The organism is Rhodococcus phenolicus, from assembly GCF_001646785.1.
Lineage (GTDB): Bacteria > Actinomycetota > Actinomycetes > Mycobacteriales > Mycobacteriaceae > Rhodococcus > Rhodococcus phenolicus.
The window spans coordinates 1-47190 of record NZ_LRRH01000033.1 but is presented as its reverse complement, the minus strand read 5'-3'; the positions used below and the strand labels follow the sequence as shown (position 1 = coordinate 47190).

Annotated in this window: 47 protein-coding genes and 1 pseudogene; 26 read left to right on the top strand and 22 right to left on the bottom strand. The window is 68.2% G+C overall.

Features of this window, described 5'->3' with window-relative positions; translation table 11 throughout:
* The 5 genes from A8G15_RS31060 to A8G15_RS10370 all read left to right on the top strand — a co-directional run.
* Nucleotides 1-590 (top strand): hypothetical protein (locus A8G15_RS31060; RefSeq protein WP_068158787.1); only part of this gene is annotated, 590 nt, incomplete at its 5' end.
* A gap of 6 nt (nt 591-596) precedes the next feature.
* Nucleotides 597-1232, top strand: a complete 636-nt coding sequence (locus A8G15_RS10385) for a hypothetical protein (RefSeq protein WP_068158785.1) — start codon at nt 597-599, stop codon at nt 1230-1232.
* Nucleotides 1229-1978: a DUF1707 SHOCT-like domain-containing protein gene (locus A8G15_RS10380; RefSeq protein WP_082899805.1), complete on the top strand. Its 750-nt coding sequence runs from the start codon at nt 1229-1231 to the stop codon at nt 1976-1978. Before A8G15_RS10385 ends, A8G15_RS10380 begins: the two co-directional genes overlap by 4 nt.
* 129 nt (nt 1979-2107) lie before the next feature.
* Nucleotides 2108-2662 (top strand): PadR family transcriptional regulator, encoded by a 555-nt coding sequence (locus tag A8G15_RS10375; RefSeq protein ID WP_068158784.1) that lies wholly within the window; start codon nt 2108-2110, stop codon nt 2660-2662.
* The gene (locus A8G15_RS10370; protein ID WP_068158782.1) at nt 2655-3749 is read left to right on the top strand and encodes an inositol-3-phosphate synthase; all 1095 of its coding nucleotides are present in this window, start codon (nt 2655-2657) and stop codon (nt 3747-3749) included. The genes A8G15_RS10375 and A8G15_RS10370 overlap by 8 nt, the downstream gene beginning before the upstream one ends.
* A gap of 160 nt (nt 3750-3909) precedes the next feature.
* On the opposite strand, the gene A8G15_RS10365 is transcribed toward A8G15_RS10370, so the two are convergent.
* The 3 genes from A8G15_RS10365 to A8G15_RS10355 are packed head-to-tail and all read right to left on the bottom strand — an operon-like array spanning nt 3910 to nt 6976.
* Nucleotides 3910-4671: an SDR family oxidoreductase gene (locus tag A8G15_RS10365; protein WP_068158780.1), complete on the bottom strand. Its 762-nt coding sequence runs from the start codon at nt 4669-4671 to the stop codon at nt 3910-3912.
* Nucleotides 4672-5733, bottom strand: a complete 1062-nt coding sequence (locus A8G15_RS10360; protein ID WP_068158778.1) for a phosphotransferase family protein — start codon at nt 5731-5733, stop codon at nt 4672-4674. It abuts the gene before it with no gap.
* 10 nt (nt 5734-5743) lie between these two features.
* Nucleotides 5744-6976 (bottom strand): acyl-CoA dehydrogenase family protein, encoded by a 1233-nt coding sequence (locus A8G15_RS10355; protein WP_068158776.1) that lies wholly within the window; start codon nt 6974-6976, stop codon nt 5744-5746.
* A 43-nt stretch (nt 6977-7019) separates the two neighbouring features.
* Here A8G15_RS10355 and A8G15_RS10350 point away from each other — a divergent pair, with 43 nt between their 5' ends.
* Complete coding sequence (locus A8G15_RS10350) at nt 7020-7607, top strand: TetR/AcrR family transcriptional regulator (protein ID WP_068158774.1); 588 nt, start codon at nt 7020-7022, stop codon at nt 7605-7607.
* Between the two features lie 36 nt (nt 7608-7643).
* Here the strand turns inward: A8G15_RS10350 and A8G15_RS10345 are convergent, their stop codons facing one another.
* The 7 genes from A8G15_RS10345 to A8G15_RS10315 form a co-directional block, all read right to left on the bottom strand.
* Nucleotides 7644-9770, bottom strand: a complete 2127-nt coding sequence (locus A8G15_RS10345; RefSeq protein ID WP_068158773.1) for a transglycosylase domain-containing protein — start codon at nt 9768-9770, stop codon at nt 7644-7646.
* A 148-nt stretch (nt 9771-9918) separates the two neighbouring features.
* Nucleotides 9919-10113 (bottom strand): hypothetical protein, encoded by a 195-nt coding sequence (locus A8G15_RS10340; RefSeq protein ID WP_068158766.1) that lies wholly within the window; start codon nt 10111-10113, stop codon nt 9919-9921.
* Entirely contained in the window at nt 10110-10961 is an 852-nt protein-coding gene (locus A8G15_RS10335; protein WP_068158764.1) for a carbohydrate ABC transporter permease, read from the bottom strand. The genes A8G15_RS10340 and A8G15_RS10335 overlap by 4 nt, the downstream gene beginning before the upstream one ends.
* Nucleotides 10958-12067 carry a carbohydrate ABC transporter permease gene (locus tag A8G15_RS10330; RefSeq protein WP_068158762.1) on the bottom strand — a complete coding sequence of 370 codons (1110 nt, stop codon included), beginning with the start codon at nt 12065-12067 and terminating at the stop codon, nt 10958-10960. The genes A8G15_RS10335 and A8G15_RS10330 overlap by 4 nt, the downstream gene beginning before the upstream one ends.
* A 19-nt stretch (nt 12068-12086) precedes the next feature.
* On the bottom strand, nt 12087-13367 hold the full coding sequence (locus A8G15_RS10325; RefSeq protein ID WP_068158759.1) for an ABC transporter substrate-binding protein: 1281 nt from the start codon (nt 13365-13367) through the stop codon (nt 12087-12089).
* 155 nt (nt 13368-13522) lie between these two features.
* On the bottom strand, nt 13523-14596 hold the full coding sequence (locus A8G15_RS10320; RefSeq protein ID WP_068158756.1) for an ABC transporter ATP-binding protein: 1074 nt from the start codon (nt 14594-14596) through the stop codon (nt 13523-13525).
* 70 nt (nt 14597-14666) lie between these two features.
* Nucleotides 14667-16115 carry an alanine/glycine:cation symporter family protein gene (locus A8G15_RS10315; protein WP_068158753.1) on the bottom strand — a complete coding sequence of 483 codons (1449 nt, stop codon included), beginning with the start codon at nt 16113-16115 and terminating at the stop codon, nt 14667-14669.
* A 104-nt stretch (nt 16116-16219) separates the two neighbouring features.
* On the opposite strand from A8G15_RS10315, the gene A8G15_RS10310 reads away from it, so the two are divergent.
* Together A8G15_RS10310 and A8G15_RS10305 are read left to right on the top strand one after the other, a co-directional pair.
* Entirely contained in the window at nt 16220-17026 is an 807-nt protein-coding gene (locus tag A8G15_RS10310) for a DUF2786 domain-containing protein (protein WP_068158751.1), read from the top strand.
* Nucleotides 17023-17538, top strand: coding sequence for a TIGR04338 family metallohydrolase (locus A8G15_RS10305; protein ID WP_068158749.1), 516 nt, complete (start codon nt 17023-17025; stop codon nt 17536-17538). Before A8G15_RS10310 ends, A8G15_RS10305 begins: the two co-directional genes overlap by 4 nt.
* Nucleotides 17539-17574: 36 nt before the next feature.
* Here A8G15_RS10305 and A8G15_RS10300 read toward each other — a convergent pair whose 3' ends face one another.
* Entirely contained in the window at nt 17575-17799 is a 225-nt protein-coding gene (locus A8G15_RS10300; protein ID WP_068158748.1) for a hypothetical protein, read from the bottom strand.
* Between the two features lie 251 nt (nt 17800-18050).
* Between A8G15_RS10300 and A8G15_RS10295 the strand changes: the two genes are divergently transcribed.
* From A8G15_RS10295 to A8G15_RS10250, 10 genes are read left to right on the top strand one after another with little or no spacing between them, the layout of a single operon-like run.
* Nucleotides 18051-18752, top strand: a complete 702-nt coding sequence (locus A8G15_RS10295) for a hypothetical protein (RefSeq protein ID WP_068158791.1) — start codon at nt 18051-18053, stop codon at nt 18750-18752.
* Between the two features lie 5 nt (nt 18753-18757).
* On the top strand, nt 18758-20041 hold the full coding sequence (locus A8G15_RS10290; protein ID WP_068158745.1) for an SRPBCC family protein: 1284 nt from the start codon (nt 18758-18760) through the stop codon (nt 20039-20041).
* The gene (gene gvpJ, locus A8G15_RS10285) at nt 20038-20439 is read left to right on the top strand and encodes a gas vesicle protein GvpJ (RefSeq protein WP_211270144.1); all 402 of its coding nucleotides are present in this window, start codon (nt 20038-20040) and stop codon (nt 20437-20439) included. The genes A8G15_RS10290 and gvpJ (A8G15_RS10285) overlap by 4 nt, the downstream gene beginning before the upstream one ends.
* A gap of 2 nt (nt 20440-20441) precedes the next feature.
* Nucleotides 20442-21245, top strand: a complete 804-nt coding sequence (locus tag A8G15_RS10280; RefSeq protein ID WP_068158743.1) for a GvpL/GvpF family gas vesicle protein — start codon at nt 20442-20444, stop codon at nt 21243-21245.
* A gap of 3 nt (nt 21246-21248) precedes the next feature.
* Nucleotides 21249-21494, top strand: coding sequence for a gas vesicle protein GvpG (locus A8G15_RS10275; RefSeq protein ID WP_068158741.1), 246 nt, complete (start codon nt 21249-21251; stop codon nt 21492-21494).
* Nucleotides 21495-21508: 14 nt separating this feature from the next.
* Nucleotides 21509-21841: a gas vesicle protein GvpO gene (locus A8G15_RS10270; protein ID WP_068158739.1), complete on the top strand. Its 333-nt coding sequence runs from the start codon at nt 21509-21511 to the stop codon at nt 21839-21841.
* Nucleotides 21838-22245 (top strand): gas vesicle protein, encoded by a 408-nt coding sequence (locus A8G15_RS10265; RefSeq protein WP_068158737.1) that lies wholly within the window; start codon nt 21838-21840, stop codon nt 22243-22245. The genes A8G15_RS10270 and A8G15_RS10265 overlap by 4 nt, the downstream gene beginning before the upstream one ends.
* Entirely contained in the window at nt 22235-23023 is a 789-nt protein-coding gene (locus A8G15_RS10260) for a GvpL/GvpF family gas vesicle protein (protein ID WP_068158734.1), read from the top strand. The genes A8G15_RS10265 and A8G15_RS10260 overlap by 11 nt, the downstream gene beginning before the upstream one ends.
* Nucleotides 23020-23211, top strand: a complete 192-nt coding sequence (gene gvpJ, locus A8G15_RS10255; protein WP_068158732.1) for a gas vesicle protein GvpJ — start codon at nt 23020-23022, stop codon at nt 23209-23211. Before A8G15_RS10260 ends, gvpJ (A8G15_RS10255) begins: the two co-directional genes overlap by 4 nt.
* Complete coding sequence (locus tag A8G15_RS10250) at nt 23208-23507, top strand: gas vesicle protein K (RefSeq protein ID WP_068158730.1); 300 nt, start codon at nt 23208-23210, stop codon at nt 23505-23507. The genes gvpJ (A8G15_RS10255) and A8G15_RS10250 overlap by 4 nt, the downstream gene beginning before the upstream one ends.
* A gap of 6 nt (nt 23508-23513) precedes the next feature.
* On the opposite strand, the gene A8G15_RS10245 is transcribed toward A8G15_RS10250, so the two are convergent.
* Nucleotides 23514-24650 carry an acyl-CoA dehydrogenase family protein gene (locus A8G15_RS10245; RefSeq protein ID WP_068158727.1) on the bottom strand — a complete coding sequence of 379 codons (1137 nt, stop codon included), beginning with the start codon at nt 24648-24650 and terminating at the stop codon, nt 23514-23516.
* Nucleotides 24651-24659: 9 nt separating this feature from the next.
* Nucleotides 24660-25832, bottom strand: coding sequence for an acyl-CoA dehydrogenase family protein (locus A8G15_RS10240; RefSeq protein ID WP_068158725.1), 1173 nt, complete (start codon nt 25830-25832; stop codon nt 24660-24662).
* A 111-nt stretch (nt 25833-25943) separates the two neighbouring features.
* On the opposite strand from A8G15_RS10240, the gene A8G15_RS10235 reads away from it, so the two are divergent.
* The 3 genes from A8G15_RS10235 to A8G15_RS10225 are packed head-to-tail and all read left to right on the top strand — an operon-like array spanning nt 25944 to nt 28310.
* Entirely contained in the window at nt 25944-26579 is a 636-nt protein-coding gene (locus A8G15_RS10235; RefSeq protein ID WP_068158722.1) for a TetR/AcrR family transcriptional regulator, read from the top strand.
* A 46-nt stretch (nt 26580-26625) separates the two neighbouring features.
* Nucleotides 26626-27420: an LLM class F420-dependent oxidoreductase gene (locus tag A8G15_RS10230; protein WP_068158719.1), complete on the top strand. Its 795-nt coding sequence runs from the start codon at nt 26626-26628 to the stop codon at nt 27418-27420.
* A gap of 26 nt (nt 27421-27446) precedes the next feature.
* Complete coding sequence (locus A8G15_RS10225) at nt 27447-28310, top strand: TIGR03620 family F420-dependent LLM class oxidoreductase (protein ID WP_211270143.1); 864 nt, start codon at nt 27447-27449, stop codon at nt 28308-28310.
* Between the two features lie 134 nt (nt 28311-28444).
* On the opposite strand, the gene A8G15_RS10220 is transcribed toward A8G15_RS10225, so the two are convergent.
* Together A8G15_RS10220 and A8G15_RS10215 are read right to left on the bottom strand one after the other, a co-directional pair.
* On the bottom strand, nt 28445-29248 hold the full coding sequence (locus tag A8G15_RS10220; RefSeq protein WP_082899801.1) for an acyl-CoA thioesterase domain-containing protein: 804 nt from the start codon (nt 29246-29248) through the stop codon (nt 28445-28447).
* A 61-nt stretch (nt 29249-29309) separates the two neighbouring features.
* Nucleotides 29310-30140, bottom strand: coding sequence for an SDR family oxidoreductase (locus tag A8G15_RS10215; protein WP_068158714.1), 831 nt, complete (start codon nt 30138-30140; stop codon nt 29310-29312).
* Nucleotides 30141-30347: 207 nt separating this feature from the next.
* Here A8G15_RS10215 and A8G15_RS10210 point away from each other — a divergent pair, with 207 nt between their 5' ends.
* From A8G15_RS10210 to A8G15_RS10200, 3 genes are all read left to right on the top strand, one after another.
* Nucleotides 30348-32135, top strand: a complete 1788-nt coding sequence (locus tag A8G15_RS10210; RefSeq protein WP_245687787.1) for an ABC transporter substrate-binding protein/permease — start codon at nt 30348-30350, stop codon at nt 32133-32135.
* Nucleotides 32136-32143: 8 nt separating this feature from the next.
* Nucleotides 32144-32887, top strand: coding sequence for an amino acid ABC transporter ATP-binding protein (locus tag A8G15_RS10205; RefSeq protein WP_068158709.1), 744 nt, complete (start codon nt 32144-32146; stop codon nt 32885-32887).
* Between the two features lie 66 nt (nt 32888-32953).
* Nucleotides 32954-35050 carry a PhoX family protein gene (locus tag A8G15_RS10200; protein ID WP_068158706.1) on the top strand — a complete coding sequence of 699 codons (2097 nt, stop codon included), beginning with the start codon at nt 32954-32956 and terminating at the stop codon, nt 35048-35050.
* A 54-nt stretch (nt 35051-35104) separates the two neighbouring features.
* On the opposite strand, the gene A8G15_RS10195 is transcribed toward A8G15_RS10200, so the two are convergent.
* The 5 genes and pseudogenes from A8G15_RS10195 to ggh form a co-directional block, all read right to left on the bottom strand.
* A complete protein-coding gene (locus A8G15_RS10195) occupies nt 35105-36385 on the bottom strand; it encodes a PucR family transcriptional regulator (protein ID WP_068158703.1) in 1281 nt (426 codons plus the stop codon).
* A 10-nt stretch (nt 36386-36395) separates the two neighbouring features.
* Nucleotides 36396-37823, bottom strand: coding sequence for a phytoene desaturase family protein (locus A8G15_RS10190; RefSeq protein WP_068158701.1), 1428 nt, complete (start codon nt 37821-37823; stop codon nt 36396-36398).
* Complete coding sequence (locus A8G15_RS10185) at nt 37820-39619, bottom strand: DUF3556 domain-containing protein (RefSeq protein ID WP_068158699.1); 1800 nt, start codon at nt 39617-39619, stop codon at nt 37820-37822. The genes A8G15_RS10190 and A8G15_RS10185 overlap by 4 nt, the downstream gene beginning before the upstream one ends.
* A gap of 90 nt (nt 39620-39709) precedes the next feature.
* Nucleotides 39710-41171, bottom strand: a pseudogene (locus A8G15_RS10180) (class I adenylate-forming enzyme family protein).
* A gap of 180 nt (nt 41172-41351) precedes the next feature.
* A complete protein-coding gene (gene ggh / locus A8G15_RS10175; RefSeq protein WP_068158698.1) occupies nt 41352-42689 on the bottom strand; it encodes a glucosylglycerate hydrolase in 1338 nt (445 codons plus the stop codon).
* 98 nt (nt 42690-42787) lie between these two features.
* Between ggh and A8G15_RS10170 the strand changes: the two genes are divergently transcribed.
* Nucleotides 42788-43669, top strand: coding sequence for a spermidine synthase (locus A8G15_RS10170; RefSeq protein WP_068158696.1), 882 nt, complete (start codon nt 42788-42790; stop codon nt 43667-43669).
* Here the strand turns inward: A8G15_RS10170 and A8G15_RS10165 are convergent.
* Nucleotides 43659-45095 carry a flavin-containing monooxygenase gene (locus A8G15_RS10165; RefSeq protein WP_068158695.1) on the bottom strand — a complete coding sequence of 479 codons (1437 nt, stop codon included), beginning with the start codon at nt 45093-45095 and terminating at the stop codon, nt 43659-43661. The genes A8G15_RS10170 and A8G15_RS10165 overlap by 11 nt on opposite strands.
* 8 nt (nt 45096-45103) lie before the next feature.
* Complete coding sequence (locus tag A8G15_RS10160; RefSeq protein WP_068158693.1) at nt 45104-46114, bottom strand: PHP domain-containing protein; 1011 nt, start codon at nt 46112-46114, stop codon at nt 45104-45106.
* A gap of 102 nt (nt 46115-46216) precedes the next feature.
* On the opposite strand from A8G15_RS10160, the gene A8G15_RS10155 reads away from it, so the two are divergent.
* Nucleotides 46217-46888 carry an SDR family oxidoreductase gene (locus A8G15_RS10155; RefSeq protein WP_068158691.1) on the top strand — a complete coding sequence of 224 codons (672 nt, stop codon included), beginning with the start codon at nt 46217-46219 and terminating at the stop codon, nt 46886-46888.
* Nucleotides 46889-47190 lie beyond the last annotated feature (302 nt).

Sequence of the window (47190 nt, the reverse complement as noted above, 5' to 3'; positions counted from 1 at the left end):
TCGCCGGGATCGCCGCGGCGATCGCGGTCGCGCTGGGAGTGGCGGTCGCTGTCTCGTCCGGGGACGATTCGCCGGAACCCGAGCCCGCAGTACCTGCCGGTGAGGCCGCGCCCGCCGCCGCAGATCCGATCGCGGTCGAGCCCATCGTGGTCGAACCGGTCCGCCCGCTCGAGCCGGGTGGTTTCCGGCGCGTCGTCGACGGTTACCGAGCGGAGTTCGGCGACACCATCGCGTACGAGATCACGTTGTATCCGAAGCGGGCGGGCGCGGGGCGCGCCCTGCCCGAGGATCCCGGCCGCATCGTGTCCTACGGGTTCGAGGGTGGCTGGCAGCGGTCGAGTACACCGACGTCGTCACGGTTCTCCGGCTACCGCGATTTCGATGCGGGCCTGGTCGATGCCGCCGCCCTCGACGACCTGCTCGTGCGCGCCCCCGCATTGCTGGGTGCACCGGACGGCGCGGTCACCCACGTCGTCATCCGGGACGACGGCATTCCCACGACGAACATCTATGTCGACTACGGCAACGACCGCGGAAACGGATATCTGAAGGCCGGATTCGACGGGTCCGTCCTCCGCGAGTACAGGTGAACGCTTGTGAAGACCGAACAGCATTCCGCCGTGGATGCCCCGGGCGCCCGACGCCGCGACCGGCTGTTCGTCGTGGGAGTTCTCGTGGTGGCCGTGGTGTGCGGTGTCGCGACCTTCCGCTGGGTGCAGCCGGAACCGGCCGCGTCCACGGCGGCCGAGGACACCGGCTCCAATGCGGTGGTCGAACCGATCGTGGTTCCGACCCCGCGGCCGGCGACGGCAGAAGGTATCGAGCAGTTCCGCGCCGACCTCCGCGAGCATTTCGGTGATGCGGTCGTCGACGAGGCGTATCTGTCGGCCGAGATCGCGTCCTTCGACAAGGCGCTGACGGACTCGCCGAATCGCGTCGTGTCCTACACCTATCGCGGCGGGATCAGCGCCGACCGCGACCCGGTCACCCGCGACGTGGACACACCGGTGTTCGACCTCGCGACCGTCGATGTCCCGCTGCTCGCGCGCTACCTCGCGGGTGCGCCGCAGTCGACCGGGGTTCCGGACGGAACGGTGAACAGCATCTCGCTCGAGACGACCGAGCACGGGAACGTCGTGCGGATCTCGGTGTCCAACCCGGCGCAGGAGAGCGGGTCGATCACGCTGTCGCCGGAGGGGAACCTGCTGTCGGTCTCGGAGTTCGCGCCGTGAGCGCGTCCGGGCCGGCGGGCCGGCGGGCACGGGACACCGATCGCGCGGACGTGTGCGGCCGCCTGGACGCGGCACGCGAGGACGGGCAGATCGACGACGCCGAGCACGTCACGCGCATCGCCGCGGCGAAGTCGGCGCGCATCCTCGGCGAACTGGATGTACTGGTCGGCGACCTGCAGGGGCCACCGTTGCTGCGACCGCTCGTGCGGGCGGGGGAGCCGCTTCCCCGGCGGTGGCTGTTCGCGTCCGGCGCGGTCGCCGCGGGTGTGGCGATCGGCGCCGTCGCCGGGCTGATCGTTCCGCCCGGCGCCGGGGGACCGGCGGGGTATCGGCTGACAGCGGACGGGTTCGCGCGGTTCGTCGACGACTACCGGGCGGAGTTCGGGGACACGATCGCCGACGAGATCAGCGCGACCGAGGATCAGGTGTACGTCGTGCGTCAGGACGGCCCGGGTACGTCGATGTCGTATCTGTACGACGGCCGGTTCCGGAAGTTCGGCGGGTCGTCGTCCCGGTCGTCGGGGGTTGCCTTCGACATGTCCGCGATCGACCTGCGGCGGCTGGCAGGTCTGGTCGCGGGAGCGCCCGCGACCACTCGTCTTCCGGACGGCAGCGTCGACCAGATCCGTGCCGGCGGGAGCGACCACACGCTCGCGATCCACGTCGAGGACGACCGGGAGCAGCGCGGTCACCTCGAGGTCGCGTTCGACGGCACGGTGCTCGCGGTGTTCCCGTATCGCCCCTGAGCGGGCACGTCCGGCCGGCACGGCGCGACGAACCTATCGGTTCGGAGTATCGTCGTATATATCGGTGCGATATAGTTTCGCGTCGTATCACGTCGGTTGTTCGACCGGGAGAATCGAGGAGGGAACCCGTTGCTCGAACTGGCAATCCTCGGGCTGCTTCTCGAATCCCCCATGCACGGTTACGAGCTCCGCAAACGACTGACCGGGCTGCTGGGCGCATTCCGCGCCTTCTCCTACGGGTCCCTCTACCCGACGCTGCGCCGCATGCAGGCGGACGGCCTCATCGAGGAGGACTCCGGAGTACCCGGCACGGTCAGGCGGGCCCGCCGCGTGTACCAACTGACGGCCGCCGGTCGGGAACGCTTCAGCGAATTGGTTGCCGACACGGGACCGCAGAACTACACCGACGACGGATTCGGTGTGCACCTCGCCTTCTTCAGCCGCACCCCCGCCGAAGCGCGGATGCGGATTCTCGAGGGCAGGCGCCGCCAGGTCGAGGAGCGCAGAGAAGGGCTCCGCGACGCGATCGGACGGGCGAGCGGCACTCTGGATCGCTACACCCGTCAGCTCCACCAGCTCGGTCTCGAATCCAGCGAACGCGAAGTCCGCTGGCTCAACGAACTGATCGCCGCCGAGCAGTCGACAGCACCCAGCAAGAAAGAAGGAGAACCCGACCATGGGTGAGAACAACACCTCGGTGCGCGTGGCCATTGTGGGCGTGGGGAACTGTGCCTCGTCCCTGGTCCAGGGCGTGCAGTACTACAAGGACGCGGACGAGAGCTCGACCGTCCCCGGCCTGATGCACGTGAAGTTCGGTTCCTACCACGTGCGCGACGTCAAGTTCGTCGCCGCGTTCGACGTCGACGCCAAGAAGGTCGGCTTCGACCTGTCCGAGGCGATCCTGGCGTCGGAGAACAACACCATCAAGATCGCCGACGTCCCGCCGCTCGACGTTCCCGTCCAGCGCGGCCCGACCCTCGACGGCATCGGCAAGTACTACTCGCAGACCATCGAGGTCTCCGACGCCGAGCCCGTCGACGTCGTCCAGGCCCTGAAGGACGCGCAGGTCGACGTCCTCGTCTCCTACCTGCCGGTGGGCTCCGAGGAAGCCGACAAGTTCTACGCCCAGTGCGCCATCGACGCCGGCGTCGCGTTCGTCAACGCCCTGCCCGTGTTCATCGCCTCCGACCCGGAGTGGGCCGAGAAGTTCCGCGCGGCCGGTGTCCCGATCGTCGGCGACGACATCAAGAGCCAGGTCGGCGCGACCATCACCCACCGCGTGATGGCCAAGCTGTTCGAGGACCGCGGCGTCGTGCTGGACCGCACCTACCAGCTCAACGTCGGCGGCAACATGGACTTCAAGAACATGCTCGAGCGTGAGCGCCTGGAGTCGAAGAAGGTTTCCAAGACACAGGCCGTGACGTCGAACCTGAACGGCCCGCTGGCCGGCAAGGTCCACGACCGCAACGTCCACATCGGCCCCTCGGACTACGTGGAGTGGCTCGACGACCGCAAGTGGGCGTACGTCCGCCTCGAGGGTCGCGCATTCGGTGACGCCCCGCTGAACCTCGAGTACAAGCTCGAGGTCTGGGACTCGCCGAACTCCGCCGGCATCATCATCGACGCCATCCGCGCGGCGAAGATCGCCAAGGACCGCGGCCTCGGCGGCCCGATCCTCCCGGCGTCGGCGTACCTGATGAAGTCCCCGCCGGTCCAGATGGCCGACGACAAGGCTCGCACCGAACTCGAGGCCTTCATCATCGAGGCCTGAGTCCCAACGGGTACCGACTCCGTATCTGCGCGGGTGGCGGTGGACGATCTTCGGATCATCCACCGCCATCGGCGTTTCCGGTCGACCGCGAGGCCGTTCGAGTACGGCGGTCACGCGGTGATGGGAACCATCACCCTGATAGACCGAATATTGGTTCCCATCACCCGAATCTGGCGACGACGGACAGCGGTAGCACCTTCATCGCGTAGGCGATCGGTGTCCACGGCCACGTCGGGACGTACGCCTTCCCCGGTTCCTTCTCGATGGCCGCGGCCAGAGCGCGGCAACCGGTTTCGGTGTCGACGATGAACGGCACCTTCTTCACCTTCTCGTTGATCTCCGAGCGGATGAATCCCGGGAAGACAGTGCTGACGTCGATGCCGGTCTTCGCGAGATCCGCGCGCACACCCTCACCCAGCGCCCCCACCGCCGCCTTCGACGCCGCGTAGGTGGTGAGATTGCGGGGCATGCCCCGCATCGCGCTCACCGACGAGATCAACACGAGGTGACCGGCATCGCGCGGCCGGAACAACTCGAGCGCCGCCTCGCTCTGCGCGAGCGCCCCGAGGAAGTTGGTGCGAGCGGTCGCGGCATTGGCGTGGAAATAGCCGGTGCCCAACGGTTGTCCCTTACCGAGGCCCGCGTTGACGATCACCCGGTCCAGACCACCGAGCTCCTCGTCGAACTCCCGGAACACGCGGAAGACGTCGTCGTGCGCGTTCACGTCGAGGCTGCGGATCGCGACGGTGATCTGCGGGTGCGCGGCGAGCAGCTCGTCGCGCAGTTCCTCGAGCCGTTCGGTACGCCGCGCCGCCAGCGCGAGATTGCGTCCGCGCGCGGCGAATTCACGCGCCATGCCACGGCCCAGGCCCGAGCTGGCACCCGTGATGAGGATGTTCCTGCGTGTCGTGCCTCTGTCCACTTACTTCCCCTCCAGAGTGTCGATCAGTTCGTTGCAGCGGGTGTCCAGATATCCGACGGCGACCCAGAAGTGCTCGAACGCCGGGTTCGTCGTCTGACCGTGGTGGTAGCGGTAGTAGATCTGCTGCGCGATCACCGCGAGCCGGAACAACCCGAACACCTCGTAGAAGCCCCAGTTGTCGATGGGCAGACCGGTACGCTCCCCGTAGTGTTCGACGATCTCGCGGCGGGTGAGCATGCCCGGCAGATCCGACGGCTGCCGCTTGGTGGCCAGCATCATCGGATGATCGTCGGCCTGCACCCAGTACGCGAGACTCGAGCCGAGATCCATCAGCGGGTCGCCGATCGTGGCGAGTTCCCAGTCGAGCACGGCACGCGGCGTCAGGTCGTCGCCGAGAACGACGTTGTCGAGCCGGAAATCACCGTGGATCACCCGGGACGCGATGTCGGCCGGTTGGTTGGCCGCGAGCCATGCGGTCACGCGGGCGAAGTCCGGGACGTTGTCGGTGCGCGCGGCGGCGAACCGCTTGGTCCAGCCCGCCACCTGCCTCGCCACATATCCCGAACCGCGGCCGAATTCGGCGAGACCGGAGGTCTCCGGGTCGACACCGTGCAACTCGACGAGAAGATCGATCACCCGCAGGCACAGGTCACGGGTGTTCTCGGGCGTGAGTCCGAGGTCGTCCGGTGGCGCCGTTCGCAGGATGGTTCCGTCGACCTTCTCCATGACGTAGAAGTCGCTGCCCAGCACCGACCGATCCGTGCACAGCCCGATCATCGTGGGCACGTGCGGATACACGGGCGCGAGCAGCGACTGGATGCGGTGCTCGCGGGACATGTCGTGGCCGGACGACGGCTTGGCACCGGCCGGCGGGCGGCGCAGCACCAGATCGCGGTCCGGATAGCGCAGCAGGTAGGTGAGATTGGATGCGCCGCCGGCGAACTGACGCACCTCGGGCACTCCGGTGATTCCGGCGTGTTCGGCGAGCCACGTCGCGACGGCGGCGACGTCGAAGCTGTCCTCGTCACGGACCGGCCGGGCGTTGTCGGGAAGGCTGCTCACGAGGTCCCCTCTAGTTGTACTTGCCGAGTTCGAACCTGGCCACGAGACCCTGATGCACCTCGTCGGGACCGTCCGCCAACCGCAGTGCGCGTGCGGCGGTCCACGCGCCGGCGAGCGGGAAGTCGTCGGAAAGTCCTGCACCGCCATGGATCTGGATGGCGAAGTCGACGACCTGCTGGACGACGCGCGGTGTGGCGACCTTGATCTCGGACACCGCGGAGCGGGCTCCGGCCAGGCCCTGGGTGTCGAGCAGCCACGCGGTGTTCAGGACCAGCAGACGCAGCTGGTTGATGGCGATGCGGGCGTCGGCGATGCGTTCACGGTTGCCGCCGAGGTTGGCCAGCGGCTTGCCGAACGCGACGCGCTCGAGACCGCGGCGGCATGCGAGTTCGAGGGTGCGCTCGGCGAGGCCGATCAGGCGCATGCAGTGGTGGACGCGGCCGGGCCCGAGACGGCCCTGAGCGATCTCGAATCCGCGGCCCGGGCCGGCGATGATCGCGTCCAGCGGCAGGCGCACGTCGGTGAACGACACCTCGCCATGGCCGCCGGGTTCGTCGTAGAAACCCATCGTGGACAACATCCGCTCGACCTTCACACCGGGTGTGTCGATCGGCACGAGCACCATCGAATGTCGTTGGTACTTGTGGGCTTCCGGGTCGGACAGGCCCATGAAGATCAGGACCTTGCAGTCCGGGTGGCCGATGCCGGTGCTCCACCACTTGCGGCCGTTGAGGACGACCTCGTCGCCCTCGACGATCGCGGTCGCGGCCATGTTGGTCGCGTCGGAGGAGGCGACGTCGGGCTCGGTCATGCAGAACGCGGAGCGGATCTCGCCGTCGAGCAGCGGACGCAGCCAGCGGTCCTTCTGTTCCGCGCTGCCGTAGTGGTAGAGGACCTCCATGTTCCCGGTGTCCGGGGCGTCGCAGTTGAAGACCGCGGACGCGAACTGGGAGCGTCCCATCTCCTCGGCCAGCGGTGCGTATTCGACGTTGGACAGGCCAGCGCCGAGCTCCGGGTCGGGGAGGAACAGATTCCACAGCCCCTGTTCCCTGGCCTTGCGCTGCAGCTCCCGGAACTCGGGCGGCACCGACCAGGTGGCGTCGCCGGAGCTGTCGCCGCGCTGCGCGAACGGTTCGACGCGCGCCGCGCGCAGCGTCCGTTCGACGGGTTCGACCTCCGTGGCGATGAAGGTGCGCAGACGTTCGAGGTAGTCGCGGGAACGTTCCGACCGGGCGAAATCCATGGGGCCTCCCTCTAAATGAGCAATGCTCAGTTAGAGTATCGGGGTGACCTCAGCACGACAAGCACCATCGCAGTCCGCCCCCCGGCGGCGGCTGCCTCCGGAGGAACGCAAACGGCAACTCGTGGCCATCGGCCTGCAGGAACTCGCCGTGCGTCCCATCCACGCGCTGTCCGTCGACCGGGTCGCCGAGATCGCCGGCATCTCCCGTGGCCTGCTCTTCCGCTACTTCCCGACCAAGCAGGACTACTACGCCGCGGTCGTCGGGGCGGCCGCCCGCCGCCTGCTCCGCGCCGCCGTCCCGGACCCCGGCGACGACGACCCGCTCCGCGGTGTCGTGCGGGCCTTCGTCTCGTTCATCGACCGGCACGGCCGCAACTACCAGGCGCTGTTCCACGGCGGCTTCGGTCACGACCCGCAGATCCGCGAGATCCACGAGAACGTCAAGACGACCATGACCGCGCGGATCCTCGATGCCACCGGCACCGCCGCGAGCACCGCCACGACCATGAAGCTGCGCGGGTGGTGGTCGATGGTCGAGTCCGTCGCGATGGACCGCACCACCGACCCGTCGGTCACGGTCGACGACGTCGTCGACTTCGCCGTGCGCACGCTGCGGCCCGTACTGACGTGACAGCGCGCCGGTCCGCGGCGGGCGGCCGAGCGCCCGTCAGCCGGGAATGTTGATCGTGATCCCGGGGAACACCTCGATCTGCTGCGGCAGCTCGATCGGCACGTCCGGGATGTTCACCGGCGGTGCCTGCAGGGTGATCGGCGGTAGTTCCGGCAACTGCAACTGGGGGACCGGGGGACCGGTCGTCGTCGGTTCGCTGATCCCCGCATCGGCGGGCACTCCCGCCTGACCGGCGATCGGCGCCGGCCACGGGAAGCTCTCGGCCTCGGTGCCCTCGAGGGCACCGTCCATCGTGCCCTTCCAGATGTCCGACGGCAGGCCCGAACCGTAGATGGAGCCGCCCCAGCTGTTGACGATGGCCTCACCGTTCGGGGTGCCGACCCACACCGCCGTCGACAGCGACGGCGTGTACCCGACCATCCAGGCGTCCTTGTTCAGGCCGGTGTCGCCCAGCTGGGTCGTGCCCGTCTTCGACGCCGACGGGCGGCCCCCGGCCAGCGCGTGACCGCGCGAATACGCGGCGATCGGCATCATGGCCTGCGTGACGTTGTCGGCGACCGCCGAATCGATCCGGGATTCACCGGGGGAGGAGGGACGGTCGAGCAGCACGTCGCCGTCGGCCGTCTCGACCCGCTGCACGAAGAACGGCTCGTGGAAGGTGCCGGACGCGGCGAGCGTCGCATAGGCCGACGCCATGTCGATCACGCGCGACTGGTACTGCCCGAGCACGATCCCACCCTCGGGCTCGCCGCCCTCGTGGCTCAGCGTCGTGCCTTCCACCCCGGGGATGGTCATCGGGATGCCGGCGTCGTGCGCGGCGTCGGCGATCGCCTGCGGCCCGTTGTCCATCGACATCATCAGCCGGTAGAAGCTGGTGTTGAGCGACCGTTTGAGCGCCTCGGCGATCGTGCACTTGCCGCAGGAGGCACCCTCGACGTTGCCGATCTCGACGCTGCCGACGGTCAGCGGCGAACTGTCGTAGCGGGCGTTCAGGCCGATGCCCTGCTGGAGCGCCGCCACCAGACCGAAGACCTTGAACGACGAACCGGTCTGCAGCGGCGCCTGCGCGAAGTCGAAGCCCGCACCCTCCTCACCGCCGTAGTAGGCGCGCACGGCACCGGTACGCGGGTCGATCGACACGACAGCGGTCCGCAGGCTCTCGTCCTCACCTTCGAGCGTGCCGCGCGCGCTGTCGATCGCCGCCTGCTGCGCCACCGGATCGATCGTCGTGGTGATGCGCAGACCCTCGGTGTTCAGCGTCTGCTCACTGATACCGGCGGCGGACAGCTCCCGCAGCACCTGGGTCTTCAGATGGCCTTCGGGACCGGTCGAGTCGTTCTGCTGCGCAAGCTGGTTGGGGGGCACCGTCGGCGGGAACTGCTGCGCGGCGCGTTCACCGGCATCCAGCGCACCCATCTCGACCATGCCGTCGAGCACGTACGTCCAGCGGGCCTCGATCGCCGGCCTGTTGTACTCCGGATCCAGCGACGACGGGCTCTGGATCACCCCGGCGAGGACCGCACCCTCCGACACCGACAGCTCACCGACCGGCTTGCCGAAGTACGCCTCCGACGCCGCGGCGATGCCGTACGCCCCGCGTCCGAAATAGATGGTGTTCAGATAGGCCTGCAGGATCTCGTCCTTCGACCATTCGCGGGCCATCTTGGTGGAGACCACCAGCTCCCGCATCTTGCGCGTGATCGTCCGGTCCGCGCCGACCAGCACGTTCTTCACATACTGCTGGGTGATCGTGGAGCCACCGCCCGCGGTGTCCTTGCCCATCACGTTGTCGCGCGCCGCGCGCGCGAACCCGGAGACCGAGAAACCCGGATTGCTGTAGAAGTTGCGGTCCTCCGCGGAGAGCACCGCGTTTCGGACATGGTCGGGGACGTCCTCGATGTCCACCTCGGTGCGATTGCCCTCGGGCGGCACGATCGTGCTCATCACCGTGGTGCCGTCGGCCGCGAAGATCGTCGCGACCTGATCGTTCTTCATGTCGGAGGGACGCGGAACGTCGACCGCGGTGTACGCCAGCGCGAAACCGACGCCGGGCACGATCACCAGGAGCGCCACGACGGCGAGCACCAGGTAGCGGACAGTGCGCCACCCCCGTGACTTCGCGGGGGTGGCAGGTTTGGGCGTCGACGTCGACGAGGAACTCACACGGGCTACTTTCTGCCGAAATCCGGGCTCGACCGATCATCGCACCCTGTCATTCGTATGGTACGGAGTCGACCGCAAGTGTGATCGACAGCGCACGGGCCGTGCCCGTGCGTCGCTCCCGATCGCCGGGGGACCGGCGGCCACCGGGCTATGGACGGGTTCGCCGCCAGGCCCGGAACGCGAAACCCCACGCGATCGCGAACCCGAGCAACACCAGCGCCGGGACGATGCCCGGCGCCGGGGACCGCAGCTCGGCGACCGCGCCGATCAGCGCCATCACCGTGAACACGGTCAGGAACCCCAGCAGCATCTCGAGCCGCTGCTGCCGGGGAACCCGCCTCACGACTTCACGCCGCCCGCGGTCAGGCCCGCGATGATGCGACGCTGGAAGATCAGCACCATGATCACCAGCGGCACCATCACCAGCGTGCCACCGGCCATGATCGACGCGTACGGCGTCACGTACGGGTCGGTGCCGGTGAACCGCGCCATGGCGACGGTCACCGGTGCGGTCTTCTCGTTCGACAGCTGCGACATGAGCAGGTACTCGTTGACGGTCGCGATGAACGCCAGGATCGCAGTGGTGAACATGGCCGGAGCGGCGAGCGGGAGCATCACCAACCGGAACGCCTGCCCGCGCGTCGCGCCGTCCATCCGGGCGGCCTCCTCGAGTTCCCACGGCAGTTCCGAGAAGAACGAGGTGAGCGTGTACACCGTCAGCGGCAGCACGAACGAGATGTTCGGGATGATCAGCGCCTGGTAGCTGCCGATCCAGCCGATGTCGGTGAACAACTGGAACAGCGGGGTCACCAGCGCCACCACCGGGAACATCGACGCGCCGAGGATGATGCCGGTGACGAAGTACTTGCCGCGGAAATCGAACCGGGACAGCGCGTAGGCGGTGAACACACCGAGGAGCAACGCGACCGCCGTGGTCGCGCCCGCGATGATCACGCTGTTGATCAGCGCACGGGAGAAGTTCACCTTCGCATCCGGGTCGAGCGCGTCGGCGAAGTTCTGCAGCGTCGGGTTCGCCGGCCACAGCGACGTGCTGAACGTCTCGGACGGGTCGCGCAGCGCGGTGACGATCATCCAGTAGCAGGGCGCCAGACCCCACAGGACGATGAGGATCACCCCGGCGTACGTACCGGCCGAGCGCATCGTCGTACTGCCTGCACCGGGCGTGCTCATCCGACATCTCCCTTCCGCTGCGCCTCCTGCGTCTGCACGGCGTTGGCTCCGAGGAACCGCACCAGCACGAACGCGACCGCGAAGATGACGAGGAACGTGATCGTCGACAACGCGGATGCCGAGTTGGCGCCCTGACGCATCTGCTCGACCACGAGCACCGAGATCGTGGAGGTCGCGGGGTTCGAGCCCATCATGATGGCGGGCAGGTCGTACATGCGCAGCGCGTCCATCGTGCGGAACAGGATCGCCACCATCAACGCCGGTTTGACCAGCGGCAAGGTGATCATCTTGAAACGTTGCCAGGCGTTCGCGCCGTCGACCTTCGCGGCCTCGTACACCTCCGCCGGGATCATCTGCAGCCCGGCGAGGATCAGCAGCGCCATGAACGGCGCGGTCTTCCACACGTCCGCGACGATGATCGCGAAGCGGGCCGGCCACGGATCCGCCGTCCACAGGATGTCCGTGCCGAGCATCTTGTTGGCGATGCCGTCGTTGGCGAAGATGAAGAACCACAGTTTCGCGGTGACGGCCGTCGGGATCGCCCACGGAATCAGCACCGACGCGCGCAGCAGGCCGCGCCCGCGGAACGATTTCGCCATCACGACCGCCATCGCGAACCCGATGACGGTCTCGAGCGAAACCGTGACGACGGTGAAGAAGAACGTGTTGCCGAGGGACTGCCAGAACTGGGAGCCGAGCGTGCCCGGCGGGCACGGGATCGTGCCGGTGGCGGTGCCACAGGTCTGCGTGATCCAGCGCACGTAGTTCTCGATGCCGACGAATCCGCCGGTGACGAACCGGCCGGTCTCGGGATCGAGTTTCTTGGCGTCGCCGTGCAACGACATCCACACCGCCCGCCCGAGCGGGTACAGGATGACGACGGCGAGCACGACGAGGGACGGCGCCACGAACACCCACGGAGGGATGCGGCGTCGCTGCTTCGCTGCGGGTGCGCTCGGCTCCGGAGGTTCGGTGACCCGGTGCCGTCCGTGCACACGACCGCGGTCGGGACCGGTGTGTTCGGCCCCGACCGCGGAATCGTGTGGCGGATCCGCGGGAGCCGGTCGGCCACCTTCATGACCAGCATGGACCTGCGGTTCTGCCATGGGTACTGCTCCTAGTGGATCAGTTGCCGGCGGTTTCGATGCCGGCCTCGATGTCGGCGAGCGCCTGCTCGACGGTCTTCTCGTTGCGGATCGCCGCGTACGAGTTGCTCGAGATCGACGTCGACACGTTCGAGTAGTACGGGGTGGACGGACGCGGCTTCGCGCTCTCGAGCGCTTCCTTCAGCGTCGAGAAGTACGGGAACTGCTCGAGGATCGCCGGATCGTCGTACACCTCGGCGAGGACCGGCGCGCCGCCGACCTCGGCGTAGTACGTCTGCGACTTGCGGGTCTGCATGAACTCGAGGAAGTCACGCGCGGTTGCCGGCGCATCCGAGAACGCGCTGATGCCGACGTTGTAGCCGCCCAGGGTGGAGACGCCCGGCCCGTCGACACCCGGGAGGACCGCGATGCCGTAGTTGCCGGCGATCGACGAGGACTCACCGTCGGTGTAGAAGCCCGGCCACGTGCGCAGGAACAGGGCCTTGCCGTCGCCGAACGCGGTCTGCGACTCGCCTTCGGTGTAGGTCTGCGCGGCCGCCGGGATCGTGCCGTCGGCGAAACGGTCGACGATGAACTGCAGACCCTCGCCGGTCTTGTCGGTGATGTCGGCGCTCAGTCCGTCCGAGCCGACGAAGCTGCCGCCGAACGCGTTGACGATCTCGGTGACGTTGACCGTCAGGCCCTCGTAGTCCTTGAACTGGCCGAGGTAGCAGTCGATGCCCGCCTCCACGGCCTTCGGGCACTCCGCCTGCAGTTCCGACCACGTGGCCGGCGCCTTGTCGACGAGGTCCGTGCGGTAGTAGAGGAACGCGGCGTTGGTGTTCTTCGGTGCCGCGAACAGGGTGCCGTTGTAGGTGCCGGACTCGACGGTCGCGGGCAGCAGGCCTTCGGTGGCGATCTCGTAGTCGCCCTCGAGCGGCAGCAGCCAGCCGTTGGCGGCGAACTCGGCGGTGTTGGTGACGTCGACGGCGACGAGGTCGTACTCGTCGCTCTTCGCCTGCATACGCTGGGCGATGTCGGCGTACTGGTCGTCGGCTTCCTTCGCCAGCGGCTTGAAGGTCACCTTCTCGTCCGGATGCTCCGCATTCCAGTCGGCGATGATGTTCTCGAGCGCCGCGTTCAGGGGATCCTGTCCCTCGACGATGGTGATCGGGCCGCGCCCTTCGCCGGCTGCGGCTGCCGTCGTGCCACTGCTGTCGCTGCCCGAGTCGCTGTCGGACGAGCAGGCCGTCAGGACCAGCAGCGACGCCGCCGACGCAGCGATCGCTGCCCGGCGGACCGCCTTCGTGTTCAGAACCATGGATTACTCCCGTTCGGTTTAGGAAAACTCCTCGTCGGCCGCCTGTGGCGACCGACACCGGCACCTACTCTGGCACGCGAGACCGGGAAAAGGGGATATTGTGCCCATCCTGAATCGGTCATGTCCGCTCCCGCGAGCCGTGTCTCCGGCCGTGCTCAGCCGAGCCGGCGACCGTCCTTCGTCGAGAACACGTGCACCTGTTCCGGGTCGAAGTTCAAATAGATCCGCTCGCCCTTCTGCGGCGGGTTCCGCCAATCACCGCGGGCGACGATCTGCTGCTGCAGGCCCGCGACGATCGCGCGGCCGTACACGTAGGCGTCGGACCCGAGTTCCTCGACGACGTCCACGTCCATCGCGAGGCCGTACTCGGAGATCTGGATGTGCTCGGGCCGGATACCGACCACGACCTCGGTGTCGTGGACCTGCCCCACGACATCGCGCGGGATCGGCACGTACGTCTCACCGAGGATGGCGCCGCGATCGAACACCGGGAGCGTGAACAGATTCATCGCAGGTGACCCCATGAATCCGGCCACGAACACGTTGGCGGGCTTGTTGTAGAGCACCCGCGGCGATGCGCACTGCTGCAGGATGCCCTTCTCGAGGACCGCTACACGATCACCCATGGTCATGGCTTCGACCTGGTCGTGGGTGACGTACACGGTGGTCGTGGCCAGGCGGCGCTGCAACTGCGCGATCTGGGTGCGGGTCTGCACGCGCAGCTTCGCGTCGAGGTTCGACAGCGGCTCGTCCATGAGGAACACCTGCGGCTGCCGGACGATGGCACGGCCCATCGCGACGCGCTGACGCTGACCGCCGGACAGGGCCTTCGGCTTGCGATCGAGGTACTGCTCGAGGTCGAGCATCTTCGCGACCTCCTCGACCCGGGCGCGGATCTCCGCCTTCGGGGTCTTCGCGAGCTTGAGCGCGAACCCCATGTTCTCGGCGACCGACATGTGCGGGTAGAGGGCATAGTTCTGGAACACCATCGCGATGTCCCGCTGCTTCGGGTCCTGCGCGGTGACATCGTTGTCGCCGATGAGGATGCGGCCGCTGTGGACCTGCTCGAGACCGGCGAGCATGCGCAGCGACGTGGACTTCCCGCAACCCGACGGACCGACCAGTACGAGGAACTCCCCGTCCTCGATCTTCAGATCCAATGCGTCGACCGCCGGCGTGTTCGAGCCGGGGAACAGGCAGGTCGTCCTGTCGAAGGTCACCGAGGCCATCGCAGATCCTTTCCGCAGCGGGCATGCGCGTGCGGTACGGGAATCTACCGTGTGCCCCGCGTATCGACGATCACGGCCGCGCCGACGGGGTCGGTTCGACATCGACATCCTCGTCGTCCCACACCTGGATTCCCTTGATACCCGGGACGTCACCGCGACGGAAGATCGGATCGCGTCCCTGTTTCCGCTGGCCGGAGTAGTGGTGGAACAGGGCGTAGGCGATTCCCGACAGGGGAATCAGCGCGATCAGGTTGACGGTGGCCATCACTCCCATCGCGAGGTCGGCGAGCGCCCACACCAGCGGCACCGATCCGATGGCACCGAGGAACACGCACACCACCACGAGGGAGCGCAGATACGGCAGGACCTTGCGGGAACCGGTCAGGAACTCGACGTTCGATTCGCTGTAGTAGTAGTTGCCGATCACCGATGTGAACGCGAGGAAGGAGATGAGGACCGCGAGGAAATGCACGGTCCAGTCACCGAGCTGCAAGGCCAGCGCGTTCTGCGTCAACGTCGCGCCGGCGAGACCGGAACCGAAGTCCGGCTCCGACAGCAGAATGATGAAGGCGGTGATCGAGCACACCAGCCACGTGTCGAAGTAGACGCCGAGGCTCTGCACGAGACCCTGCTTGACCGGATGCGACACCGACGCGGTCGCACCCGCGTTCGGCGCCGACCCCATACCCGCCTCGTTCGAGAACAGGCCACGCCGGATGCCGTTCATGAACGCGGCGGCGATCCCGCCGCCCGCCACTTCACGAAGACCGAACGCATTCTCGAACACAAGGCGGAACATGCCGGGCACCTCCTCGATGTTGAGGATCACCACGATGATCCCGATGATCAGATAAGCACCGGCCATAACCGGAACCACCACCTGCGACACACTCGAGATGCGGCGCACCCCGCCGAAGATCACGGCCGCGACCAACACCGCCACGACCGCGCCGATCCCGACCTGAAGCACGGTGGTCTTCTCGCCGGCCGAACTCGCGACCGCATCGACGATCGAGTTCGTCTGCACCGCGTTGAACACGAATCCGTAGGTGACGGTGATGATCACCGCGAAGACCATGCCCATCCATCGCTTGCCGAGCCCGTACTGCATGTAATAGGCGGGACCGCCCCGGAAGGCGCCCTTGTCACGGACCTTGTAGAGCTGGGCGAGCGTCGATTCGACAAAGGCGGTGGCCGCCCCGATCAGGGCCATGACCCACATCCAGAACACTGCTCCCGGTCCGCCGACACTGATCGCGATCGCAACGCCGGCGACGTTGCCCGTTCCCACGCGGGACGCAGCGGAGATCGAGAAGGCACGGAACGCCGAAATGCCCTTCTCGCCGTCCGGCAGGGTCCGGGGTTTCTCGACGATCGACCGGAGCATGTCGGGAATCAACCGGATCTGGATCACCCTCGACCGGATGGTGTAGTACAGGCCCGAACCGATCAGCAACGCGATGACCGCGTGCCAGAACGAATCGTTGACATCGGTGACGAAATCGACTGCGGCGTCCATTTTCGTATGGTGCCCGGTCGACGATGTTCTCGCCGACTTTTCCGCCCCCCGCCGGAGCCCGGGACGCGCACGGCCCGTCGCCGCCGACGCTCTACCCTCGACACGTGAGTTCCGACCGGATGCTGACCAGAATCGGAGGCCTGCTCCGGCAGGCCGAATCGACCGACAACCAGCACGAGGCCGACGCGTTCCTCGCAGCGGCGCAGCGTCTGGCGACCGCGTCGTCCGTGGATCTCGCGGTCGCGCGTGCCCACACCGCCTCCCGGGAACGCCGGGTCACGCCGGTGCAGCGGCTCGTCACGATCGGGGAACCCGGAAAGAGGGGGCTGCGCACGTACGCGCAGTTGTTCCTGGCGATCGCCGCCGCCAACGACGTGCAATGCGACATCACCGCAACATCCACCGTCATCTACGCGTACGGGTTCGCCGCCGACATCGACGTGTGCGAAGCGCTGTACTCGTCACTGCTGGTGCAGATGGTGCGGGCATCGGACGCGTACCTGCGCGCCGGCAGTTACCGGGAGGAGACGACGGTGCGGACGATCGTCGAGCAGCGCGGCGGCCGGCGGGTACGCACGCGGGTGCGCAAGCCCGTCGCGGGGGTGACCGCGCGCCTGAACTTCCAGTCGGCGTTCGCGGCGCGGATCGGGGCGCGGCTGGCCGAGACGAAACAACAGACCGAGCAGGAGGCGGAGGTCGCGGTGCCCGGCACCCAGCTTGCATTGCGCGACAAGCAACTCGAGTTGCGCGATTTCTACAGCAGCACGTCGCAGGCGCGGGGAACCTGGCGTGGCAACCGGACGACCGTGCAGTCCTCGGACGCGCAGCGCGCCGGGGACCGGGCCGGGCGGCGGGCGAGCCTGGGGACGGCGCCAGAGCTGCCGTCCGGTGGCCGGAGGCTGACGCGATGACCCGGGTCCGGGATACCCAGCGGGCGGCGGTGTACGAGGCCGAATCGTTGGTACGCCGGATGTTCGACCGCGCCGACGAGCGGGGGATCCGCGTCGTGGAGATCGCCGGATCCCACATCACACTGCCGGTGGAGCGCCGCTTCGCGTCCATCGAGTCGGTGCAGTCGTATCTGGATGCGGTGCTGGCCCTGAACTGGGTGCGGGCCCGCTGGCCGCGTGCCTCCGTGCGGGTACGGGTGCGGGCGCGTGCCGGGAACACGGCCGCGCACTACGAAAGCGATTGCGCTGTCATCGCGCTGCCGGAGCACCGGGCCAACACGGCGTGGGCGTTCCGGGAACTGGTGGTCCTGCACGAACTGGCACACCACCTGGATCCGTCCGATCCGGACGATCCGGCCGAACCGGCACACGGTGCGGCGTTCGTCGAGCGGTTCCTGTCGCTGGCGGGCGAGATCATCGGGCCCGAGGCGGCGTTCGCGTTGCGCGCGTGCGGTTTCGTCGCATGCGAGTGACAGGCGTGTGATTCCCGGTCGCCGATTCGTGACCGTTCAGGGCATGTCGGAGCGACGGCGCGTCCACCGCCGGATCTTCGAGCGGCCCTGCCGCGCAGCATGGATCACGTTGTCTCCCAGCTTTTTCGACTCGGCGACGAGGCGTTGGCGGGTCCCCTTGTCCTCCATGCGCGAATTTCCGGTCCAGCGACCGTAGGCCTGCTTCGCCTTACCGGCGGCCGCCTCGGCACCGTGCCTGATCCTGTTCGCGAGGTGAGCCATGACGCGCTCCTGTTCCGCGGCCGCACTTCGGTAGTTCTCCGGACGAATCGGGTGTACCCCGCATCCGGGCCGGGAAACCGGGAGCGACATACCGACCGGTCCGCATCTTAGTACCGAAGATCAACTCCGGTTTGATGTTTCGCAAAGTGTGACGCAGGTTACTCCAGTCCCACACGCCGGGCGGACGCCCGCTGCAGAGTGTCGATCGCCGACTCGTCCGGGCGGACGGGTCGCAGCCGAAGGAGATGACCATGAAGGGTGGAGCACGAATTGCCGTGGGTGTCGGCATCGGCTACATGCTCGGACGTACCCATAAGATGCGACTCGCCCTGATGCTCGCGGGTGCGGGCCTGAGCGGACGCCTCCCCGGGACCCCCCAGGAATTGATGAAACGCGGTGTCTCCGCTCTGGGATCCTCACCGGAACTGGGCAAGATCACCGAATCCGTTCGGGGCGAACTGCTCGGCGCGGCACGCGCCGCGGCCGTCACCGCCGCGAGCAATCAGATCGACTCGCTCAACGAACGACTCCAGCAGGGCGGGGGTCTGCTGCGCAGCAAGAGCGGCGGCCGGGCCGAGGACGAGGGCGCGGAGCAACCCGAGGACGAATACGACGAAGAGGACCAGGGCACCGAGGAGGACGAGTCCACCGGCGCCGCCGATGAAGAGGACACGGGCGACGAGGACACGGGCGACGAGGACACGGGCGACGAGGACACGGGCGAAAAGGACACCGAGGAAGAAGATTCCGAGCCGGAGCGGAAACCCGCGAAGAAGCGGCCCGCGGCCCGTCGCCGGACCTCCGAGAGTGCTTCGTCGACACGAACGCGCTCGGCACCGCGCCGGAAGAAGGCCGACGAGGACGACGAACAAGCACCCAAGGCACGCCGGCGTAGCTCCCGGACCGAGAGTTCGACGTCCGGGCGCGCCCCCGTGCGTCGTACGAGGAGCTGAATCCGATGACCAAGGCACTGTCCGATACGACCCGCAAGGTTGGTAGGGCCGCGACCGGCGCGGCGGGAAAGGCCGGAAAGACTGCCACCGGCGCCGCCGGCCGAGCAGGTAAGGCGGCAACGGGCGCGGCCGGCCGCGCGCAGAAGGCGGCGGGCGCGGCCACGCCCACGGGGCATCTGCAGAGCGCCCTCCAGAGTCTCGCCGGAACCGTCACCGAACGGGCGGTGGACACCGTCAGCGACAAGATCACCGGGACGGCGGGGCGGCTCCACGACTACGCCGAAGGCACCGGCAACACGGGCCTGTTGTCGGCGCTGACCGGTGTCGAGAAGCTCTCGGAAGGCGCCTCGCCGATGAAGGCCGCCATGAGTGCCGGTCTGGAGGGAGTCAAGAACACCGCCAAGCAGAAGTTCCAGGACGTGAAGGAGTCGTTCGGCGGCGGGGGCCGTAAAGGCTCGGGCGGCAAGAAGATCAAACTCACCAACATCGTCGAGCAGATCGATGTCGGAGTGCCCGTCCGGCTTGCCTACGACCAGTGGACCCAGTTCGCCGACTGGCCCAAGTTCATGAAGAAGGTCGAGCAGGTCGAGCAGGCCGCCGACGAGAAACTCCAGTGGACCGGCAAGGTCTTCTGGTCGCGCCGGAACTGGGAATCGACGATCCTCGAACAGGTTCCGTTCGAGCGGATCGTGTGGCGTTCCAAGGGCGGCAAGGGTTACATCGACGGCGCGGTCACCTTCCACGAGATCACCGAGAACCTCACCCGGATCGTCCTGGTGCTCGAGTACCACCCTCAGGGCCTGTTCGAGAAGACGGCGAATCTGTGGCGAGCCGTGGGACGGCGATCCAGACTGGAACTCAAACACTTCCAGCGTCACGTCATGACCGAGAGCATCCTGCACCCCGACGACATCGAGGGATGGCACGGCGAGATCCACGAAAGCAAGGTGGTCAAGGACGACGAGACGGCGCGCCGCGAGGAGCAGGAGGAAGAAGAGGAAGGGAACGAAGAGCAGGACGAATACGAGGAGGAGCCGGAAGAGGGCGGAGAGCCGGAGGAAGACGAGGAGCCCGAGGAAGACGAATACGACACGGACGACTACGACACGGACGACTACGAGGACGAGGACGAGTACGACGACGAGACCGATGGCGAGGAGGGTGAGCCCGAGGAGGACGTCGAAGAGGAAGACGAAGCCGAGGAGGAACCCCCTGCTCGCCGTAGGGCCACCGCACGCGGCGGCCGAGCACGATCCACGTCCGGCACGAGCCGAGGAGCCAGGAAATGACCATCCAACCCGCCGGTGGCGGCGGTGGCGGCACGATGGCGCGCCCGAATTCGTCCGGGCTCGCCGAAGTCATCGACACCATCCTCGACAAGGGCCTCGTGATCGACGCGTTCGTGCGGGTGTCCCTCGTCGGGATCGAACTCGTAACGATCGACGCCCGGGTCGTGGTCGCCAGCGTCGACACCTATCTGCGGTTCGCGGAGGCCGTGAACCGTCTGGAGATCTCCGACAACGAGCCCAAGGGGCTACCGGATCTCGTCGGGGACATCACCTCGGGCGGTGCGAAACACAAGACGAAGGGAGCACTGGAAGCAGCCAGCGAGAAGGTCGCCGATTTTCTCGGCGACGTCGACGAGAAGCGCCAGCACGCGCCGCGCGGATCGAAACGAGGTGAGTAACGATGACCGACACGTCGGCGGATGAACGCACACCGGAAGAGCAGGGGATCACCGGCAGCACGGGCATCTACGTCTACGGCATCGTGCCCGCGGACGTGGAAGCGGAATCGGACGCCACCGGTGTGGGCACCCCCCCGAGCGGGGTCTCGGTGGTGCGGCGCGGGGAGATCGCGGCACTGGTCAGCGAGGTTCCGGTAGACCGGCCGCTCGGCACCCCGGACGATCTGAAGGCCCATGCCGACCTGCTGGACGGCACGTCGGCCGTCGCACCGGTGCTACCCCTGCGGTTCGGGGCGGTGCTGTCGGACGAGGACGCGGTGAGCGAGGAACTGCTCGCCGCGCACGAGGACGAGTTCGAGGCTGCGCTGAAGGAACTCGAGGGCCGCGCCCAGTTCGTCGTCAAGGCGCGTTATGTCGAAAAGGCCTTGCTCGGTGAGATTCTCGACGAGAACGCGGACGCGGCGCGGTTGCGTGAGGAGATCCGTGACAAACCGGAGGATGCTACCCGTGACGCGCGGATGGCCCTCGGCGAGATCATCAGCCAGACGATCGAAGCCAAGCGTGCCGAGGACACGCAGCGGGTGGTCGAGGCGCTCGAGGAACTCGATCCGATGGTGAACCTCCGGGATCCGACGCACGACGAGGACGCCGCGCACGTCGCGATTCTCATCGAGTTGTCCCGGCAGGGCGACCTCGAGGACATCGTGCGTTCGCTCGCGGAGGAGTGGGACGGCCGGGCGAAGATGGATCTCCTCGGACCGATGGCCGCCTACGACTTCGTGATGAAGCGAGCGCCGGAGGACTGAGCCGTGGGTCTGATCTCGTCCATCGTCACCCTGCCGATCGCACCGATCCGGGCCGTGATGTGGCTGGGTGAACTCATCCAGGACCAGGTCGAGCAGCAACTGCACGACCCGGCCACCATCCGGCGTGAACTCGAGGAGATCGACGAGGCAGCTGCCGCCGGGCGGATCACCGACGAGGAGAAGGCCGCGGCGCAACAGGCCGTCCTCAACCGGATGATCCGCCCGGACACCGGTGCACCGCCGGTCTAGGGAAGAAGATCAGGATGGCCGGACGAACGACACGCAGGGACAGCGACAGTGCTCCCGAGCCGGAACCTCTGCCCCCTCTGTCCGCGGCGGAGGTGGCGCGCATCGCCATCGAACATCTCACCGAACTGACCACGAAGGAACCACAGGGCGCCACCTCCGTGGAGCCTGCCGACGACGGTTGGACCGTCGAGATCGAGGTGATCGAAGATCGTCGCATCCCGTCATCGGCGGACATGCTCGCTCTCTACGTGGTTGAGCTGGACCTCGATGGAAACCTGTTGTCCTACCGCAGAACCAAGCGCTACGGCCGCGGTAGCACCGATCTGGGGCGAGGGGGCACGACATGACGGTGATGGGCGGCGGTTCGTCGACTCCGCAACCCTACGGCGGCGGTCACCAGTCGACGAATCTCGGCGACATCCTCGAGCGGGTCCTCGACAAGGGTCTGGTGATCGCCGGCGACATCCAGGTGAACCTGCTCGACATCGAACTGCTCACCATCAAGTTGCGCCTCGTGATCGCGTCGCTCGAGACGGCCAAAGCCGTGGGCATCGACTGGTGGGAGAGCGACCCGTGGCTGAGCAGCAAGAGCCACCGGGAGAGTATCGAAGGCGCACAACAGGATCTGGAACTCGAGAATCGCAAGCTGCGGGACCGGATCGCGGAACTCGAGGCCGGGCGGACGAGAGAATCCGCCGCGGTCGAGGACGCCGGCGTCGAGGATGCCGAGGTGACCGACGATGACCGCTGATCACGGGGTGTGGGTGTACGCGGTGACCGGCGCCGGACTACCCGAGGACGCAGGGCACGACGTGGCCGGTGTCGCCCGCGAAACGATCCGCACCGTGACCGCTGCCGGACTCACTGCCGTGGTCGGCACGGTGCCGCTCGGTGAGTTCGGCGAGGAAGCCCTGCGGTCCAACCTCGAGAATCTCGACTGGCTCGAGACGGTGGCACGCGCACACGACGGCGTCGTGTCGGCGGTGGTGCGCCGCGCTCCGGCGATTCCGCTGCGGCTGGCGACGGTATATCGCGACGACGATAGGGTCCGCGACGTACTCGATGCCCGCCGTGCGGATTTCGAGGAGGCACTCGCACTGGTCACCGGCCGCACCGAGTGGGGAGTGAAGGCCTACGCGGATCTGGACGCGATCGCCGCGAGCGCGGTGGAGGCGGCGGGATCGGGCGCCGAGAAGGGAACGGGTACCGCCTATCTCCTGCGGAGGCGGGCACAGTTGTCGGCACGGGACGAGGCGGAGCGTGTCGCCACAGGGGATGCCGACGCGCTTCACTCACTGCTGCTGCGGTGCGCGGCCGCGGGCCGGCGGCAAGCACCGACCGACCCGACGATCAGCGGACGGCGCGACCGGATGGTCCTCAACGGAACCTATCTCGTGGACGACGACCGTCGCGACGAGTTCGCCGAGGCGGTCGCGGCAGCGCGTACCCGCTTCGACGGTCTCCACCTGGAGCTCACGGGTCCGTGGCCTCCCTACTCCTTCGCCGGTGCCGACCGGGGGAACCCGTGAGCGAACTGCCGGAGGAGCGGCGGGTCGCGCTCGTCGACCTGCTCGACAGGGTGCTGGCCGGTGGTGTCGTCATCGTCGGGGATGTGGTGCTCTCCGTCGCCGACGTGGACATGGTGCGCATCTCGTTGCGCACGCTGATCTCGTCGGTCCGCGCTGTCGCCGAGAAACAGGGGATCGAAGGACCGTGACCGAATTCGGCGGGCTGCCACCGCGTATCGACTCCGACCCGGAATCCGTGGAACGGGGTCTGGTCACCCTGGTATTGACCCTCGTCGAGCTCCTGCGCCAGTTGATGGAACGGCAGGCACTGCGACGGGTCGACCAGGGTGACCTGAGCGACGAGCAGGTCGAACGCATCGGCACCACGCTGATGCTGCTCGAGCAGCGCATGGACGAGCTGCGCGAGCACTTCGGCCTGACGCCCGAAGATCTCAACATCGATCTCGGCCCCCTCGGAACCCTGCTCCCGCGGGACCCGCCCTGAGCGGGATCAACTGCCGGTGACGTCGACCCGGTCGTGATCGGCGACCGAACCGGCCAGGACCCGCAAGTGGTCCTCGGTGCTGCCGAGAGTGTGCTCGATCGCGGTCAACCGGCTCACGTAGTGCCCGACCGGGTACTCGGCGGTCATACCGATACCGCCGTGCATCTGTATCGCTTCCTGCCCGATGCTGCGGGCGGACCGACCGACCTGCAGCTTGGCACGCGAGGCGATCGTCGGGTCGACGATGCCGTCGGACAGCGCCATCGTCGCGTACAGGCTCAGGCTCGAGGCCAGCTCGAGCAGCACGTACATGTCCGCGGCGCGGTGGGTGAGGGCCTGGAACCTGGCGATGGGAGCGCCGAACTGCTTGCGCTGCTTCAGGTATTCGGTGGTCAGGCGCAGTGTTTCCTGCATCGCACCGACCGCCTCGGCGCACAGCGCGGCCTGGGCGCCCACCTGCGCGGCGACGATCGCGGCCGTCGCGTCGGTCACGGCTCCCAGGGGCTCGGCCACGGCACCGTCGAGGTCGAGCTGGGCGCCGCGCCGTTCTTCGTGGGTGCGGTAGGCCGTGCGGGTCACGCCGTCGGCGGTCGCATCGACGAGGAAGAGCCCGGTACCGCCTTCGCGGAGTGCCGCGGACACCACCAGAAGTTCGGCGCAGTCGCCGTGCAGCACAGGGTTCTTGCGGCCAGTCAGGGTCCAGGAACCGTCGGCGCGGGTCGCGACGGTCGACACGCCGGCGGACGGCCAGCGGCTGCCCGGCTCGTCGTGCGCGAACGCGAGCAGCAGATCACCCTCGGCGACGCGCGGCAGGATCGCGGCGCGCTGCGCGTCCGTACCGGCCGCGGCGACGAGCCCACCCGGCGTGTACACCGCGTCGAGCAGCGGTTCCGGTGCGAGTGCCCGGCCGATCTCGGTCATCACGGCCATCGTCTCGACCGGTCCGGCGCCCATACCGCCGTGTTCCTCGGGGAACGGCAGGCCGAGCAGCCCGAGTTCGGCGAACTGCCGCCACACCTCCGGGTTCCAGCCTCGGTCGGTCGCGGTGGCCGCGTTACGGGTTTCCGCGTCGTACACCCCGGACAGCAGGTCGCGGGTGGTCTTGCGGAGCAGATCCTGTTCGGTGTCGAGTTCGAAATTCATGGTGGCTGCTCACAATCCGAGAATGGAGGAGGCGATGATCTGACGCTGGACCTCACTGGATCCGCTGTAGATCGAGACCTTGCGGTTGTTGAGGTAGACCGGGGCGGCGCGCTGCGCCCAGTCGGGTGACTCGATGCCGTCGGCACCGACGGGCAGCGAATCGGGGCCGGCGATGTCGGCGAGCAACTCGGTCGCGGCCTGCTGCAACTCCGAACCGCGCAATTTCAGCAGCGAGGACGCCGGATTCGGTTTGCCGTCCGCGGAACTCGCCACGACGCGCAGCTGGGTCAGTTCCAGTGCCAGCAGTTCGTTCTCGAGTTCCGCGACGCGCGCGGCGAAGAGCGGGTCGTCGAGCAGCGAACCGGATTCGAGACGGACCTCCGCAGCGAGCTTCTTGGCCCGGGCGATGCGGACCTTCGTGGCACCGACCCGCGCGACACCGGTGCGCTCGTTGCCGAGCAGGAATTTCGCGTAACTCCAGCCGGCGTTCTCCTCACCGACGAGGTTCTCGGCCGGTACGCGCACATCCTCGAAGAACACCTCGTTGACCTCGTAGCCGCCGTCGATCAACTTGATCGGACGGACCGTGACACCGGGCGTCTTCATGTCGATGAGCAGGAACGAGATGCCGGCCTGCCGTTTCGGGGCGTTCGGATCGGTGCGGACGAGCGCGAAGATCCAGTCGGCGTGCTGCGCGAGGGTCGTCCAGGTTTTCTGGCCGTTGACGATGTAGTCGCCGCCGTCGCGGACCGCGCGGGTCTTGAGGGAAGCGAGGTCCGATCCGGCTTCGGGTTCGGAAAAGCCCTGGCACCACCAGATGTCGAGATTCGCGGTCGCGGGGAGGAATCGCTCCTTGAGTTCCCGGGACCCGAATTCGGCGATGACGGGACCGACCATCGCGGTGTTGAACGGGAGCGGGTCGGGGACGGAGGCGAGTTGCAGTTCGTCGAGCCACAGGTGCCGCTGGACCGAGGTCCAGTCCTTTCCGCCCCATTCGACGGGCCAGTGGGGTACGGCCAGTCCGTGGGCGTTGAGGATCTTCTGGCTGGTGACGATGTCGTCGCGGCCGAGCGGGCGGCCGGTGGCGACGCGCTCGCGGAGTTCGGCGGGGATCTCGGTGGTGAAGAACGTTCGCAGTTCGTCGCGGAATGCGAGTTCCTCGTCGGTGAGCGTCAGATTCATGGTGGCCTTCCGTCCCGGTGGTGAACGCGAACACACGCGGCTCCGCGTCGTCCCGACGATAATCCGTACACTGTTAGGATGTCCAGGTCCCCGCTTCGAGGAGGCTGACGAATGGCCCGGCCCCGGACCCCGCTGCTGAGCCGGCAGCTCATCCGCGACACCACTCTGCGGATGATCGACGAACACGGCCTCGGCGACGTGTCGATGCGCCGGATCGCCACCGAACTGGGGGTGCGTGCACCTTCGCTCTACACCCACTACGCCACCAAGGACGCGCTGCTCGACGACATCGGCAACCACATCGCCGAGCAGGTCGACGTCTCCCGATTCGAGACGGACGACTGGCGGGACGCGCTGCGCACCTGGGCACGGTCGTACCGGGCGGCGCTGGCCGCGCATCCCAACATGGTTCCGTTCCTCGCATCGAGCCCCGGCTCGCGGTCCGTGGCCCTCGACCGGGCGGATGCCGTGCACGGTGGCCTGACCCGCGCGGGCTGGCCGCCGCGCACCGCAACGCTCATCGGCGCATCGGTGAAGTACATCGTGATCGGCGCCGCGATCGCCTCGTTCGCCGGTGGGTTCCGCGGCGACCGCGACACCTACGACGAGCGCTACCCGCACCTGTCCGACGCGCACCGGCTCGCCGAGCACGCCGCGGAGATCGATCACGACAGTTTCGAGCTGGCTCTCGAGTCGTTCATCCTCGGTCTCGAGCCGCAGTTCGCCGCCCTCGACGGTAGCCGCTGATCCGGTTCCGCTGCGTGAGGCGATCGGTGGTCCTACCGTAATTGCCATGACGCGCCCCATCCGCATCGGACTTCAACTACAGCCCCAGCACCAGCCCGACTACGGCGTCATCCGCGACACCGTCCTGCGCGCCGAGGATGCCGGCGTCGACATCGTGTTCAACTGGGACCACTTCTATCCGCTCACCGGCGACCCCGACGGCGCTCACTTCGAATGCTGGACGATGCTCGGCGCGTGGGCCGAGCAGACCGAACGGGTCGAGATCGGCGCCCTCGTCACCGGCGGCGGATATCGCAACCCGGATCTGCTGGCCGACATGGCACGAACCGTCGACCACATCAGCGGCGGGCGGCTGATCCTCGGCATCGGGGCGGGGTGGTTCGAGAAGGACTACGACGAGTACGGCTACGAGTTCGGCACCAAGGGTTCGCGACTGGATCTGCTCGCCGAATACCTGCCGCGCATCACCGCGCGGCTCGACAAGCTGAATCCGCAACCCACACGCCATATCCCGGTGCTCATCGGCGGTGGTGGCCCGCGCAAGACACTGCCGCTCGTCGCGAAGTACGGCGACATCTGGCACAGTTTCGGCGACCTCGGCACCCACGTCGAGAAATGGGGGATCGTCGAAAAGCGGTGCGCCGAGATCGGCCGGCACGCGCCGGACATCGAGCGATCTGTGCCGTGGCCGGGCCTCGACGACGCCGCCGACTTCGCTGCCGCGGGCGTGTCGCTGTTCACCGTGGGCATCGGCGGACCGGACTACGATCTCGCACCGCTGGTCGAAGCCGTCGGCTGGCGCGACGAGAACTCGCCGCCGCCGCTGTCGGGTCTCGCCTGACGACTCACGCGGTTACTGTCGAATCCATGACACGACAGGTGAGTGTGTGGGGTGGCGGGTTCTGGCTGAGCGGAAAGACGCGGGAGGCGGCGCTCGACGCTGCGTGCGAACTCGACGAGCTGGGATACGCGAGGCTGTGGACGTCGGGTGGATTCGGGGAGGGCGTGCCGTCGGTGTACGGCGAAGTCCTCGCCGCGACAACCCGACTCGGCGTCGCCAGCGGCATCCTCAGCATCTGGCACGCCGACCCTGCCGACACGGCCCGGACCGTCCGCGGGTTCGAACAGGACCATCCGGGACGTTTCCTCCTCGGGCTCGGCACGAGCCACGCGCCCGTCGTCGACGCCAAGGCCGAGCACACCTACACGAAGCCCTACAGCCGCATGGTCGAGTACCTCGACGCGCTCGATGCCGCGGAGCTACCGGCGCAGCGCCGCGCGCTGGCCGCCCTCGGGCCGCGCATGCTCGCCCTGTCCGCCGAGCGTTCCGTGGGCGCCCACCCCTACTTCGTGCCCGCCGAGCACACCGCGCAGGCACGGGAGATCCTCGGTGACGGCCCGCTGCTGGCACCGGAGGTCGCGGTGGTGCTCGAACGCGACGAGGACACCGCCCGCGCGATCGCGCACGAGTACATGCGCGGCTACCTGTCGCTGCCGAACTACTCGAACAACCTGCGCCGCCTCGGCTACAGCGACGACGATCTGGCCGGGGCAGGCAGCGACCGTCTGATGGACGCGCTGATCCCGTGGGGAGATCTCGACACCGTCGTCGCGGGCATCGAGGAGCACTACCGGGCCGGGGCCGACGAAGTCACGATCCAGGTGCTCACCGCCGAGCCGTTCACGTTCCCCAGCGCCGCCTACCGGGAGCTCGCCACTGCACTTCTGTGACCGTGCCGCGGGCCTCCAAGCTTCGGTGGACGTCGTGTCCGCCCGCTCGAAACCGCATCCGGCGGGCGGCAGCAGACGAGGGGCGACGGTCCGGGGTACGCAGGCCGGGAGACGGTCCTGGGAGACAGGCCCGGTCAGCCGAAGTCGACCTGCCGGTGGGTGTTGGCCAGGGCCACCACCATGCCGGCGCCGAACGGGCCGAGGCTGTCGAACAACACCGACGTGCCGACGGCGACACCGTCGGCGCCGATGTGGTGATCGGCCTCGACCCCGACCTCGTCGCCGACCGGCAACCGCGACAGGGTCAGCGTGAGATCGGCGTTGATGAATCCGACGCCCTGCTCGCTCCAGTTGGTGACCAGGCTCGTACCCTCACCGACGATCGCGGTGCGCACGAACGGCGACATCTCTTCACCGAGAACGACCGGAAACTGTCTGGCCCACATGCGTTTACGGCTCGAATTCTGGTGTTCGGACCGTTTCCTGGACCATCCGTCCGGGTGGTCGTCGCTGCCGAACCAGGTGGGCACGAACCCAGCCGGCGCGTCCGCGTGTCCCGGCGGTGGTGCCGGATGCTCGTCACGGGTCCACACCGTTCCGGGCGGCTGCTCCGACGGGCGGAGGTACACGACGGTCGCGCGCGCGACCACGTCGTCGCGCTGCAGCATCTGTGCGTCGGCCACCCGGATGCGGTTGCCGTCGCGCACGAGGGTGGTCTCGACGGTCACCGGGTCGGTCCGCACCGGTTTGAACAGGTCGACGGTCAGCCGCGACGGCACCCAGTTCTCGACCGCATGCCGGTTCTCGAGTTCCCGGGCGAACAACCCGCACACGCACGGACCGACGATCATGTCGGCCGACCACGGACTGATCGCGATCTCGGTCGGCGTGAACCGGCCGTCGACCTCGGTGAAATATCCGCGTTCGGTACGTCCCATGTCCCGCATTCTCCGCACCGGCGGTGCGGGCCGTCACGCCGGGTCCGCCGACCGTGCGGTCTCAGAGGCTGTCGACGAAGATGTCGACGCCCAGCGGCTCGGCCCCGCCGTACCGGCTCGAGTCGGTGATCCCGGCGTCCGCGAGCACCTCGACGTCGAGGAACGTCCGTCCGGTGGCCGTGGCCGCCGGGCGGCGCAGGATCTCGATTGCGGCGTCGGCCATGATCTCCGGTGACCGTGAGTGATCGAGGCTCTGCTTCCCGCCGAGGAGGTTTCCGACCGCTGCGGTCGCGATGGTGGTCTGCGGCCAGAGGCAGTTGCTCGCGACCCCCGCGTCGGCGTACTCGGCGGCAATTGCCAACGCTGCCAGGGTCATCCCGTATTTTGCGAGGGTGTATCCGGGGTGCGCCCCGAGCCAGCGCTGCGACAGGTTCAGCGGAGGCGAGATCGTGAGCACGTGCGCGTTGGCCGAAGTGCGCAGATGAGGAAGGCAGCTCCGGGTGAGCGCGAACGTGCCGCGGACGTTGACCTGCTGCATCAGGTCGAAGCGCCGCAGTGTCAGGTCCTCGGTGGTGGACAGGTCCAGGACGCTGGCGTTGTTGACGACGATGTCGACCCCACCGAAATTGTCGACCGCTGCGGCGACCGCCCGGGCGATGTCGGTGTCGTTGCGGACGTCGCCGACGACTGCGACGGCGCGCCCGCCGAGATCGGTCAATTCGTGCACGGCGGTGTGCACGGTGCCGGGCAGGCGCGGGTGTGGAGTGTCGGTTCTGGCCAGCAGGACGATGTTGCCGCCGCGCCGCGCGATCGCCCGCGCCACAGCCAGCCCGATCCCCCGGCTTCCCCCGGACATGACCACGGTTCTTCCGCGGAAGTCGTTCGTATCCATGATGATTCCCTCTTCTACGGAGTTCCCCTCACGGTAGGGACGTGTGAGGCGGACAACAATGTCCCGGGCTGCTCGAGAATCCGGAGTCGGTTGTGCCACCGGGACAACCCCCTGCGGCGGTGCCGGACCATCCGATTCCGATAGTGTCGACGAATGTTTCCGTTCAACCCGCACCCGTCGGTTTAGGCTCCCAACATGGTCCGATCGGTGAGGAACCCTCGCACCGCGTTCGCGGTACTGCTGACCGTGCTGCTCGCACTCGTGCTCTCGTCGTGCGGCTCGTCGGGCGACAAAGCCTCCGAAACCCGCGACCTGTGTTCGCCCCCGGGGATCGGTTCCGCATCGGCCGCGCCGACGAACCTGGCGGCGGGTGCGACGGAAGCGGAGGACCGGTACACCACGCCGAACGTGGTGCCGCTCGAGAGCATCGACACGTCGAAGCTCGGTCTCATCAAGCCGGGTGTCCTGACCGTCGGCACGTTGTCCGACGCTCCGCCGAGCATCTGCGTGAACTCGGACGGTGTGTTCACCGGCTACGACAACGAGGTTCTGAAGGCGATCGGGGAGAAGCTCGGCCTGGAGGTGCAGTTCGTCGGCACCGAGTTCGCCGGGCTGCTCGCGCAGGTCGCGGGGCACCGCTTCGATGTCGGATCGTCGTCGATCACCACCACCGACGAGCGCCGCAACCTCGTCGGGTTCACCAACGGCTACGACTTCGGGTACTTCTCACTCGTGGTGCCCAACGGCAGCCCGATCACCGGGTTCGCGGATCTGAACGCCTCGACCCGCATCGGCGTGGTGCAGGGCACCGTGCAGGACGATTACGTCGTCAACACCCTGAACCTCGATCCGGTGAAGTTCCCGGACTACAACACCGCGTACGCGAACCTGAAGACCGGGCAGATCGACGCGTGGGTGGCACCGTCCCAGCAGGCCGAAGGCGCCATCGCACCCGGTGACGCCACCTCCATCGTCGAGAACACGTTCAGCGTCAACAACTTCGTCGGCTGGGCGGTCGCGAAGGAGAACCAGCCGCTGATCGACGCCCTGAACTCCGGGCTGGACGCGGTGATCGCCGACGGCACGTGGGCGGAGCTGTACACCGAGTGGGTGCCGCGCGAACTGCCGGAGGGCTGGAAGCCGGGCAGCAGGGCCGCACCCGAACCGGAACTACCCGATTTCGCGGCCCTCGCCGCCGAGTCCGGATCCGAACCGGCGGGCACTCCGGTCGCCGAGCCGAAGTCCGCGCTGGCGCAGCTGGGCGACACGTTCTTCGACTGGGAGCTCTACAAGAAGGCGTTCCCCGACCTGTTGAAGACGGGTCTGCCGAACACCTTGATCCTCGCCCTGACGTCCGGAATCGCCGGCACGATCCTCGGCATGCTGCTGGCGGTGGCCGGGATCTCCCGCACCCGCTGGCTGCGCTGGCCCGCCCGCGTCTACACCGACATCTTCCGGGGCCTGCCCGCCGTCGTGATCATCCTGCTCGTCGGTCTCGGGGTGGGGCCGGTCGTGCAGGGCATCACCGGCAACAACCCCTACTGGCTCGGCGCGGCGGCACTGTCCCTGCTGGCCGCGGCATACATCGGCGAGATCTTCCGCTCCGGCATCCAGTCCGTCGAACCCGGACAGATGGAGGCGGCGCGTGCGCTCGGCTTCAGCTACCGGAAGTCGATGTCGCTGGTGGTGGTCCCGCAGGGCATCCGCCGGGTGCTGCCTGCCTTGATGAACCAGTTCATCGCCCTCATCAAGGACTCGTCGCTGATCTACTTCCTGGGTCTGCTCGCGACGCAACGCGAACTGTTCGCGGTCGGCCGGGACCTCAACGCGCAGACCGGCAACCTGTCACCGCTCGTCGCCGCCGGCCTGTTCTACCTGATTCTGACGGTGCCGCTGACGCACCTGGTGAACTACATCGACCATCGGCTGCGTGTCGGCCGGAAGGAAACCACGCTCGATCCGCTCGAGCAGGACATCGTCGTGGAGAGAGGCTGAGAAGGACCATGACCACGCCATCTCTCGAGGGTGTCTCGCTCACCGGCACCGGACTGCATCTGGCCTTCGGGTCGAACAAGGTGCTGCGCGGTGTCGACCTGCACGTCGATGCCGGCAAGACCGTCACCGTGATCGGGCCGTCCGGCTCCGGCAAGTCGACGCTGCTGCGGGTGCTCAACCGGCTGCACGAACCCGACGCGGGCGACGTGCTGCTCGACGGCAGGTCGGTGCTGAAGGACGATCCCGACACGCTGCGCCAGCGCATCGGGATGGTGTTCCAGCACTTCAACCTGTTCCCGCACAAGACGGTCGTCGAGAACGTCGCACTGGCCCCGCGCAAGCTCAAGGGGATGTCGAAGACCGAGGCCCGCGACCTCGCGCTCACCCAGCTCGAACTGGTCGGGCTCGCCCACAAGGCCGAGTCGAGGCCGGCGAACCTGTCCGGCGGGCAGCAGCAGCGCGTCGCGATCGCCCGGGCCCTCGCCATGAAACCCGAGGTGATGTTCTTCGACGAGGCGACCTCCGCTCTCGATCCCGAACTCGTCAAGGGAGTGCTGGCGTTGATGGCCGACCTCGGTTCGGGGGGAATGACGATGGTCGTCGTCACCCACGAGATGGGCTTCGCGCGATCGGTGTCGGACACGGTCGTGTTCATGGATCACGGCGCGGTCGTCGAAACCGGCACGCCGGACCAGCTGTTCGACAGTCCCGAAACCGAACGGCTGCAGCAGTTCCTGTCGCAGGTTCTCTGACCGACCGCTCACTGTTCACCTTCTCGTTCCCTGCGTCTCGTTTCGGCCTTCTACGGTGCCCGCGGAATGCGAATCGACGAGGGAGTTCACGTGCGCATCAAGGATCTGCCGCTGTTCGTCACCCACGACGGGAAGTCGTCCCGGGCGAACGTCACGTGCCGCTACAAGTGCGGCGATGCCTGTTCGCACGCGGTGCCGAACGTCTCCGGTGGTGCGTACTTCGGGGACATCGTCCGGAACGCGGTGTCGCGGCGTGGGGTGCTGCGCGGTGGTGCGATGGCGGTCCTCGCGGTCGGTGCGGGCGGGGCGCTCACGGCCTGCTCGGACGACGCGAGCGCCGGTGAGACGCCCGCCCCCGGTATCGGAGATCTCGGTCCTGCGGCTCCCGGAACGGATTTCACGTCCGTTGCCCCGAACACGACGGACGCGCTGACCGTTCCCGGCGGTTACGAGCAGGCCGTCGTGATCCGCTGGGGCGACCCGGTGCTGCCCGACGCGCCGGCCTTCGACATCGCGAACCAGACCGCGGCGGCGCAGGAGAAGCAGTTCGGGTTCAACAACGACTTCGCCGGCCTGCTGCCCGTCGACGGTGTGCCCAACACCTATCTGCTGGTTGTCAACCACGAGTACACGACCGAACCGTTCATGTTCGCCGGATACGATCCGGAGAATCCCACCGAGGAGCAGGTGCGCATCGGCTGGGCCAACCACGGTCTGTCCGTCGTGCAGGTCAAGGGGGAGCCCGGAACGGGGCGTCTCACTCCGGAATTCGGGCAGTACAACCGTCGTGTCACCGGCCTGACCGAATTCGCCGTCACCGGTCCCGCGGCCGGGAGCGACCTGCTGAAGACGGCGGCGGATCCGACCGGCGCCCGGGTGCTCGGCACCCTCAACAACTGCTCCGGCGGGCTCACCCCGTGGGGCACCGTCCTCTCGGGCGAGGAGAACTTCAACCAGTACTTCGCGAATGCCGAGCAGGTCACCGATCCGGTCGCCGCGGAACGCCTCGCCCGCTACGGCGTCGAAGGCGGTGCGTCCGAACGCAAGTGGGAACGCTTCGACCCGCGGTTCGACGTGATGGCGAATCCGAACGAGGTCAACCGCTTCGGGTGGGTCGTCGAGGTGAATCCGTGGGACGCGGCATCGGTGCCGGTCAAGCACACCGCGCTGGGCCGGTTCAAACACGAGGCCGCAACCGTTCACGTCACCTCCGACGGCACGGTCGTGGCGTACAGCGGCGACGACGAACGATTCGACTACATGTACAAGTTCGTCTCGTCGCGGAGGATGCAGGCCGGGAACTCGCAGGCGGCGATGCGTCACAACATGACCCTGCTCGATGCGGGCACCCTGTACGTCGCACAGCTCACCGGCGACAACCCCGACGCGATCGACGGCAGCGGAACCCTGCCCGAAGGTGGGGCGTTCACCGGCTCCGGCACGTGGATTCCGTTGCTGCGCACCAACGAGGACGGGTCCTCGGAATCCCTGGTCGACGGCATGTCACCGCAGGAGGTCGCGGTGTTCACCCGGCTCGCCGGAGACAAGGTCGGCGCCACGAAGATGGACCGGCCGGAGGACTTCGAGCCGAACCCGGTGACCGGCAAGGTCTACGTCGCCCTGACCAACAACTCCAACCGGGGGGCCGACGGCAAACCCGGCGCCGACGAGGCGAATCCGCGCGTCAACAACAAGAACGGGCAGGTGCTCGAGCTGGACGACGATCACGCCGGCACCGCGTTCACGTGGAATCTGCTGCTGGTGTGCGGCGACCCCGAGGCAGCCGACACCTACTTCGGCGGGTTCGACAAGTCTCAGGTCAGCCCGATCTCGTGCCCCGACAACCTTGCCTTCGACCCGCACGGCAACCTGTGGATCAGTACCGACGGCAACGCCCTGAAGTCCAACGACGGACTGTTCGCCGTCGTGCTCGACGGGCCGCGTCGCGGCGAGACCAAGCAGTTCCTCACCGTCCCGGTCGGCGCCGAGACGTGCGGTCCCATCATCCAGGAGAACCGCGTCGTGGTGTGCGTGCAGCATCCGGGGGAGACCGACGACGCGTCGTGGGACGCGCCGGCGTCGCACTGGCCGGACGGCGGCACCGCCCAGCCGCGGCCTGCGGTGGCGGTGGCCTGGAAGCCCGGCGGACTGATCGGGGCCTGACGGCCCGGTGTGCACTTGTGGCGGCTCCGACCGCCACAAGTGCACACCGGCGCGTCAGCGCAGTACGGAGCTGCCCAGGTACTCGCAGGCCTGCAACGCGAGCGCGATGTCGAGCTTGTCGTGCGTCGCCGGTGCACGGGTGGGGTCGCCGAGCGCCTTGCCGACCCGGTACTTGACGGTGTTGCGGTGCAGGGTCAGGCGTTCGGCGGTACGCAGGTGACTCTCGCCGGTCGCGAAGTACGTGCCGAGCGTCACCCGCAGCATCGCGGCCTGTTCGGTGTCGTCCGCGAGCGGACCGAGCACCTCCCCGACCCAGGCCCGGGCGGCATCCAGGTTGCGGGCGAGGAGCGAGACGATCGCGACACCCCGGTCGCCGAACCCGATGACGCGACGCCGGGACGTGCTGTGCACCAGAGCGATCGAGTAGGCCGCACGGGCCTGCTCGTGGGTGCGACGAAAGCCGGTGAGCCCCGTGGCGGGCAGACCGAGCGCCACCCGGCCGGTGGGATGGGCACCCACCACGGCCGCGAGCGCGTCGGTGTCGACCGCCGGCAGAGAGCGCCCGAACGGCAACCACGCCCACACGGTGCGGCGGTCGACGGCGGTGAGGATCGGCGCGCCGTCCGCCCGCACGTGCTCCGCGACGGCCCGGACCAGCCGCTCGAGAGGGCTGACGCCACCGTCCGCCGGTTCCGTGGTGGTCCATGCGATCACTGCCAGGTGACCGCGGTCGAGTCGGTATCCGGTTTCGGATTCGAATGCCGCCGAATCCGTTTCGGAGCCGTCGACGATCCCGTGGATCAGCGCCGAGTGCACGTTTCCGCGCACCGCGGACCACCGGTGCCGTTCCTTCTCGTACGCGTCGAACACGTACAGGGTGATCCGGTCGATGTACCGGGAGACCACGTACGAGACGTCCTCGATCACGTCGAACGCCAGATCCGGAGGCAGGTTCATGGAGCGGACCTCGTCGACGCACATGCGCATGAAGTCGTTCTGCCCGAGGTGGTATGCGCGCACCAGCGAATGCGACGACACGTCACGCTGGGCCAGACGCAACGCGTATTCCACTGCAGCCGTGGTGGGATGGAGGTGCTCGGTGGGAATGTCGTTGGCGAGCACGTGGATCAGGGTCGCGATGTTGCCGTGCACGCTCGCCTCGAGCAGTTCCACCAGTTGCGGATCCTCGTCGAGCTGATCGACCTCGCGGGCCATCATCACCGTCATCGCCCGCGTGATCTCCTGCTGGCGGTCGTCGAACCGCTGCGCGATCTCGGCGACGACGCGGCGGACCTCCTCGTGCGTGTGCGGTGTGCCGCGTCCGGGCGTGTCCATGGGGATCGGCTCAGCCACGGCCGATGTCCCGCAGGTGACGCAGTGCGGATTCGGCGGCGTTGTATCCGCACATGCCGTGCGCGCCCGCCCCGGGTGGGGTGGACGCCGAGCACAGGAACACTCCTGGCACTCCGATCCGGTAAGGGTCCAGGGAGATTCGCGGCCGGAACACCACCTGCACGCCGGCATTCGCGCCGCCGATGATGTCTCCGCCCACCTGGTTGGGGTTGTCCCGTTGCAGGTCCGCCGTCGTCGCCACCGTCGTGGCGACGACACGCTCGCGGAAGCCCGGCGCGAACCGTTCTATCTGCGCGACCACCGCGGCGGTCGCGTCGCCGGGGTATCCGGCCGGTACATGCGCGTACGCGTACACCGGGTTCACACCGTCACGGGAACGGCTCGGGTCGGCGACGTACTGCTGCCCCAGCAGCACGAACGGACGCTGCGGCATCCGCCCGCACGCGACGTCCCGTTCCGCCCGGGCGATCTCGTCGAAGTCGCCGCCCAGATGCACGGTCCCGGCACGGCCGACCGCCGGGTCGTTCCACGGGATCGGGCCCTCGACCGCGAAGTCGACTTTGAACGCCGCGGGCGCGTGGCGGAACTTCCGGTAGGACTTGACGATCCGTGACGGCACGGCCTCCCCGAGGATCCCGAGGGCACCAACGGGCGCGACGTCGAGCAGCACGACGTCCGCGGGCGGGATGTCCGCGGCGCAGCGTACCCGCACACCGGTGTGGATCTTGCCGCCGTGCTCGGCCAGTTGCGCGGCGAGCGCGCGGGTGATGGCGGCGGATCCGCCCTCGGCGACCGGCCATCCGTAGCGGTGCCCGGCCGCGGTGATCATCAACCCGACCGCGGAGGTCGCGGGCCGGTCCAGCCGGTGATAGGCGTGCGCCGCGATCCCCCCGAAGAGCGCCCGCGCCTTCGGAGTGCGGAACCAGCGCGCCGAGACCACGGCCGGCAGCAGCGCCCGGGGTCCGAACGCGGCCAGCCGCAGCGGATGCCTCGGCACGTTCAGGACCGGGCGCATCAGGTCGGCGGCCAGCGCGTCGAACCCGGAGGACAGGTCCGCGAACATCCGGCGCCACCGTGCGCCGTCGGCCCCGAGTCCCACGGCGGTGGTCTCCAGTGACCGGTGCAGCAGGGCGGCCTCGCCGTCGTCGAGCGGGTGTGCGCAGTCGACCTCGGGCCACTTCCACCGCAGCCCGTACTCCTCGAGCCCGAGGGTTTGCAGGTAGGGGGAGCCCGCACCCATCGGGTGGAACGCGGAGCAGTGGTCGTGGACCAGGCCGGGGACGGTGAGCTCGCCCGAGCGGGTCCCGCCACCGATCTCGTCGGCCGCTTCGAGGACCTGGACGTCCACGCCGCTGCGGGCGAGGTGGACGGCGGCCGCGAGCCCGTTGGGCCCGCTGCCGACCACGACCGCTGTGCTCACGCCAGGACCTCCCGATCGTCACCCTCGCGGTGTGCGCTCCTGCGGTCCATTGTCCACTGCACGTCGAACGGGATCGGGCCGTTCGGCAGCCAGGGCTGCTCGGCCACGGCGTCGGTCACCTTGTAGGTGCCGCGTTCGACGACACCGAGGGCCGCGTCGATCACCTTGTACTCCTGGATGCCGCGGTGGATGGGCTGCGACTCGATCCAGGCGACGATGAACTCGCCGGGTGCGAAGTTGCAGCGCCTCTGGATCGCGGCGATCAGATGCTCGTTGTGCAGGTGCCCGTCGCCGAAGTTGAACGCGACGACGGAGTTGCACGAGAACTCGGCCTCACGCACGTCGTAGGTGTCGATGTCGTCTCCGAGGTGCCGCATCATCAGCGAGACCAGCGCCCGGCCCTGGCTGTGCAGCGAACGCCAGCCGAGCAACTGGTGCATCACGACGTCCGCGACGTCCGGCGGGTACGAGTCGAGCAACTGGGTGTAGGTGTTCTTCGAGGCCCGGACGATGTGCCGGTTCAGCTTCTCCTCGGCACCCGGCGCGAAGGCCCAGGTCGCGGACGCCCAGTTACCGGCGTACTGACGCATCGATGGCAGGAAGGAGACCAGGTCGGGCCGCAGGTTGCCGAGGATCGGGAAGAAGACCAGCGCGGCGGCGATGCCGAGTGCCAGCCACGGGGACGACATGTCGCCGAGGCCGTAGCCGTCCCATGCCGGGAAGCCCCAGAACAGGAACACGGCGGCGTACGCGAAGAGGAGGTTCCATTCGAGCGGCACCGCGAGCGGGAAGGTCGACGCGATGAAGAGGTGGAACGCGACCATCAGCAGCACTGCGAGCAACGTGACCGTGCGGTCGGTGGAGAAGAGCAGGACGATCGGGGTGATGATCTCGACGCACGTGCCGAGGACGTGCGCGACGCCGCCACCGAGGCGGGACGGGCGCAGGTCCTCCGGGAAGTTGCGGTAGTGCGCGCGCTTGATCCGCTTCGACGGCAACCACGGCGTGTTGCTGATCATCGGCGGGACCACCAGCGAGAAGTGGTTCCCGAACTTCGAGACGCCGGCGCCGATCCACACGACGACGATGAGCAGCTTGAGCGCCACGATCATGTCGACGAACGGCAGGAACGTGAAGAACACGATCGCCGGGAGGTACTGCTCACCGCGTGCGGCGAGGAAGATGACCTTGTCGCGCAGGCCGATCACGACGAGGAGCACGATGAGCGGTGCCACCACCGCCGGCCGGATCAGCCCGGCATTGTCGGCAACGAGGGAATCGAGCGCGTCGGTGTGCATTCCCGGAAGCAACACGGCAACAAGAAGATCGGCGATCAGAGCGGCGTAGATCAGCACGTCGCCGAGGGTACGGCGGTCACCGGCGGTACCGGGGACCTTGTCCGGCCAGGGTGGGAGCCGGATCGTGTCGGGCTTGAGCCAGAAGTGGAAGCCGCCGGTCATCGGCTTGAAGTGCCCGGCCAGCGGGCCCCAGGAGCCGCCGAGGCCGAGCGCCTCGAGGAGCACCGTCCACAGCAGCATCTTCTGGTAGACGATCGGCTGGTTCCACCACGAGGCGACGTCGAGCCACGACAGTCCCGAAGTGAGGGTCGCGAGGGCGGTCCCCAGACCGACATAGAGGAAGAGCAGTTTGAGGATGTAGACGGAGTGCACCATCTTCGGGGTGCCGAAGCCGTAGTCGACCCAGTGGGTCGACATGGCGCGCAGTCGGTCACGGAACGGAAGGTCGCGGAATGTGGCTGGGTCCACCTCGGGGAAGTGGCCGGTCTTGAATCCCATGGGAATTCGCCTCCTGGATAGTGGGTGTCGACACACCGGCGCGCGGCCGGTGAGCAGATGGGGTGTGGTGTCGCGTGGGGTGGAAGCAGGTCAGGTGCCGGCGGGCGCGCGGTGGCGGAGCCTCAGGCGGGGCTTGTCGATCTTGCCGACGGGATTGCGCGGCAGGGCGTCGACGACGTGGATGCCGGCGGGCACCTTGACCCGGGTCAGACGGTGGGACAGGTGGGCGAGCAGTTCCTCCTCGGTCGCGTTCCGATCGGGACAGGTCACCACGTACGCGACCGGCACCTCGCCGTACACGTCGTGGGGTGCGCCGATCACGGCGCATTCGAGGACCGCCGGGTGGGCGGCGAGGGCGTTCTCGATCTCCTTGGGATACAGGTTTTCTCCGCCCCTGATGATCATGTCCTTGATGCGGTCGACCAGGGTGAGGTAGCCGTCGTCGTCGAGCCGTCCGACGTCGCCGGTGTGCAGCCGCCCGGCGACGACGGTGCGGGCCGTCTCCTCCGGGACGGCCGAGATAACCGGCCATCACGTTCGGGCCTTCGACGACGACTTCGCCGATCCGCCCGGCGGGCACCGCGTTTCCGTTCTCGTCGACGATGCTGATCCGCTGGCCCGGCAGGGCCGGACCCACGGTACCGAGCTTCCGGGGACCGTCGATCGGGTTGCACGCGGAGGCGCAGGTGCCCTCGGTGAGCCCGTACCCCTCGACCACGACCAACCCGAAACGCTGCTCGACCCGGTCCAGCAGTTCCTTCGAAATCGGTGCCGCCCCGCAGATTCCGAACCGCAGTGACGAGGTGTCCGGATCGGCGTGTACGGGAAGAGAGACGAGCAGCGCGTAGATGGTGGGGACGGCCGAGAAGTAGGTGGGCCGTAGGGTGGCGACATCGTCGAAGAACCGGGCCGGTGAGAACCTGCCGGTGATGCTGAGCTGCGCCCCGGCCAGGATCGGCGCGAGGAAGCTCACGGCGATCGCGTTGACGTGGAACAACGGCAGGATCAGCAGGCAGTGGTCGGCCTCGGTCAGGCGCAGGTGCTCGCGGAACGACGCTGCCATGAACTGCAGATTCGCGTGCGTGAGCTGCACGCCCTTGGGGCGTCCCGTCGACCCGGAGGTGTAGATCAGCAGGGCGGTGTCCTCTACCGCGGGGTCGTCACCGGCGGTCCATCCGGGCGGTGGTGCCGCGACCATGTCGTCGACACCGATCAGCGGCCGGCCGGCCGACGGCGTCTCGCGGTCCGTGCCGAGAACGAGTGCGGCTCCGGCATCCTCGATCTGATAGTCGGCCTCGGCCCCGGTGAAGGCCGGATTGATCGGAGTTGCCGTCGCGCGCAGCCGCCACGCGGCCACGAGCGCGACGAGCAGTTCGATCCGATTGGGCAGCATCACCGCGACGACGTCGCCGGCACCGATCCCGCACTGCTGTAGCTGATATGCGAAACCGTCTACACGGCAGGCGAATTCGGAGTAGGTGAGCGCCGCGTCGTCGTCCCGTACGCACGGCCGGTCGGACTTTCTGTTCCACACCAGGTATTCGATGGTCACCGGCTCGATCGTCACGGGTTCGAGTGTCTTGTCGTCGGTCACGGCGGTCGTTCCTTCCTCTCGCATCGACCGCCACGCTAGTGATGCACGTCACGTTGCAACTAGGGTCCCGCAGGCTCGAGTTCCGGTGACGCCTTGTCCCCGGAGCACAAAACACCAGGTGAAGCAGGGGTGACCGGGCTAGCCGAGCCAGTCGAGCACGGCCGCCGCCGTCCACGACTGCTGCATACTCCCCAGCGGCTCGCCGGTGAACGGCTCGTAGTATTCGGCGAACGATCCGTCGGCGGCCTGCCGAAGCCCCTCGGCGCGAAGCACGTTCGAGCGTTCGGCCCAGCCGCGCCGCGCGAATGCCCACGAATACAGCCATGTCATCACCGGCCACACCGGCCCGCGCCAGTATTCGCGGGACCGGAAATCCCTGGACACCGGTGACGTCGACGGCGGCACCGCGTAGCGCAGGTCCGGATGCCCGCAGAACTTCGGGCCCTCGAACGTCCGCAGCAGTGCGTGCTCGGTCGCCCTGGGCAGTCCGCCGCACAACAGCGGCGCGAACATCGCGAGGGTGTCGGTGGCGATCCATTTCCCGGACCGCAGGTCGAAATCCCGTGCGGTGCCGGTGCGTTCGTCGGTGGTTCCGATGACGCCGCGACGGAAGCGTTCGGCCCAGCCGTAGAGATCGCGTACATCGGCGTGCGGGCGCGAGTGTTCCTCTCCGATGACGGCCAGCACCTCACACGACAGCGAGAACACCGCACTGACGAACACGTCCTCGACCGCGAAGCTCATGGCGGTGGTGAGCTCGGCGTCGTCGTAGCGGACGCCCTTCATCTCCTCGAGCAACCACAGGTAGCGGCTGTACTCGGCGTCGGTGGGGCGCTGCCCGGCGTCGCCGACGTGGACGAGGTCCTCGCGCAGATAGGCCGGAACCGGACCGGGCACGACATTCGCGTAGGCGGCGTCCCAGCGGGGCGAGTTGTCCATGCCGGACTCCCACCCGTGGTACAGCGCGATGCGCCCGTTGCCGTCGAGGTCACGGGCGTGCGCGAGCCAGCGGTGCCAGCGCACCAGATCCGCCCACCGGCGGTCGAGGAACTCCTCCGCGACCGCGCGTGTGCTGCGGCCGTGCCGGCGACCGTGGTCGAGGATCCGCTGGACCGCGATCGCGTGCACGGGCGGCTGCGTGATCCCCGAGGTCTGCACGCCCGCCGGGGCGTGTGCCGCGAGCTCTCCGGCCGCCCACCGGGACGGACCCGGAAAATACCCGTCGACGCCGTTGGCGAAGACGATGTGCGGGATCATGCCGTTGCTCCACTGCGCCGACAGCAGGGTGTCGAGCTCGACGACGGCGCGTTCCACGCTGAGCGGTGCCAGGCCGACGGCGACGAACGCCGCATCCCAGCTCCACATGTGCGGATAGAGCTTCGGCGCCGCACTGGTCATCGTGCCCAGATCGTTGCCGCGCAACAGGTAGGCGGCCCGCGCGGCGAGCTGGGTGGGGGTGAATCCGCGATCCGGCATCGTTTCATTGTGCGGCTTCCGCGCAAAAGCGCACGTCGAAGTGCCGGGACACTCGACCCTCGTGGCGGGCCGACGGCACCGCCGGGGACAATGGAACAGTGAGCTCCCGTCCCCGTCCCGCCGCCGATGCCGTTCTGGTGCCCGGAATCCACGACATCGACACCGGCACGTGCGAGCTCGTCAGGGACCGCTATCGCCCGGACGGATGGGTTCTCGAGATCAACGGGGTGCCCAGCTCGCACATCGACGTGTCCGATCCGACGCTGCTCGAGTTCGAGTACATGCGGTGGATCGCGTACCTGATGGATGCGCACTGGACCCGGGCGGAGCGGCTGCGGGTGCTGCACCTGGGCGGCGGGGCGTGCACGATGGCGCGGTACGTCCACGCGTCCTTCCCGAACTCCCGCCAGGTGGTCGTCGAGATCGACGGTCGGCTCGCCGAGCTCGTGCGCGAATGGTTCGACCTTCCGCGGGCACCGTTGCTGCGCATCCGGGTCGGGGAGGCGCGGGCGGTACTCGGTTCGCTCACCGACGCCACCCGCGACCTGATCGTTCGGGACGTGTTCGCGATCAACCGCACCCCCGCGGCACTGACGACCGTCGAATTCACCCGGCACGCCCGCCGTGTGCTCGCGCCCGGCGGTGTCTACGTCGTGAACTGCGGCGACACCCGCGACCTCGCGACGGCCATGCGGGAGGCCGCGACGATCGGCGGCGTCTTCGCGCACACCGCGATCATCGCCGACCCGGCCATGCTGAAGGGCCGCCGCTACGGCAACGTCGTCATCGCGGGCAGCGATGTGCCGCTCGGCGATTCCGCGAGTCTCGCACGCGACCTGCTCGGCGGTGCGGTGCCGGCGCAGATCCGCCGCGACGACGAGGTACGCCGGTTCGCCGCCGGAGCGAAAATCCTGCGCGACGACGAAATTCCCGTTCCGGTCGGATCGGCAGCGGTCCCGGTGCGATCGCTCAGCGGCTGAAGGCCATCGACTCGTCGATCCGCCCGAGTCGCATCGTCGGCAGGTCCAGCAGATAGTTCTGGTGCATCCGCCACGGGTTGCGGGTGCCCTGCCGCGGCAGTACCCCGGCGGCGCGCTGCACGTATCCGGAGGTGAGCCCGAGCAGGGGACGGGTCCGGCCGTCACCGTGATAGTCCGGCATCGCGATCCGATATCCCTTGCGGCGCATGTGGTTCAGCAACCTGCACACGTACATCGAGGCGAGATCGGCACGCAGGGTCCACGACGCGTTCGTGTAGCCGAGGCACAGCGCGAAGTTCGGCACACCGCTGAGCATCGTCCCGCGGTACACGTACGTCTCGCTCGGATCGATCCGCACCCCGTCGACGACGAGCGTGATTCCCCCGGCCGGGACGATCCGCAGGCCGGTCGCGGTGATCAGCACGTCGGCCTCGAGTTCCTCACCGGATTCGAGCCTGACGCCGCGGTCGGTGACCGTGTCGATCCGGCCCGTGACGACGTCCGCGCGACCGGATCGGAGGGCACGGAACAGGTCCGCGTCCGGGACCAGGCACATGCGCTGATCCCACGGATCGTAGGCGGGCGCAAAATGCGGGTCGACGGAAGTGCTTCCGCGCAGCCGACGGGTGGCGCCGGTGCGGATCACCTTGCGGGCGAGGTGCGGCATCCGCTGGCAGAACTGATAGAACGCCAGCGAGGCCGTCACGTTCTTCGTCCGCACCAGCCGGTGGGCGATCTTGTCGGGCAGCCATTTCCGCAGCCGGTCCGCGATCCTGTCGCGGGCGGGCAGCGACACCACGTACGAGGGAGACCGTTGCAGCATCGTGATGTGCTCGACGTCGTCGACCATCGCGGGAACCAGGGTGACCGCGGTCGCGCCGCTGCCGATCACCACCACGCGTCTGCCGGACCAGTCGAGGTCCTCCGGCCAGAACTGCGGGTGCACGACGGGACCGTCGAAGGTGTTCAGACCCGGAATGTCCGGGAGGTAACCGGATTCGTAGCTGTAGTACCCACTGCACATGTAGAGGAACGAACACGTCAGTTCGACGGGGAGGCCACCGGTGATCGCCCGCACCGTCCAGGTCGCGGTGTCCGACGACCACGTCGCGCTCGTCACCCTGTGCCCGAACCTGATGCGCCGATCCACCCCGGACTCGGAAGCGGTGGCGCGCACGTATTCGAGGATCGACGAGCCGTCGGCGAAGGACCGGTCGCCGAGCCACGGGCGGAACGGGTATCCGAAGGTGTACATGTCGCTGTCGGACCGGATTCCCGGATACCGGAACAGGTCCCACGTTCCACCGATCGCGTCACGGCCTTCGAGGATCGTGTAGGTCAGGTCCGGGCACTGCGTCTGCAGGCGGTACCCGGCCCCGATGCCGGACAGGCCGGCCCCGACGATCAGCACATCGACGTGTTCCACATCCGCTCCTATCCGGCGGTCCACTGCAGCAGTTGCTCGACGGGCCACGTATTGACGACGTCTTCCGGCTCGACGCCCCGTTCCGCGGCACGTTCGCACCCGAATCCGAGCCAGTCCAGCTGACCGGGGGCGTGCGCATCGGTGTCGATCGCGAAGAGGCAGCCGAGGTGCAACCCCAGGTCGATCAGGCGTGCCGGCGGGTCGCGTCGCTCGGGGCGGCAATTGATCTCGATCGCCGTGCCGTGGTCACGGCACGCGGAGAACACCTTCTCCGCGTCGAAGGCCGATTCGGGCCGGTTCCCGCGCCCACCGGTGACGAGCCGGCCGGTGCAGTGCCCGAGCACGTCGACGTGCGGATTGGTCACCGCCCGAACCATCCGCCGCGTCATCGCCGACCGCTCGGCGCGCAGTTTCGAATGCACGCTCGCCACGACGATGTCGAGTTCGGCGAGCAGATCCTCGTCCTGGTCGAGCGAGCCGTCGTCGAGGATGTCGACCTCGATGCCGGTCAGGATCCGCGGTCCGGCGCCGGCGGCGTTGAGCTCGGCGATCATTCCGAGCTGGGTCCGCAACCGTTCCGCGCTCAGCCCGTTCGCGACCGTGAGCCGCGGCGAATGGTCGGTGACCGCGCAGTACTCGTGCCCGATCATCGCGTGCGCGGTCCGCATCATCTCGTCGACGGGACTCCCGCCGTCGGACCAGTCCGAATGGGTGTGCAGGTCCCCGCGCAGGGCGGTGCGCAGATCCTCGGCGCCGCGCCCGATCGGCTCGGCCCCCTCGCGCAGTTTCTCCAGATAGTCGGGGGTTCCGTCGACGGATTCCCGGATCACGGCGGCGGTCTTCGGGCCGATGCCGGGCAGGTCCGACCACGAGTCGGTGCGGTGACGTTCCTGTCGTTGGGACTCGGTCAGTGCCGCGACCACGTCCGCCGCATGCCGGTAGGCCTGCACGCGGTAGGTCTTCGCGTGCTCGCGTTCGAGCCAGAACGCGACCTCACGCAGGGCGCTCACCGGGTCCATCCCTCCATTGTGGCCGCAGAGGCGCTACCCGGGTGATGGGAACCGATATTCGGCCCAGCCGGGTGACGTGAACCGTCCCCGCGCTGACCTACGCTCGATCCTATGCGTCCCACAGCTCTGATCACCGGCGGCGGCCGCGGCCTCGGCGCCGCGATCGCCCGCGAACTGGCCCCCGACCACGACCTGCTGCTCGGCGGTCGCACCGAGCACTCCCTCGGCGCGATAGTCGCGGAGCTTCCCGGCGCCACGCCGTGGCCGGTCGATCTGCTCGACGACGACGCCGTCGCTCGGGCGTGCTCCGGTATCGACCGGCTCGATGTTCTCGTGCACAACGCGGGGGTCGCGAGCCTGGGGACCGTCGCGGACTGTGATATCGCGCGGTGGCGGGAGATGTTCGACGCCAACGTCTTTGCTGTCGTCAACCTGACCCGCCTTCTGCTGCCCGCAGTGCGCGCCGCGAACGGTCATGTGGTGCTGATCAATTCGGGAGCAGGGCTGAACGCGAAGGCCGGGTGGGGGGCGTACGCGGCCAGCAAGTTCGCGTTGCGGGCGTTCGGGGACGTACTGCGCCAGGAGGAACCGGCATTGCGGGTGACATCGGTGCACCCGGGCCGCATCGACACCGACATGCAGCGTGCGATCGTCGCCGAGGAGGGTGGCGAGTACCGGCCCGAACGGTTTCTGCGCCCGGCGTCCGTCGCGCAGGCGGTAGGCCGTGCGATCCGCACCCCCGCCGATGCCCATCCGACGGAGATCGTGCTGCGCCCCCGATAACCCGCGGCAACGGACTCAGAACGGGAGCGGAATGACCACCGGGGGTGCGCCCGGGATCTGGATCTGGATCCGCGGGCCGCGCGCCCCCCCGCCCCCCCCTCCTCCCGCCCCCGCCGCGTCACCCCTCCTCTGCGCCCCTCCTCCCCCCGCCCCCGTCCCCTCCCGCCCCAGCTCACCACGGTCCCCTCCGCGCCCCCCCTCCCCCCCCCCCCCCCCCCACAACCCGACACCTCCCACTCCCCGCTATGCACCCCCCCCCTGTCCCCTCGCCATCACCCCTCCCCCCTCCCACCCCCCGACCG

Bases quoted from the DNA above. Each gene is read 5' to 3' on its own strand.
- A8G15_RS10370 (WP_068158782.1), top strand. From the start codon at position 2,655: ATGGGTGAGAACAACACCTCGGTGCGCGTGGCCATTGTGGGCGTGGGG.
- A8G15_RS10355 (WP_068158776.1), bottom strand. From the start codon at position 6,976: ATGGATTTCGCCCGGTCGGAACGTTCCCGCGACTACCTCGAACGTCTG.
- A8G15_RS10335 (WP_068158764.1), bottom strand. From the start codon at position 10,961: ATGAGCACGCCCGGTGCAGGCAGTACGACGATGCGCTCGGCCGGTACG.
- A8G15_RS10330 (WP_068158762.1), bottom strand. From the start codon at position 12,067: ATGGCAGAACCGCAGGTCCATGCTGGTCATGAAGGTGGCCGACCGGCT.
- A8G15_RS10325 (WP_068158759.1), bottom strand. From the start codon at position 13,367: ATGGTTCTGAACACGAAGGCGGTCCGCCGGGCAGCGATCGCTGCGTCG.
- A8G15_RS10320 (WP_068158756.1), bottom strand. From the start codon at position 14,596: ATGGCCTCGGTGACCTTCGACAGGACGACCTGCCTGTTCCCCGGCTCG.
- A8G15_RS10315 (WP_068158753.1), bottom strand. From the start codon at position 16,115: ATGGACGCCGCAGTCGATTTCGTCACCGATGTCAACGATTCGTTCTGG.
- A8G15_RS10305 (WP_068158749.1), top strand. From the start codon at position 17,023: ATGACCCGGGTCCGGGATACCCAGCGGGCGGCGGTGTACGAGGCCGAA.
- A8G15_RS10300 (WP_068158748.1), bottom strand. From the start codon at position 17,799: ATGGCTCACCTCGCGAACAGGATCAGGCACGGTGCCGAGGCGGCCGCC.
- A8G15_RS10295 (WP_068158791.1), top strand. From the start codon at position 18,051: ATGAAGGGTGGAGCACGAATTGCCGTGGGTGTCGGCATCGGCTACATG.
- A8G15_RS10290 (WP_068158745.1), top strand. From the start codon at position 18,758: ATGACCAAGGCACTGTCCGATACGACCCGCAAGGTTGGTAGGGCCGCG.
- gvpJ (WP_211270144.1), top strand. From the start codon at position 20,038: ATGACCATCCAACCCGCCGGTGGCGGCGGTGGCGGCACGATGGCGCGC.
- A8G15_RS10280 (WP_068158743.1), top strand. From the start codon at position 20,442: ATGACCGACACGTCGGCGGATGAACGCACACCGGAAGAGCAGGGGATC.
- A8G15_RS10270 (WP_068158739.1), top strand. From the start codon at position 21,509: ATGGCCGGACGAACGACACGCAGGGACAGCGACAGTGCTCCCGAGCCG.
- A8G15_RS10265 (WP_068158737.1), top strand. From the start codon at position 21,838: ATGACGGTGATGGGCGGCGGTTCGTCGACTCCGCAACCCTACGGCGGC.
- A8G15_RS10260 (WP_068158734.1), top strand. From the start codon at position 22,235: ATGACCGCTGATCACGGGGTGTGGGTGTACGCGGTGACCGGCGCCGGA.
- A8G15_RS10245 (WP_068158727.1), bottom strand. From the start codon at position 24,650: ATGAATTTCGAACTCGACACCGAACAGGATCTGCTCCGCAAGACCACC.
- A8G15_RS10240 (WP_068158725.1), bottom strand. From the start codon at position 25,832: ATGAATCTGACGCTCACCGACGAGGAACTCGCATTCCGCGACGAACTG.
- A8G15_RS10235 (WP_068158722.1), top strand. From the start codon at position 25,944: ATGGCCCGGCCCCGGACCCCGCTGCTGAGCCGGCAGCTCATCCGCGAC.
- A8G15_RS10230 (WP_068158719.1), top strand. From the start codon at position 26,626: ATGACGCGCCCCATCCGCATCGGACTTCAACTACAGCCCCAGCACCAG.
- A8G15_RS10225 (WP_211270143.1), top strand. From the start codon at position 27,447: ATGACACGACAGGTGAGTGTGTGGGGTGGCGGGTTCTGGCTGAGCGGA.
- A8G15_RS10220 (WP_082899801.1), bottom strand. From the start codon at position 29,248: ATGGGACGTACCGAACGCGGATATTTCACCGAGGTCGACGGCCGGTTC.
- A8G15_RS10215 (WP_068158714.1), bottom strand. From the start codon at position 30,140: ATGGATACGAACGACTTCCGCGGAAGAACCGTGGTCATGTCCGGGGGA.
- A8G15_RS10205 (WP_068158709.1), top strand. From the start codon at position 32,144: ATGACCACGCCATCTCTCGAGGGTGTCTCGCTCACCGGCACCGGACTG.
- A8G15_RS10200 (WP_068158706.1), top strand. From the start codon at position 32,954: ATGCGAATCGACGAGGGAGTTCACGTGCGCATCAAGGATCTGCCGCTG.
- A8G15_RS10195 (WP_068158703.1), bottom strand. From the start codon at position 36,385: ATGGACACGCCCGGACGCGGCACACCGCACACGCACGAGGAGGTCCGC.
- A8G15_RS10185 (WP_068158699.1), bottom strand. From the start codon at position 39,619: ATGGGATTCAAGACCGGCCACTTCCCCGAGGTGGACCCAGCCACATTC.
- ggh (WP_068158698.1), bottom strand. From the start codon at position 42,689: ATGCCGGATCGCGGATTCACCCCCACCCAGCTCGCCGCGCGGGCCGCC.
- A8G15_RS10160 (WP_068158693.1), bottom strand. From the start codon at position 46,114: ATGGACCCGGTGAGCGCCCTGCGTGAGGTCGCGTTCTGGCTCGAACGC.
- A8G15_RS10155 (WP_068158691.1), top strand. From the start codon at position 46,217: ATGCGTCCCACAGCTCTGATCACCGGCGGCGGCCGCGGCCTCGGCGCC.